Source organism: Streptomyces sp. CB02058 (genome assembly GCF_001905505.1).
Lineage (GTDB): Bacteria > Actinomycetota > Actinomycetes > Streptomycetales > Streptomycetaceae > Streptomyces.
In genome coordinates this window covers 461,374-519,044 of sequence record NZ_LIPG01000002.1, presented here as the reverse complement: position 1 = coordinate 519,044, position 57,671 = coordinate 461,374, and the positions used below count along the sequence as shown (strand labels likewise).

43 protein-coding genes, 2 tRNA genes and 1 pseudogene (1 of these 46 running past the window's edge) are annotated in these 57,671 nt (G+C 71.4%); 19 read left to right on the top strand and 27 right to left on the bottom strand.

From position 1 onward, the window contains the following. A protein-coding gene (locus tag AMK10_RS09490) for a valine--tRNA ligase (RefSeq protein WP_073746916.1) crosses the window boundary here: on the bottom strand, nt 1-1,883 show its 5' portion. It extends 739 nt beyond the left edge of the window; only the first 1,883 of its 2,622 coding nucleotides appear in the window; it begins with the start codon at nt 1,881-1,883; the stop codon falls past the left edge of the window. A 136-nt stretch (nt 1,884-2,019) separates the two neighbouring features. On the opposite strand from AMK10_RS09490, the gene AMK10_RS09485 reads away from it, so the two are divergent. Beyond that, entirely contained in the window at nt 2,020-3,024 is a 1,005-nt protein-coding gene (locus AMK10_RS09485) for a hypothetical protein (RefSeq protein WP_073746914.1), read from the top strand. A gap of 70 nt (nt 3,025-3,094) precedes the next feature. On the opposite strand, the gene clpX is transcribed toward AMK10_RS09485, so the two are convergent. The 5 genes from clpX to AMK10_RS09460 form a co-directional block, all read right to left on the bottom strand. Further along, nucleotides 3,095-4,393 (bottom strand): ATP-dependent Clp protease ATP-binding subunit ClpX, encoded by a 1,299-nt coding sequence (gene clpX, locus AMK10_RS09480; RefSeq protein ID WP_073746912.1) that lies wholly within the window; start codon nt 4,391-4,393, stop codon nt 3,095-3,097. A gap of 156 nt (nt 4,394-4,549) precedes the next feature. Further along, on the bottom strand, nt 4,550-5,233 hold the full coding sequence (locus AMK10_RS09475) for an ATP-dependent Clp protease proteolytic subunit (RefSeq protein ID WP_030122564.1): 684 nt from the start codon (nt 5,231-5,233) through the stop codon (nt 4,550-4,552). A gap of 67 nt (nt 5,234-5,300) precedes the next feature. Next, entirely contained in the window at nt 5,301-5,906 is a 606-nt protein-coding gene (locus AMK10_RS09470) for an ATP-dependent Clp protease proteolytic subunit (protein ID WP_198959691.1), read from the bottom strand. A 297-nt stretch (nt 5,907-6,203) separates the two neighbouring features. Next, on the bottom strand, nt 6,204-7,604 hold the full coding sequence (tig, locus tag AMK10_RS09465; protein ID WP_073746908.1) for a trigger factor: 1,401 nt from the start codon (nt 7,602-7,604) through the stop codon (nt 6,204-6,206). 161 nt (nt 7,605-7,765) lie between these two features. Beyond that, a tRNA-Pro gene (locus AMK10_RS09460) sits at nt 7,766-7,842 on the bottom strand. A gap of 238 nt (nt 7,843-8,080) precedes the next feature. On the opposite strand from AMK10_RS09460, the gene AMK10_RS09450 reads away from it, so the two are divergent. After that, a tRNA-Gly gene (locus AMK10_RS09450) sits at nt 8,081-8,154 on the top strand. 57 nt (nt 8,155-8,211) lie between these two features. Here AMK10_RS09450 and AMK10_RS09445 read toward each other — a convergent pair. Together AMK10_RS09445 and AMK10_RS09440 are read right to left on the bottom strand one after the other, a co-directional pair. Next, a complete protein-coding gene (locus tag AMK10_RS09445; RefSeq protein ID WP_073746903.1) occupies nt 8,212-8,559 on the bottom strand; it encodes a DUF1330 domain-containing protein in 348 nt (115 codons plus the stop codon). Nucleotides 8,560-8,670: 111 nt separating this feature from the next. After that, nucleotides 8,671-8,865, bottom strand: a complete 195-nt coding sequence (locus AMK10_RS09440; RefSeq protein ID WP_073746901.1) for a hypothetical protein — start codon at nt 8,863-8,865, stop codon at nt 8,671-8,673. Nucleotides 8,866-9,344: 479 nt separating this feature from the next. On the opposite strand from AMK10_RS09440, the gene AMK10_RS09435 reads away from it, so the two are divergent. Further along, entirely contained in the window at nt 9,345-10,520 is a 1,176-nt protein-coding gene (locus AMK10_RS09435; RefSeq protein WP_073746899.1) for an acyltransferase family protein, read from the top strand. Nucleotides 10,521-10,568: 48 nt separating this feature from the next. Here the strand turns inward: AMK10_RS09435 and AMK10_RS09430 are convergent, their stop codons facing one another. Further along, the gene (locus AMK10_RS09430) at nt 10,569-11,069 is read right to left on the bottom strand and encodes an HD domain-containing protein (RefSeq protein WP_073746897.1); all 501 of its coding nucleotides are present in this window, start codon (nt 11,067-11,069) and stop codon (nt 10,569-10,571) included. Between the two features lie 150 nt (nt 11,070-11,219). Between AMK10_RS09430 and AMK10_RS09425 the strand changes: the two genes are divergently transcribed. Beyond that, a complete protein-coding gene (locus AMK10_RS09425) occupies nt 11,220-12,398 on the top strand; it encodes a cation:proton antiporter (RefSeq protein WP_073746895.1) in 1,179 nt (392 codons plus the stop codon). Between the two features lie 137 nt (nt 12,399-12,535). On the opposite strand, the gene AMK10_RS09420 is transcribed toward AMK10_RS09425, so the two are convergent. Next, nucleotides 12,536-13,681, bottom strand: coding sequence for a PP2C family protein-serine/threonine phosphatase (locus tag AMK10_RS09420; RefSeq protein ID WP_073746893.1), 1,146 nt, complete (start codon nt 13,679-13,681; stop codon nt 12,536-12,538). Nucleotides 13,682-13,785: 104 nt separating this feature from the next. Here AMK10_RS09420 and AMK10_RS09415 point away from each other — a divergent pair, with 104 nt between their 5' ends. Further along, entirely contained in the window at nt 13,786-15,018 is a 1,233-nt protein-coding gene (locus tag AMK10_RS09415; RefSeq protein WP_073746891.1) for a GNAT family N-acetyltransferase, read from the top strand. Nucleotides 15,019-15,054: 36 nt separating this feature from the next. Here AMK10_RS09415 and AMK10_RS09410 read toward each other — a convergent pair whose 3' ends face one another. Together AMK10_RS09410 and AMK10_RS09405 are read right to left on the bottom strand one after the other, a co-directional pair. Further along, nucleotides 15,055-15,876, bottom strand: a complete 822-nt coding sequence (locus tag AMK10_RS09410; RefSeq protein ID WP_073746889.1) for an Fpg/Nei family DNA glycosylase — start codon at nt 15,874-15,876, stop codon at nt 15,055-15,057. 74 nt (nt 15,877-15,950) lie between these two features. After that, nucleotides 15,951-16,439, bottom strand: coding sequence for a ribose-5-phosphate isomerase (locus AMK10_RS09405; RefSeq protein ID WP_073746887.1), 489 nt, complete (start codon nt 16,437-16,439; stop codon nt 15,951-15,953). A 253-nt stretch (nt 16,440-16,692) separates the two neighbouring features. Here AMK10_RS09405 and AMK10_RS09400 point away from each other — a divergent pair, with 253 nt between their 5' ends. After that, the gene (locus AMK10_RS09400) at nt 16,693-18,138 is read left to right on the top strand and encodes an amino acid permease (RefSeq protein ID WP_073746885.1); all 1,446 of its coding nucleotides are present in this window, start codon (nt 16,693-16,695) and stop codon (nt 18,136-18,138) included. Nucleotides 18,139-18,228: 90 nt separating this feature from the next. Then, the gene (locus tag AMK10_RS09395) at nt 18,229-19,515 is read left to right on the top strand and encodes an FAD-binding oxidoreductase (protein WP_073746883.1); all 1,287 of its coding nucleotides are present in this window, start codon (nt 18,229-18,231) and stop codon (nt 19,513-19,515) included. A gap of 22 nt (nt 19,516-19,537) precedes the next feature. Here the strand turns inward: AMK10_RS09395 and AMK10_RS09390 are convergent, their stop codons facing one another. Next, nucleotides 19,538-20,131: a biotin transporter BioY gene (locus tag AMK10_RS09390; protein WP_073746881.1), complete on the bottom strand. Its 594-nt coding sequence runs from the start codon at nt 20,129-20,131 to the stop codon at nt 19,538-19,540. 258 nt (nt 20,132-20,389) lie between these two features. On the opposite strand from AMK10_RS09390, the gene AMK10_RS09385 reads away from it, so the two are divergent. After that, a complete protein-coding gene (locus tag AMK10_RS09385; protein WP_073746879.1) occupies nt 20,390-21,802 on the top strand; it encodes an amino acid permease in 1,413 nt (470 codons plus the stop codon). A gap of 118 nt (nt 21,803-21,920) precedes the next feature. Next, the gene (locus AMK10_RS09380; protein WP_073746877.1) at nt 21,921-23,336 is read left to right on the top strand and encodes an amino acid permease; all 1,416 of its coding nucleotides are present in this window, start codon (nt 21,921-21,923) and stop codon (nt 23,334-23,336) included. A gap of 13 nt (nt 23,337-23,349) precedes the next feature. On the opposite strand, the gene AMK10_RS09375 is transcribed toward AMK10_RS09380, so the two are convergent. Beyond that, complete coding sequence (locus AMK10_RS09375; protein ID WP_073746875.1) at nt 23,350-24,315, bottom strand: winged helix-turn-helix domain-containing protein; 966 nt, start codon at nt 24,313-24,315, stop codon at nt 23,350-23,352. A gap of 60 nt (nt 24,316-24,375) precedes the next feature. Here AMK10_RS09375 and AMK10_RS09370 point away from each other — a divergent pair, with 60 nt between their 5' ends. Then, complete coding sequence (locus AMK10_RS09370; protein ID WP_073746873.1) at nt 24,376-25,560, top strand: MFS transporter; 1,185 nt, start codon at nt 24,376-24,378, stop codon at nt 25,558-25,560. An 84-nt stretch (nt 25,561-25,644) separates the two neighbouring features. Continuing rightward, nucleotides 25,645-26,286, top strand: coding sequence for a superoxide dismutase (locus tag AMK10_RS09365; protein ID WP_073746871.1), 642 nt, complete (start codon nt 25,645-25,647; stop codon nt 26,284-26,286). Nucleotides 26,287-26,416: 130 nt separating this feature from the next. Here the strand turns inward: AMK10_RS09365 and AMK10_RS09360 are convergent, their stop codons facing one another. The 4 genes from AMK10_RS09360 to AMK10_RS09345 all read right to left on the bottom strand — a co-directional run bounded on the left by AMK10_RS09360 (nt 26,417) and on the right by AMK10_RS09345 (nt 33,419). Next, nucleotides 26,417-29,665, bottom strand: a complete 3,249-nt coding sequence (locus AMK10_RS09360) for a penicillin acylase family protein (protein ID WP_073746868.1) — start codon at nt 29,663-29,665, stop codon at nt 26,417-26,419. A 154-nt stretch (nt 29,666-29,819) separates the two neighbouring features. After that, nucleotides 29,820-31,292: a pyridoxal phosphate-dependent decarboxylase family protein gene (locus AMK10_RS09355; protein WP_073746866.1), complete on the bottom strand. Its 1,473-nt coding sequence runs from the start codon at nt 31,290-31,292 to the stop codon at nt 29,820-29,822. Then, nucleotides 31,282-32,655, bottom strand: a complete 1,374-nt coding sequence (locus tag AMK10_RS09350; RefSeq protein ID WP_073746864.1) for an MFS transporter — start codon at nt 32,653-32,655, stop codon at nt 31,282-31,284. Before AMK10_RS09350 ends, AMK10_RS09355 begins: the two co-directional genes overlap by 11 nt. Before the next feature lie 113 nt (nt 32,656-32,768). After that, nucleotides 32,769-33,419, bottom strand: coding sequence for a mycothiol-dependent nitroreductase Rv2466c family protein (locus tag AMK10_RS09345; RefSeq protein WP_073746862.1), 651 nt, complete (start codon nt 33,417-33,419; stop codon nt 32,769-32,771). Between the two features lie 132 nt (nt 33,420-33,551). On the opposite strand from AMK10_RS09345, the gene pepN (AMK10_RS09340) reads away from it, so the two are divergent. From pepN (AMK10_RS09340) to AMK10_RS09325, 4 genes and pseudogenes are all read left to right on the top strand, one after another. Further along, complete coding sequence (gene pepN / locus AMK10_RS09340) at nt 33,552-36,143, top strand: aminopeptidase N (protein WP_073746859.1); 2,592 nt, start codon at nt 33,552-33,554, stop codon at nt 36,141-36,143. A gap of 171 nt (nt 36,144-36,314) precedes the next feature. Continuing rightward, nucleotides 36,315-37,322 (top strand): annotated as a pseudogene (locus tag AMK10_RS09335) (hypothetical protein). Between the two features lie 143 nt (nt 37,323-37,465). Then, nucleotides 37,466-40,774, top strand: coding sequence for a S8 family serine peptidase (locus AMK10_RS09330; protein WP_198959663.1), 3,309 nt, complete (start codon nt 37,466-37,468; stop codon nt 40,772-40,774). 192 nt (nt 40,775-40,966) lie between these two features. Next, nucleotides 40,967-41,995: an aspartate-semialdehyde dehydrogenase gene (locus AMK10_RS09325; RefSeq protein WP_073746857.1), complete on the top strand. Its 1,029-nt coding sequence runs from the start codon at nt 40,967-40,969 to the stop codon at nt 41,993-41,995. A gap of 70 nt (nt 41,996-42,065) precedes the next feature. Here AMK10_RS09325 and AMK10_RS09320 read toward each other — a convergent pair whose 3' ends face one another. The 3 genes from AMK10_RS09320 to AMK10_RS09310 are packed head-to-tail and all read right to left on the bottom strand — an operon-like array spanning nt 42,066 to nt 43,177. Beyond that, nucleotides 42,066-42,413, bottom strand: coding sequence for a type II toxin-antitoxin system PemK/MazF family toxin (locus AMK10_RS09320; protein ID WP_073746855.1), 348 nt, complete (start codon nt 42,411-42,413; stop codon nt 42,066-42,068). Continuing rightward, nucleotides 42,406-42,630 (bottom strand): ribbon-helix-helix domain-containing protein, encoded by a 225-nt coding sequence (locus tag AMK10_RS09315; RefSeq protein WP_073746853.1) that lies wholly within the window; start codon nt 42,628-42,630, stop codon nt 42,406-42,408. The genes AMK10_RS09320 and AMK10_RS09315 overlap by 8 nt, the downstream gene beginning before the upstream one ends. Nucleotides 42,631-42,676: 46 nt before the next feature. Then, nucleotides 42,677-43,177: a DUF1203 domain-containing protein gene (locus tag AMK10_RS09310; RefSeq protein WP_073746851.1), complete on the bottom strand. Its 501-nt coding sequence runs from the start codon at nt 43,175-43,177 to the stop codon at nt 42,677-42,679. 113 nt (nt 43,178-43,290) lie between these two features. Here AMK10_RS09310 and pepN (AMK10_RS09305) point away from each other — a divergent pair, with 113 nt between their 5' ends. Further along, on the top strand, nt 43,291-45,867 hold the full coding sequence (gene pepN, locus AMK10_RS09305; protein WP_073746849.1) for an aminopeptidase N: 2,577 nt from the start codon (nt 43,291-43,293) through the stop codon (nt 45,865-45,867). Between the two features lie 145 nt (nt 45,868-46,012). Here the strand turns inward: pepN (AMK10_RS09305) and alc are convergent, their stop codons facing one another. The 5 genes from alc to AMK10_RS09280 form a co-directional block, all read right to left on the bottom strand. Continuing rightward, entirely contained in the window at nt 46,013-47,158 is a 1,146-nt protein-coding gene (gene alc, locus AMK10_RS09300) for an allantoicase (protein ID WP_073746847.1), read from the bottom strand. Between the two features lie 59 nt (nt 47,159-47,217). Further along, nucleotides 47,218-48,141 carry a LysR substrate-binding domain-containing protein gene (locus AMK10_RS09295; RefSeq protein ID WP_073746845.1) on the bottom strand — a complete coding sequence of 308 codons (924 nt, stop codon included), beginning with the start codon at nt 48,139-48,141 and terminating at the stop codon, nt 47,218-47,220. Nucleotides 48,142-48,221: 80 nt separating this feature from the next. Further along, complete coding sequence (locus AMK10_RS09290) at nt 48,222-48,452, bottom strand: hypothetical protein (RefSeq protein WP_079180655.1); 231 nt, start codon at nt 48,450-48,452, stop codon at nt 48,222-48,224. Nucleotides 48,453-48,472: 20 nt separating this feature from the next. Then, on the bottom strand, nt 48,473-50,650 hold the full coding sequence (gene malQ, locus AMK10_RS09285; protein ID WP_073746841.1) for a 4-alpha-glucanotransferase: 2,178 nt from the start codon (nt 50,648-50,650) through the stop codon (nt 48,473-48,475). After that, complete coding sequence (locus AMK10_RS09280; protein ID WP_073746839.1) at nt 50,651-50,983, bottom strand: hypothetical protein; 333 nt, start codon at nt 50,981-50,983, stop codon at nt 50,651-50,653. 327 nt (nt 50,984-51,310) lie between these two features. On the opposite strand from AMK10_RS09280, the gene AMK10_RS09275 reads away from it, so the two are divergent. Continuing rightward, nucleotides 51,311-54,292 carry a beta-N-acetylglucosaminidase domain-containing protein gene (locus tag AMK10_RS09275; RefSeq protein ID WP_073746837.1) on the top strand — a complete coding sequence of 994 codons (2,982 nt, stop codon included), beginning with the start codon at nt 51,311-51,313 and terminating at the stop codon, nt 54,290-54,292. A 29-nt stretch (nt 54,293-54,321) separates the two neighbouring features. On the opposite strand, the gene AMK10_RS09270 is transcribed toward AMK10_RS09275, so the two are convergent. Beyond that, a complete protein-coding gene (locus AMK10_RS09270; protein WP_073746835.1) occupies nt 54,322-54,858 on the bottom strand; it encodes an HNH endonuclease in 537 nt (178 codons plus the stop codon). A 316-nt stretch (nt 54,859-55,174) separates the two neighbouring features. Between AMK10_RS09270 and AMK10_RS09265 the strand changes: the two genes are divergently transcribed. Then, nucleotides 55,175-56,242 carry a mechanosensitive ion channel family protein gene (locus AMK10_RS09265; protein WP_073746833.1) on the top strand — a complete coding sequence of 356 codons (1,068 nt, stop codon included), beginning with the start codon at nt 55,175-55,177 and terminating at the stop codon, nt 56,240-56,242. A 175-nt stretch (nt 56,243-56,417) separates the two neighbouring features. Next, a complete protein-coding gene (locus AMK10_RS09260; RefSeq protein ID WP_073746831.1) occupies nt 56,418-57,578 on the top strand; it encodes an ROK family transcriptional regulator in 1,161 nt (386 codons plus the stop codon). The last annotated feature ends 93 nt before the right edge of the window (nt 57,579-57,671 follow it).

The window sequence follows — 57,671 nt, the reverse complement described above, 5'->3', positions numbered from 1 at the left end:
GCGTCGGCGTCGGCGACGGTCTGGTTCAGCCGGGACAGGATCCAGCGGTCGGTGGCCGAGAGCTGCTCGACGGGCGGGAGCTCCCCCTCCACCGTCGCGCCGTTCATCATCGCGAAGCGGGTCGCGTTCCAGATCTTGTTGGCGAAGTTGCGCGAGGCCTGGACCCAGTCCTCGCCGATCGGGACGTCGGTGCCGGGGTTGGCGCCCTTGGCGAGGGTGAAGCGGACGGCGTCGGAGCCGTACGTGTCCATCCAGTCCAGCGGGTCGACGACGTTGCCGAAGGACTTCGACATCTTCTTGCCGCGCTCGTCACGGACCAGGCCGGTGAGCGCGATGGTCTTGAACGGCGCCTCGCCGTCCATGACGTACAGGCCGAACATCATCATCCGGGCGACCCAGAAGAAGATGATGTCGTGGCCGGTGAGCAGGACGTCGGTCGGATAGAACTTCTTGAGGTCCGGGGTCTCCTCGGGCCAGCCGAGCGTGGAGAACGGCCAGAGGCCGGACGAGAACCAGGTGTCCAGGACGTCGTTGTCCTGGGTCCAGCCCTCACCGGTGGGCGGCTGCTCGTCGGGGCCGACGCAGACGACCTCGCCCTCGGGGCCGTACCAGACGGGGATGCGGTGGCCCCACCAGAGCTGGCGCGAGATGCACCAGTCGTTGAGGTTGTCGACCCAGTCGAAGTACCGCTTCTCCATCTCCTTGGGGTGGATCGCGACCCGGCCGTCGCGGACCGCGTCACCGGCGGCCTTGGCGAGGGTCTCGACCTTGACCCACCACTGGAGCGACAGCCGGGGCTCGACGGTCGTGCGGCAGCGGGAGCAGTGGCCCACCGAGTGGACGTACGGACGCTTCTCGGCCACGATCCGGCCCTGTCCGCGCAGCGCGCCGACGATCGCGGACCGGGCCTCGAAGCGGTCGAGGCCCTCGAACGGGCCGGCGACGGTGATGACACCGCGCTCGTCCATGACGGTCATCGACTCCAGGCCGTGGCGCTGGCCGATCGCGAAGTCGTTCGGGTCGTGGGCCGGGGTCACCTTGACGGCGCCCGTGCCGAACTCCGGGTCGACGTGGTGGTCGGCGACGACCGGGATCGTGCGGTCGGTGAGCGGCAGCTTGATCCGCTTGCCGATGAGGTGGGTGTAGCGCGCGTCGTCCGGGTGGACGGCGACCGCGGTGTCACCCAGCATCGTCTCGGCGCGGGTCGTGGCGACGACCAGCGTCTCCTCGCCCTCGCCGTAGGTGATGGAGACGAGCTCGCCGTCGTCGTCCTGGTAGTCGACCTCGATGTCCGAGATGGCCGTCAGACAGCGCGGGCACCAGTTGATGATGCGCTCGGCGCGGTAGATCAGCTCGTCGTCGTACATCTTCTTGAAGACGGTCTGGACGGCGGCGGAGAGGCCCTCGTCCATGGTGAAGCGCTCACGGGACCAGTCGACGCCGTCGCCCAGGCGGCGCATCTGGCCGAGGATCTTGCCGCCGTACTCTTCCTTCCACTGCCAGACGCGCTCGACGAACTCCTCGCGCCCCAGGTCGTGGCGGGACTTGCCCTCCTCGCCGAGCTGCTGCTCGACCTTGTTCTGGGTGGCGATGCCGGCGTGGTCCATGCCGGGCAGCCACAGCGCCTCGTACCCCTGCATCCGCTTGCGGCGGGTGAGGGCGTCCATGAGCGTGTGCTGGAAGGCATGGCCCAGGTGGAGGGAACCGGTGACGTTGGGCGGCGGGATGACGATCGTGTACGGGGGCTTCTCGCTCTCCGGGTCCGCCGTGAAGTAACCGCGCTCTACCCAGCGCTCGTACAGCTTCCCCTCTACCTCGGCCGGCGCGTACTGGGTCGGCAGTTCGGGGGTGCTGGCTGGCTGCTGCGCTGCGTTCTCGGTCACGGCACACAGTTTAGGGGCGTCACAGTCGTGCACTGAAACCGGTTTGTTCAGTAACGGTGTCCGCCCGGATTCCCTAAGTGAGCGCCGCTTCCGCCAGGATGTTCGGAACGCATAAGCATTCGGAGGGGACAGCGCCATGAGTTACAACCAGCCGGGCCCGTACGGCGGCCAGCAGCCGCAGGGCCAGCCCGGACCGTACGGCCAGCAGCCGGGCCCGTACGGCCAGCAGCCCAACCCCTACGGCCAGCAGCCGCCCCAGGGCGGCCAGCCCGGCTACGGCTACCCGCAGCAGGCCCCTCAGGGCGTCCCGCCGCAGCAGCAGCCCCCGCAGGGCTACGGCTACCCGCAGCAGGGACAGCAGCCCGGCCCGTACGGCCAGCAGCCGCCCACTCCCCCGTACGGCGGCCAGCAGGCGTACCCCGGCATGCCGCCGCAGGGTGCGCCGAAGAAGAAGACCGGGCTGATCATCGGCGCGGTCGTCGTGGCGCTCGCGGTGGTCGCGGGCGGCGTCTACTTCCTCACCTCGGGCGGCTCCGGCAACAGCGACGTCGCGGACTCCACCAAGGGGTACAAGATCACGCCGGCGGCGTCGGTGGACACCTACAAGCAGGACAAGAGCAAGACGTCCTCGGCCACTCCGACGAGCAAGGAGAAGGCGGAGGCCGAGGCCCTGGGGATCAAGAACCCCCAGAAGGCCGAGGCCCAGTACGCGAGCGGCGACCTGGAGAAGAACCCGCTCACGACCAAGATGCTCATGCTCTACGGCAATTGGGGCGAGGTCAGCGACCCGTCCAAGGCCCTCGACGGCATGTTCGCGCAGGCCAAGGCCGGAATGGCCGAGGACGAGGACGGGGGCCAGACCTCCCTGGTCGGCAGCCCCAAGGACGTCACCCCCGCGGGCTTCGAGGGTGCGCTGATGAAGTGCCAGGACATGAAGGTGGTCAACGACAAGGCCGACGGCACCGCGGCGGGCGGCCCCAAGGAAATGATCATGCCTGTCTGCATCTGGGCCGACTACAGCACGGTCGGCGCGGTGATCGGCCTCGACATCGGCGCGGCCCTGACCAACAAGTCGATGACGCAGGACGAGGTCTCGGTCCTCGCGGCGAAGCTCTACAACACCTCGCGCACCAAGGTCTGAGCCTCACACGCCGAAAGGGGCGCCCGGCCGGTGGCCGGGCGCCCCTTCGCGTGTCTCGTCGCGGCTGCCGCTACGCGGACTTCTCGTGGCGTCCGCCGCCGTCGTTCTTGCCGATCGTGCGCGGCTCGCGCGGGACCAGCGTCGGGTTGACGTTGTCGCGGACGACGTCCGGGGTGATGACGACGCGCGCCACGTCCTTGCGGGACGGCACCTCGTACATCACTGACTGGAGCACTTCTTCCATGATGGCGCGCAGACCGCGCGCGCCCGTCTGGCGCAGGATCGCCTGGTCGGCGATGGCCTCCAGCGCCTCGCGCTCGAAGTCCAGCTCCACACCGTCGAGTTCGAACAGGCGCTGGTACTGCTTCACCAGCGCGTTGCGCGGCTCGACGAGGATCTGGAGCAGCGCCTCGCGGTCCAGGTTGTGGACCGAGGTCAGCACGGGGAGACGGCCGATGAACTCCGGGATCATCCCGAACTTCACCAGGTCCTCCGGCATGACCTCCTGGAACTGGTCGCTCGCCTGGATCTCCAGCTTGGAGCGGATCGTGGCGCCGAAGCCGATGCCCTTGGCGCCGGCCCGCGACTCGATGATCTTCTCCAGACCGGAGAAGGCGCCGCCCACGATGAACAGGACGTTCGTCGTGTCGATCTGGATGAACTCCTGGTGCGGGTGCTTCCGTCCGCCCTGCGGCGGCACGGAGGCGGTGGTGCCCTCCAGGATCTTCAGCAGGGCCTGCTGCACGCCCTCGCCGGAGACGTCGCGCGTGATCGACGGGTTCTCGCTCTTGCGGGCGACCTTGTCGATCTCGTCGATGTAGATGATCCCGGTCTCGGCCTTCTTGACGTCGTAGTCCGCGGCCTGGATCAGCTTCAGCAGGATGTTCTCGACGTCCTCGCCGACATAGCCGGCCTCCGTCAGCGCCGTCGCGTCGGCGATGGCGAACGGGACGTTGAGCATGCGGGCCAGCGTCTGCGCGAGGAGCGTCTTGCCGGAGCCCGTGGGGCCCAGCAGCAGGATGTTGGACTTGGCGAGCTCGATCGCGTCGTCACGATTGCCGCCGCCGTTCTCCCCGGCCTGGACCCGCTTGTAGTGGTTGTACACAGCGACCGAGAGGGCCTTCTTCGCGGGCTCCTGCCCGACGACGTACCCCTCGAGGAACTCGTAGATCTCGCGCGGCTTGGGGAGCTCCTCCCACCGCACCTCGGAGGTCTCGGCGAGCTCCTCCTCGATGATCTCGTTGCAGAGATCGATGCACTCGTCGCAGATGTACACACCGGGTCCCGCGATGAGCTTCTTCACCTGCTTCTGGCTCTTTCCGCAGAACGAGCACTTGAGCAGGTCGCCGCCATCACCGATGCGTGCCACGAGGTGCTTCCCCTTCGCCTGGGAGCAGCCTGGTTCAGCGGCTCCTGGTGCCTCTATCCGACGGTACCTTGCCTGGCCCCCCGTTCGGGCCCCCCTTGGCACGGTTCACACGGCCGGGGCTGTGCGAGCGGAACGTGCCAAGGGGAAAGACCGACGTCAGACGGACGCGCCGGCTGTGGTCTTACGGGTGGAGACAATCTGGTCCACCAGACCGTACGCGAGTGCGTCGTCCGCGGTAAGGATCTTGTCGCGCTCGATGTCCTCGCTGATCTTCTCCAGCGGGGTGGTGGAGTGCTTGGCCAGCATCTCCTCCAGCTGGGTCCGCATGCGCAGGATCTCGTTGGCCGCGATCTCCAGGTCGGAGAGCTGCTCACGGCCGGTCTGCGAGGACGGCTGGTGGATCAGCACACGGGCGTGCGGGAGCGCCATGCGCTTGCCCGGGGTGCCCGCGGCCAGCAGGACGGCGGCGGCGGAGGCCGCCTGGCCCATGCAGACCGTCTGGATGTCCGGCTTCACGAACTGCATCGTGTCGTAGATCGCGGTGAGCGCGGTGAACGAGCCGCCGGGGCTGTTGATGTAGATCGAGATGTCGCGGTCCGGGTCCATCGACTCCAGGCACAGCAGCTGCGCCATGACGTCGTTGGCCGAGGCGTCGTCGATCTGGACGCCCAGGAAGATCACGCGCTCCTCGAAGAGCTTCGCGTACGGGTCGTACTCGCGCACACCCTGCGAGGTGCGCTCCACGAAGCGCGGGACGACGTAGCGGTTGTCCACCTGCGGGCCGGTGTAGAGGCCGCTCGCGGAGGCGCCGGAGAAGTTGTTCATGTGGGTCTTCACCATCCTGGTGGCGTATCTGTGGGCTGGGGGTCTCGGCGTACGAGAGGGAGCGGGGTGGCGCACGCCCGGATCAGGCGCCGGTGCCGCCGCCGCCCGGGATGCCCGACGCGACCGAGATGATCTCGTCGATGAGGCCGTACTCCTTGGCCTCCTCGGCGGTGTACCAGCGGTCGCGGTCGCCGTCGCGGATGATCGTTTCCACGGTCTGGCCGGAGTGGTGGGCGGTGATCTCGGCCATCCGCGTCTTCGTACGGAGGAGGTACTGCGCCTGGATCTTGATGTCCGAGGCGGTACCGCCGATACCGGCCGAACCCTGGTGCATGAGGATGTCGGTGTTCGGGAGCGCGAAGCGCTTGCCCGCCGTGCCGCCGGTGAGCAGGAACTGGCCCATCGAGGCGGCCATGCCCATACCGATGGTGACCACGTCGTTCGGGATGTACTGCATGGTGTCGTAGACCGCCATGCCGGCCGTCACCGAGCCGCCGGGGCTGTTGATGTAGAGGTAGATGTCCTTGTCCGGTTCGGCGGCAAGGAGCAGAAGCTGTGCGGTGATCTTGTTGGCGATGTCATCGTCGACCTGCTGACCGAGGAAGATGATGCGCTCGCCGAGCAGTCGGCTGTAGACCTGGTCACCGAGGCCTCCACCGAGGGACGGCTCTCCGGCGGCGTAGGGCATCAGATTCGTCACGTATCCACCTGCTCGTCTCTGACGGCTCCGGCCGTCTCAGCGTCTTCGTACCGGGTGGGCCGGGACTACCCGACCCTTCCTCTTCATGGACCCTAACGCGCAGGTGGGACAACGCCATCCCGCTTCCCCAACTGTTCGCTGGGAGCGCAAGGTAAGCCAGTGGGCACAAGGGTTCCCGGGTGCGTCACCGGCCTCGCACCCGGGCCCGGGCCGATACGACGGCGGGCCCCGGACGTGGTACGTCCGGGGCCCGCCGCGTGGATCGGATCAGCGAGCGGAACGGGCTCAGGCCTCGTTCTTCTCGTCCTTCTCCTCGGCCTTCTCGGTGCCCTCGGCGGCCTCGGCCGTCTCGGTGCCCTCCTCGGCCGTCTCCTCGTCGTCCTCGAGCTCGACGATCTCACCGTTGGTGTCGACGACCTTGGCGGCCTCGACGACCACGGCCAGCGCCTTGCCGCGGGCGACCTCGCCGACGAGCATCGGAACCTGGCCACCCTCGACGACGGCCTGGGCGAACTGGTCCGGGCTCATGCCGGAGGAGGCCGCACGCCGCATGAGGTGCTCGGTGAGCTCCTCCTGGTTGACGTTCAGCTTCTCCTTGTTGACGAGCTCGTCGAGGATGAACTGGGTCTTGATGCCCTTGATGGCCTGCTCGGAGGTCTCGTTCTCGAACTCCTCCAGCGTCTTGCCCTGGATCTCGAGGTACTTCTCGAGGTCGAGGCCCATCTGGCCGAGCTGGTGGTGCTCCAGGTTGTGCTTGCGGGTCTGGACCTCGTCCGCGAGGAGCTTCTCGGGGATCGGGACCTCGGCCAGCTTCAGCAGCTCGTCGAGGACGCGCTCCTGGGCCTGGGTGGCCTGGTCGTACTGCTTGGTGTTCTCGAGGCGCTTGCGGCTGTCCTCGCGCAGCTCTGCGAGCGTGTCGAACTCGCTCGCCATCTGCGCGAAGTCGTCGTCCAGCTCGGGCAGTTCGCGGGCGGCGACGGCGGTGACCTTGACGGTGACCTCCGCTTCCTTGCCCTCGGCGGAGCCGCCCTTCAGCTCGGAGGTGAAGGTGGCCTCGCCACCGGCCTCCAGGCCGGTCACGGCCTCGTCGATGCCGTCGAGGAGCTCGCCGGAACCGATGGTGTACGAGACACCGGCGGCCACGCCGTCCTCGAGGACCTCGCCGTCGACCTTGGCCTCGAGGTCGATCGTCACGACGTCGCCCTCGGCGGCGGCGCGCTCGACCGGGTTGGTCGAGGCGAAGCGCTCCCGGAGCTGCTCCACGGCCTTCTCGACGTCCTCGTCGGTCACTTCGAGTGCGTCCACGGTGACCTCGATGCCGGAGTAGTCCGGGATCTCGATCTCGGGACGGACATCCACCTCGGCGGTGAAGGCCAGCAGCTCGCCGTCCTTGAGTTCGGTGATGTCAACCTCGGGCTGGCCCAGAACATTGAGCTCGCCCTCGTTGACAGCCTCGGTGTAGAACTTCGGGAGGGCGTCGTTGACGGCCTCCTCCAGCACAGCACCACGGCCGAACCGCTGGTCGATGACGCGGTTGGGGATCTTGCCCTTACGGAAGCCCTTCACCGTGACCTGCTGGTTGATCTTCTTGTACGCCGCGTCGAGGCTGTCCTTGAGCTCCTCGAAGGGCACCTCGATGCTGAGCCGAACCCGAGTCGGGTTCAGGGTCTCCACGGCGCTCTTCACGGTTCGGTCTCCTTGGTGGCTGACTTCTTGGGGTTCTGCTGGGCCGCCGAGAGGCGGCTTCGCGGATCGAGCCCGGTACATCAGACACACGGGCACGCAATTTGCATAGTAACGGCAAGGAGGATGACTCCCACAATGCGATCTTGCCGGGATCCTGCTGGTGGTCGGGGTGGCCGGATTCGAACCGACGACCTTCCGCTCCCAAAGCGGACGCGCTACCAAGCTGCGCCACACCCCGTCGGTGCGACACGTAGGGTACATGCCGACGAGCAGTGCGTCGGCCGCTTGACCGAAGGCGTCGCCGGGGCCGTCGCCGGGCCGGCCGAGGAGGCCGCGCGCGAGGCGGTCGCGAGGGTGGTCAAGAGGGCCCGGCCGGAGTCGGTCGCCGGGGGCACACCGATACGGGTGTGCGCGCACCGACCCGGAGCCGCTACGATGCTGTCCGTACCGAGGTCCGCGGACCTGCGGTGCGGCATGCGGGCGTAGCTCAATGGTAGAGCCCTAGTCTTCCAAACTAGCTACGCGGGTTCGATTCCCGTCGCCCGCTCCACGGCTCAGGGTCGGCCGGAGGGTTCTCCCTCCGGCCGACCCTGACGCGTTCCCGGCGTCACGCGGGAGGCAGGGCCTCCCGCATCGCCTTCACGGCCGCTCCCGGGTCGTAGCCCTCGGGGACGCCCTCGACGAGGATGATGTCGCCCTCGATGTGCCGCGAGCGCAACGGCGCGATCTCCCGGTACGCGGGCGAGTCCCACCAGGCCCGCGCCTCCTCGATACCGGGGAAGCCGATCATCACGACGTGCCCGGGCCAGCTGCCCTCCCTGACCTCGTGCGGCGTCATGTGCACGAGGTAGCGCCCGCCGTGGGCCTCGAAGGTGCCCGGGAGCCGCTCGATGTACTCGGCGATGTCCGGGTGGGGTGCGGCCTCCTGAAGACGGGCTATGGCATAAGCGGGCATGATGTCCTTCCGGTCGGATCCGGCCCCTGGCCGCACATCCGCGACCCGGCCCGCGCACGCCTGCGACCCGGCGGGCGGTCGCCTGCCGGGGCCGGTCGCCTCCGCGTGACCTCAGAAGCTGATCTGGTTGATCGTGTCGGCTATCGAGTTCATGAATCTGTTGATCGACGGCGCCATGCCCGTCGAGGCGAGGAAGAAGCCGAAGAGCACGGCGACGACCGCCGGCCCGCCCTTGATGGACCCGCCGCGGATCAGCACCACCAGGACGATCCCCAGCAGAAGCACCACAGACAGTGAAATGGCCACGACTGATCACACCCTTGGTCGGTCCGCCTTGCCGGCCCGGTGGCGTGCGGCCCGGCACACCTCCGTCGCGTCCATCGTGCCACCAACTCCCCTGTGGGTGCTGCCGGGTGGCGGAGAGAGATGGCCAGATCGCGCCAATCCTCGCGCCCGCGCACACCCGGCTTCCGCGCTGCGCGAGCGCCGCACACGGGGGCACGGAGGGGCGCACGCGAAACCTGTGCGCCCGCTGTGCGGCCGGGAGTTCGAATAACGGAAGGTGTGACCGTTTCCATATCCCCACACTTCATTCACAGCGATATACCGGCGGTTCGTGCGACGAAATTCACTCTCACCAACCACCCGCCGATATGCCCCATTTAAGAGGGATGAATCACTACGTAACGGGCAGTTGCCGGTAGTTTCATTTCCGAATGGGCGGGAACACGCGATATCTCTTGCGAGATTTACGCATACCGATCAACGGGTCTAAGGTGCATGAGATGTCCAAAGCTCCGAGCGAAATTCAGAGGGCCCCGATCACCCCGGAGAGCCGGGAGTCGGAGCCCAGACACGAGCAGACCCCGACGGCCGCCGGGGCCACCGCCACCGCTGCGAACAGGGCCACGAAGGCCACTCCGGCCCGCACCGGGGCACCGGCTCCGGCCAAGCGCCGGGACGCGTACTTCGACAATGTGAAGTACCTCGCGATCGTGCTCGTCGCCGTGGCCCACGCCTGGGAGCCGGTGATGGACGGCAGCCGCACGACCCGTGCGCTGTACATGGTCGTCTACACGTTCCACATGCCGGCCTTCATCCTGGTCTCCGGCTACTTCTCGCGGTCCTTCGACATGAGCGCGCCCAAGGTGAAGCGCCTGGTCACCGGGGTCGTCGTGCCCTATGTGCTCTTCGAGACCGCGTACTCGCTCTTCAAGCGCTACGCCGGCGGGGTCGAGGACACACCCATCACCCTGCTCGACCCGCTGTTCCTCACGTGGTTCCTGATCGCGCTGTTCATCTGGCGGGTCACCACGCCGATCTGGCAGTCGCTGCGCCACCCGCTGCCGGTCGCCCTCGTGATCGCCGCGCTCGCCTCGGTCACGCCCGGCATCACGGACGACCTGGACCTGCAACGCGTCTGCCAGCTGCTGCCGTTCTTCGTGCTCGGCCTGCTCATGAAGCCGGAGCACTTCCAGCTGATCCGCCGGCGCGAGGTACGGATGCTGTCCGTCCCGCTGGTCGTCGGCGCCCTGCTCTTCGCCTACTGGGCCTCTCCCCGCATGGGGCTCGGCTGGTTCTACCGCAGCAACAGCGCCCAGGAGATGGACTTCCAGTGGTGGGCGGGCCCCGTCATGACCCTGGCGATGTTCGGCTGCGCGCTGGCCCTCACGGTCGCCTTCCTCGCCTGGGTGCCGCGCCGCCACATGTGGTTCACCGTGCTGGGCGCCGGGACGATCTGCGGCTACCTGCTGCACGGCTTCCTGGTGAAGGGCGCGGGCTACTACGGCCTGTTCGACCGCTACGAGTGGCTCACGGGCCCTCTGGGGCTGGTCGTCGTCTCCCTCGTCGCGGCCGTCGCCGTGACCCTGCTGTGCACGCCGCCGGTCAGGCGGGTCCTGCGCTTCGCCACCGAGCCGGACATGAAGTGGGCGTTCCGCCGGACTCCCGCCAAGCGCTGACCCTGTCCGGATCGGCCCCGTCCCGCCGGGGACGGCGCCGTCCGGGGGTCACGCTCCGGCGGGGTTGGCCTGATCCCGCCCCTCGGCGGGCCGTTGACCCCCGTCGAGCCCCAACAGCCCCCGTACCAGCGCATACTTCTCGGTCAGCCGGGTACGGGTCGCGGGCTCCAGCACAGCGAGCCGGTCCGGGTCCGCGTTGTGCGCCAGGTCCGACTCCTTGATCAGCAGCGCTCCGGGCGTGGCGAGAATCCGCCCGGTGTACGCGAAGAGGTCCTCGCCGTCCCGCTTGGTGACGGCGAGGACCATTTCCTTTGTCCACGCGGACAGCGGCGCCTCGTCCAGCCACCGGCGAGAGAGCGCGCCGTCCTCGATCGCGTCGTGCAGCCAGGCCGCCGCGATCTGCTCCTCGGCGCCGCCCCGGACCCGTACCCCCTCGGCGACCGCGGCGAGATGTCCCGCGTACGGCCGCCCCGCCTTGTCGGTCTGCGCGCTGTGGGCCTCGCGGGCGATCGCCTCCACCTCGGCCAGGGTCAGATACGGGTTCGCCATGGCCCCGACTGTACGGGGACGGGCCCGTTCTCCGAAGGGTCGCGAGGGCACGGGTAATCGTTCGGTAAACTAATTACTGACGATTTCTTGACGCCCTCTTGACCGAACGAAGGAGACAGGCTCATCGGACACGCAGACACGCTCATCGCCATGGGAGGCGCGTTCCTCGCCGCTGCCGTTCTCGCCCGCGTCGGCGGCCGCATCGGACTGCCGACCATCCCGCTGTTCATCCTCGCCGGGATCCTGCTCGGCCCGCACACCCCCGGGGTCGTCCTCCTCGACGATCCCCACGACCTGGAGATGCTCTCGGCGCTCGGCCTGGTGCTGCTGCTCTTCTACCTCGGTCTCGAATTCCATCTGGACGACCTCAAGACGGGCGGGCGCAAGATGGCGCTCGCCGGCGGCACCTATCTCGCGCTGAACGTCGGCGCGGGTCTCGGCTTCGGCTTCGCACTGGGCTGGGGCACGTCGGAAGCGCTGGTGCTGGCCGGTGTGCTCGGCATCTCGTCGTCGGCCATCGTCACGAAGGTCCTGGTCGACCTCGGCCGGATCGGCAATCCGGAGACCCGGCCGATCCTCGGCATCATCGTCGTCGAGGACGTCTTCCTAGCCCTCTACCTGGCCGCCCTGCAACCGATCCTGTCCGGCGCGGACAGCCTCGGGGCCGCGGTGATCGACGGCGGCAAGGCCTTCGGCTTCCTGCTGCTGCTCGCGCTGGCGGCACGCTTCGGCACGAAGCTCATAGGCAAGCTGATCCACACCAAGGACGACGAGCTGCTCGTCATCTCCTTCCTGGGCGCCGCCGTCTTCATGGCCGGGGTCTCGGAGTGGTTCGGGGTCGCCGACGCGATCGGCGCGTTCATGGTCGGCCTGATGCTGGGCAGCACCACGTCGGGTGCCCGCATCCTGAAGCTGGTGCACCCGCTGCGGGACGCGTTCGGCGCGATCTTCTTCTTCGCGTTCGGGCTGTCCATCAACCCGGGCGACCTTCCGAGCGTCGTGTGGCCGGTGCTGGCCGCCGTCGCGGTGACCATGGCGATGAACGTCTTCGCCGGGCTGGCCACCGCGAAGATCTACACCTTCGGCCCGAAGGCCACGGCGAACATCTCCACCACACTGCTGGCGCGCGGTGAGTTCGCGCTGATCCTCGCCACGATGGCGGCGGCGGCGGGGCTCGACGAGCGGCTCTCCCCGTTCATCGCGGGATACGTGCTGGTGCTCGCGGTGCTCTCGCCGCTGGCGGCCGGCCGCTCGCAGTGGCTGGCCCGCATCCTGCCCGGTGGGCGCGCGCGGGACCAGGAGCCCGAGAAGGAAGCGGTGCCGGTCTGAGGGGCGCCGGCAGGACCCGGGTGCGCGGGAGCAGGACGTGGGCCGGCGCACCCGGGACAGCGCGGAGCGACCTCACGAACGGGTGACGAACGGGCCCTCCATTGACGCCTGTACGGTTTACGCCGCTTCCGTACGGTTCAGCCGCGACGGGAGAGCAGAAGCAGCGCGCGGTCGTCGTTGACGTCCTTCGCGCAGGCCTCGATCAGATGCCAGGCCGCGCCCTCGAAGCCGGTCGCGACATAGCGGTCGGCCTCACCGGTCAGCCGGTCGATGCCGTCGGACATGTCCCGGTCGGACGCCTCCACCAGCCCGTCGGTGAAGAGCATGAGGACGTCGCCGGGCGCCAGCGAACCCTTCACGGCGTCGAACTGCGCGCCGTCGTACACCCCCAGGAGCGGCCCCTCCGCGGCCATCTCCTCCCACCGGCCGCTGCCGGAGTGCAGCTGGAGCGCGGGAGGGTGGCCGGCCGAGAGGAGCTCGTAGTCGCCGGACTCCAGGTCCAGCACGAGATGGATGGAGGTGGCGAATCCCTCGTCCCAGTCCTGGCGCAGCAGATAGCCGTTGGCCGCGGGCAGGAAGCCGTGCGGCGGCAGGGAGCCCAGCAGGCCGCCGAAGGCTCCGGAGAGCAGCAGGGCCCGGGAGCCCGCGTCCATGCCCTTGCCCGAGACGTCGGTGAGCACGACCTCCAGGGTGCGCCCGCCGTTGGTACGGGCGGCGACGACGAAGTCCCCGGAGAAGGACTGGCCGCCGGCCGGGCGGAGCGCCATCTCCCGGTGCCAGCCCTCGGGCAGTCTCGGCAGGGCGCTCTGCACCCTGATCCGCTCGCGCAGGTCGAAGAGCATGGTGCCGCCGCGTCGCCACGGGACCCCGACCCTGGCCCGGAACTGGGCGAGGACCAGCCCGAAGAAGCCGCAGGCCGCGACGACCAGGACGGTGCCGGGGGTGACCCTGGCGGGCCCGTCCGAGTACGGCCCCAGGGCGATGGACTCCACGATCAGGGCGGTGGCCGCGGTGGCGTAGAGGCCGAGGAGACTGGCCGGCCGGAGCAGCAGGCCGCCCGCCACGATCGGCAGTGCCAGGGCGGTCGGTGAGCACCAGACCGGGTTCAGCAGAGTGGCGCAGGTGATCACCGGAACGACGACCAGGAGGCCGGCCAGGGCTATCCAGTCGGAGCCGTCGCCGCGGAAGTAGTCGACCCCGGACCGGCGCAGCGCGATGCGCGCCCGGTGCATCGATCTGCGCCACCGGGCGGTGTAGGTCTCTGGTCCTCCGCGACGTGCCATTGTCGGGACCTTATCCACCCGACGGCCTCCGGTGCAGGGGGACCCGGAGACAATGTGTTCGAAACCGGGTCGCCCGGATGGCTTAGCGCTGGTAAGCAGGGCTCATGACCACTGAAATACGGGTGCTGTCGCACTCCGACTGGGAACCCTGGCTCGGCGCCGTCGAGCTGGCCTTCGGGGGCGTCCCCCTCTCCCCCGAGAGCCGTGAGATGTACACGGCGCTGACCGAGCCGGAGCGGGCCGTCGGGCTCTGGGACGGCGCGGAGTGCGTCGGGACGGCCGGGGCGTACCGCTTCCGGCTGACCGTCCCGGGCGGGGCCGCCGTGCCGACGGCCGGCGTCACGATGGTGACCGTCGCCCCGACCCACCGCAGGCAGGGCCTGCTGACCTCGATGATGCGGCGCCAGCTCGACGACGTGCGTTCCTGGGGCGAGCCGCTCTCCGTGCTCCTGGCCTCGGAGCCGGGCATCTACGGGCGCTTCGGCTACGGCGCCGCCACCACCGAGACCTCTCTGCGGATCGACTCCTCCCGCGTCGGCCTCACGCTGCCTCCGGGCACGGACGAGGTGCGGGTGCGCCGGTCGTCCCCCGCGGACGCGCTCGGCGCCTGCGAGGCGGTGTACGCGCGACTGGCGGCGGAGCGGCCGGGCACCCCGGTCCGGCAGCCGGGCTGGGAGCGGCTGCCCGTGAGCGACCCGGAGGGCGGCCGGCAGGGCGGCTCCCCGCTGCAGTGCGTGCTCGCCGAACGGGACGGTGAGGTCACGGGGTACGCCACCTACCACCTCAGGCCCGCCTGGGAGGCCGCCGGGCCCAAGGGCACGGTGGCGGTGCGGGACCTGGCGGGGCTGGACCCGGCCTCGTACGCGGCGCTGTGGCGTTTCCTGTTCGGGATCGACCTGACCTCGTTCGTCGAGTGCCACAACCGGCCCGCCGACGAGCCCGTGCTCCGGCTGGTCTCCGATGTCCGGCGCTGCGAGGTCAAGCAGCGGGACGGGCTGTACGTGCGTCTCGTCTCGCTGGACGCGGCGCTGGAGGCACGGACCTACCGAACCCCGCTGGACCTCGTGCTGGAGGTGGAGGACGCCTTCTGCCCGTGGAACGAGGGGCGTTGGCGGCTGACCGCCGACGCCAAGGGCGTGGCCACCTGCAGGCGGACGGCGGACGAGGCCGAACTTGCGCTCTCCGTGAAGGATCTGGGGGCGGCCTATTTGGGCGGGGTGTCGCTGACGACGCTCGCGGCCGCCGGACTCGTCCGGGAACTGCGGCCGGGCGCGGTGGCCGAGGCGGCCCTGGCGTTCTCCTCCGGCCTCCAGCCGTGGTGCCCGCACGGCTTCTGATCCGGGGCGGGCCGGGGCCGGTGCGGGAGGGCGCGGCTACCGGCCCGATGCGGACGGCTGGCAGGCGGGGCACCAGAAGAGGTTGCGCGCCGCCAGGTCCGCCGTGCGGATCTCCGTACCGCAGATGTGACAGCCCTGCCGGGCCCGCCGGTAGACGTACACCTCGCCGCCGTGGTCGTCGACCCGCGGGGGGCGGCCCATCGCCTCGGGCAGGTGCTCGGGGCGGACGGTGTCGATCCGGTTGTTCCGTACGCCCTCGCGCATCAGCACGCCGAGGTCGGCCCAGACGGCGTCCCACTCGGCGCGGGTGAGGTCCTTGCCGGGGAGGTACGGGTCGATGCCGTGCCGGAAGAGGACCTCCGCGCGGTAGACGTTGCCGACGCCCGCGACGACCTTCTGGTCCATCAGCAGGGCGGCGACCGTGACCCGGCTGCGTGAGATCCGCCGCCAGGCGCGCTCGCCGTCCTCGTCGGCGCGCAGCGGGTCCGGGCCGAGCCGGTCGTGTATCGCGCGCTTCTCGGGGCCGGTGATCAGGGCGCAGGTGGTGGGGCCGCGCAGATCCGCGTGGTGGGCGTCGTTGAGCAACCGCAGGCGGACCGTGTCGGTGGGCGGCGGCGCGGGGACCGTGCCGAAGCCGAGCTTGCCGAAGAGGCCGAGGTGGATGTGGACCCAGGCCGAGCCCTCGAAGCCGAGGAAGAGGTGCTTGCCGTGGGCGTCGACGCCGGTGAAGGTCCGGCCGTCGAGCAGCGCCGCGCCGCCGGAGAACTTGCCCTGCGGGCTGCTCACGCGCACCGGACGGCCCGCGAACCGCTCGTGGTGGTCCACCGCGAGGCGGTGGATCGTATGCCCCTCGGGCACGGCAGGTCTCCTGGTAACGCGCTCGTGCCGCCGGGTACGGACCCGGCGGCACGAGGGAGGCGGATGGGGGCCTCTCAGCCCTGCTGCGGGTGGTGGGCCGGGATCGGGGGGAGCTCGCCGGTGGTCTCGTAGGCCGAGAGCATCTCGATGCGGCGGGTGTGGCGTTCCTCACCGGAGTACGGGGTGCCGAGGAAGATCTCGACGAACCTGGTGGACTCCTCCACCGTGTGCATCCGGCCGCCGATGGCCACGACGTTGGCGTCGTTGTGCTCGCGGCCGAGCGCGGCGGTCTGCTCGCTCCAGGCGAGCGCGGCGCGGACGCCCTTGACCTTGTTCGCGGCGATCTGCTCGCCGTTGCCCGAGCCGCCGATGACGATGCCGAGGCTGTCCTTGTCCGCGGCCGTCCGCTCGGCGGCGCGGAGGCAGAACGGCGGGTAGTCGTCCTGGGCGTCATAGATGTGGGGACCGCAGTCGACGGCCTCGTGGCCGTTGGCCGTGAGCCACTCGACGAGGTGGTTCTTCAGTTCGAAGCCGGCATGGTCGGAGCCGAGGTACACGCGCATGGAGCGAAGTGTGACACGGACGGGGCCGGGTAACCGTCAGCGGGGTCGGGGCGCACAGCACCGCGCCGGGCCCCGGACCCGCGGACCTCGGTCTGTGGGCAACACCACTCGCGCAACGATCGGGTCAAGGAAACGGAAGAGGGGGTTCCGGTTCCGGCATCGCTCGGGCTTGAATGCGTGGCCGTGCCCGCGCACCACCCCCGCTGCGGGCACGACCCGACACACGTGATCAGAAAACGTAAGGATTCGATCCATGACGTCGCAGACGACTCTGGCCGGGCCGGGCCACCAGCCCGGCGAGCCGGGTAAGCCGGATTCCCCGGACGGGCTTCAGGCCGGTCTCAAGAACCGTCATCTCTCGATGATCGCCATCGGCGGTGTCATCGGCGCCGGGCTCTTCGTCGGCTCCGGCGCGGGCATCGCCGCCGCGGGACCGGCCATCCTCCTGTCGTACGCGCTGGTCGGCGCGATGGTCGTCTTCGTGATGCGGATGCTCGGCGAGATGGCCGTGGCCCGCCCGAGCTCCGGCTCCTTCTCCTCCTACGCCGACCAGGCGCTCGGCCGCTGGGCCGGCTTCTCCATCGGCTGGCTGTACTGGTTCTTCTGGGTCGTGGTGCTCGCCGTCGAGGCGACGGCGGGTGCCAAGATCCTGGAGAGCTGGGTCCCCGGCGTCCCGCAGTGGGCCTGGGCCCTGATCGTCATGGTGGTGCTGACCGCGACCAACCTGGTCTCCGTCGGCTCGTACGGCGAGTTCGAGTTCTGGTTCGCCGGGATCAAGGTCGTGGCGATCGGCGCCTTCGTCGTCGTCGGCCTGCTGGCCGTCTTCGGCATCCTGCCCGGTTCGGACAACGCGGGGTCCGGCCTCGCCCACCTCACGGACACCGGCGGGTTCTTCCCCGAAGGTCCGGGGGCCATCCTCACCGGTGTGCTGATGGTCGTCTTCTCCTTCATGGGCAGCGAGATCGTGACGCTGGCGGCGGGTGAGTCCGAGGACCCACAGCGCGCCGTCTCCAAGGCGACGAACAGCGTGATCTGGCGTATCGCCATCTTCTACCTGGGTTCGATCTTCGTCGTCCTCACCGTGCTCCCCTGGAACGACCCCTCGATCGTCAAGGACGGTTCGTACGTCGCCGCGCTGAACGCGATCGGCATCCCGCACGCCGGACAGGTCATGGACGTCATCGTGCTGACCGCCGTGCTGTCCTGTCTGAACTCCGGCCTCTACACGGCCTCGCGCATGGCCTTCTCGCTCGGACAGCGCGGCGACGCCCCCAAGGCGTTCGCGACGGTCAACAAGCGGGGCGTGCCGCAGGCGGCGATCCTGTCCTCCGTCGTCTTCGGCTTCGTCGCCGTGTTCTTCAACTACCAGTGGCCCGACACCGTGTTCGCGTTCCTGCTGAACTCCTCCGGTGCGGTCGCCCTCTTCGTCTGGCTGGTCATCTGCTTCACCCAGCTCCGGATGCGCGGCATCATCCTGCGCGAGACGCCCGAGAAGCTCATCGTGAAGATGTGGCTCTTCCCGTACCTGACCTGGGCGACGATCGCGATGATCTCCTTCGTCCTCGTCTACATGCTGACCGACGACGCCGGGCGCGAGCAGGTGCTGCTCTCGCTGCTGGTCGCGGCCCTCGTCGTGGGCATCTCGCTGGTGCGCGACGCCCGCGCCCGGAAGGCGAAGGCGGCGGCGCCGGTCGAGTGACCGTCACACATACCTGACGGCGGATGTCAGGTATACCCGGAAGGCTCTCCGTCGCCCCGCGATCCCGCGAGCGAACGGAGAGCCTTCCTCATGACCGCCACCCCCGCAGTGGACAGCTTCCAGACCGGCTTCGCCATCCGCCCCGGCCTCCTGGTGGAGGCCTCCGACGCCCCTGGCGTCCGGGCCGCCGTGCGCGAGGCCGGGGCGCGTGGTCTCCCGGTGCGCGTCCACGCGACCGGGCACGGGCTGCCCGGTCCGGTCGAGGGCGGGGTGCTGGTCTCCACCCGCCTGATGGACCGGGTGGAGATCGATCCGCTCCGCCGCACCGCGCGGATCGGAGCGGGCGCCACCTGGGGCGGGGTGATCGCCGCGGCGGCCCCGCACGGGCTCGCCCCGCTGAACGGATCGTCCCCGGGAGTCGGCGCCGTCTCGTACACCCTGGGCGGCGGACTGGGCATCCTGGCCCGGGAGTTCGGTTACGCCGCCGACCACGTCCGCTCGCTGGACGTGGTCACCGCCGACGGTGTGCTGCGCCATGTGACCCCCGAGACCGAGCCGGACCTCTTCTGGGGCCTGCGGGGCGGCGGCCACCGGCTGGGCGTCGTGACGGCGCTGGAGACCGGGCTGGTGGAGGTGGCGCGGCTGTACGGCGGCTCGCTGGCCTTCGACGGGGACACGGCCCCGGAGGTGCTGCGGCGCTATCTGGAGTGGACCCGGGCGGTGCCGGAGACCTGCACCTCCTCCGTGGCTGCCCTGCGCTACCCGGACATGCCGGGACTGCCCGCGGCGCTGCGGGGCCGGTACGTCGTCTCGGTGCGCGTCGCGTACACCGGCGGGGCCGCGGACGGCGAGGCCCTGGTGGCGCCGCTGCGTGCGATCGGGCCCGCGCTCTCGGACTCGCTGCGGGAGATGCCGTACACCGAGAGCCACACCATCCACAGCGACCCGCCGTTCCCGCACGCCTACTACGGCGAGGGCCTGATGCTCCGCGACCTGGACGCCGACGCCGCGGGGCGGGTGCTGGAGCTGACCAGGCCGAAGGCCCCGATGATGACGGTGGTCCAGCTCAACCACCTGGGCGGCGCCCTGGCCGCCCCTCCCGCGCACGGGAGCGCGGTGCCCCACCGGGACGCCGGTTTCCTGCTGCGGCTGCTGTCACCGCTGGACGGCACGGACGTGGCGGCGGTGCGGGCGCTGTACGCGGAGGTGGCCGGGGCGACGGCGCCCCTGGTCCTCGGCCGGTCGCTGAACTTCTCCTTCGGCGGAGGGGACCGCGCGCGGACGTTCCACGGCCCCGGGACGCACGAGAGGCTCGCCGGTCTGGTGTCGCGATACGACCCGGCGAGCCTCTTCGGTGGCGCCTACGGCGCCCGGTGAGCGGGGGTGCCCACCGCTGCTGTCAGCCGCGGCGCCCGAGGAGCTTCCAGGAGGCCGGCAGCGCGCCCATGGCCAGCGCCGCCTTGACGGCGTCGCCGATCAGGAACGGCACCAGGCCGGCCGCGACGGCGGTGCTCATCGACATGCCGGTGGAGAGCGCCAGGTAGGGCACACCGACCGCGTAGATGATCAGGGAGCCGACCGCCATCGTGCCCGCGGTGCGCAGCACCGACCGGTCACCGCCCCGGCGGGCCAGGCCGCCGACGACCGTGGCGGCGAGCAGCATGCCGAGGACGTAGCCGAAGGACGCGCCGCCCGGGCCCGAGGTGCCCTCGGAGAACCACGGCATGCCGGCCATGCCGACGAGCGCGTACAGGGCGAGGGAGAGGAAGCCGCGGCGGGCTCCGAGCGCGGTGCCGATGAGCAGCGCGGCGAAGGTCTGGCCGGTGACGGGGACCGGGGAGCCCGGGACGGGCACGGCGATCTGTGCCGCGATGCCGGTGAGGGCGGCGCCGCCGACGACCAGCGCCGTGTCCACGGCGTAGCGGTGCCGGGCTGCGGGCAGCAGGTCGGCGAGGACCGCTCCGGAACGGACGGGGGCGGCAGCAGTGCTCATCGGGGACTCCGCGGGTGAGGTCGGCAGGCAGGACTGGGGGTGACGTTAGCCGACACCCTGTCGCCGGATCACCATCAGCCGCCCACAAAGCGGCGGTTGAGGGTCTAGTCGGGTTCGGACAAAGAGCGTTGCGCAATCACGTGGCGGCGTGATGCTGGTCACTGAGGTGGGGGTGTGCCCGGACCTCCGTTGGGGAAGGGCCGCGGTGCCGTGAGACTGTAGGTTCCCCATAAATGATCCGAGAGTGATCCGCAGCTCATGCACGACGCGCCCCCCACGCACTCCCCCGTACCGTCCGAGCCCCTGGCCCACGGCCTGAAGCAGCGCCATCTGACGATGCTCGGCCTGGGCGGGGTGATCGGCGCCGGTCTCTTCGTCGGCTCGGGTGCCGGGATCGCCGTCGCCGGGCCCGCCGTCGTCGTCTCGTATCTGATCGCGGGAACGCTCGCGATGCTGGTGATGCGGATGCTCGGCGAGATGTCGGCCGCGATGCCCGCGTCCGGGTCCTTCTCCGTGCACGCGGAGCGCGCGCTCGGCCGCTGGGCCGGCTTCAGCGTGGGCTGGCTCTACTGGTTCCTGCTGGTGGTGGTGCTCGCCGTGGAGGCGACGGCCGCCGCGCAGATCGCCCACGGCTGGGTACCCGCGGTGGACCAGTGGCTCTGGGTGCTGCTGTTCATGGTGGTGTTCACCGTGGCCAATCTGACGGCCGTGAAGAACTTCGGCGAGTTCGAGTTCTGGTTCGCCGCGCTCAAGGTCGTCGCGATCGTGGCCTTCCTGGTACTCGGGCTGCTGGCCGTCCTCGGCGTCCTCCCGGACACCGACCCGGTGGGGCTGACGAACCTGACCGGCCAGGGCGGCTTCCTGCCCAACGGCTGGGACGGGGTCGTCTCCGGCGTGCTCACGGTGGTGTTCGCCTTCGGCGGGCTGGAGGTCGTGACGATCGCCGCGGCCGAGACCGACGATCCGGCGCGCGCCGTGGGGCGTGCGGTGCGCAGCGCGGTGGTGCGCATCCTCTTCTTCTACGTCGGCTCGATGCTGGTCGTCGTGACCGTGCTGCCGTGGACCGCGCAGCAGGCCGGACTCAGCCCGTACGTGAAGGTCCTGGACTCGATCGGGGTGCCGTCGGCCGGGCAGATCATGAACATCGTGGTGTTCGTGGCACTGCTCTCGGCACTCAACGCCAATCTGTACGGCTCGTCCCGCATGGTCTTCTCGCTGGCCGAGCGCGGCGAGGCGCCGCGCGGGCTGCTGAAGGTGTCGGGCGGTGCGAGCGGCGGCGGGGTGCCCAGGCGGGCGGTGCTGGCCTCGGTGGCGTTCGGCTTCGTCTCCGTGCTGCTCAATCTGAAGTGGCCGGACACCGTCTTCCTCTACATGCTCAACTCGGTCGGCGCGGTCCTGCTGTTCGTCTGGGGCCTGATCGCCGCCTCGCAGCTGCGGCTGCGGCGCCGGCTGGAGCGGGAGGCGCCGGGCGCCCTGACGCTGCGGATGTGGTGCTTCCCGTATCTGACCTGGGTGACCCTGGCCGGTCTGCTGGCCGTCCTGCTGCTGATGCTCACCGACGACGCGGCGCGTGGGCAGGTGCTCTGGTCGGCGGCGGCAACGGGGCTCGTGCTGCTCGTGGCGGCCGTGCGGGAGATACGGACGAAGCGGCAGGCGTCCGGTCCGCGGTAGGCGGGTGAGCACCTTGTGTGAGCCTCGTGACCGTATAGCGGACGGACGTTCCCTCTGAGCGGGGTGCGTGGCCAGACTGTGGGCGACCTCTGTCCCGACCAGTGAACTGAGCCTGTCCATGTCCCGGACCTCCGCGCCGCCCCCCACGGACGCAGCAGCCCCCACCGTCGACTCCGCGCTCACCCACGGCCTCAAACAGCGCCATCTGTCGATGATCGCCCTGGGCGGGGTGATCGGAGCGGGCCTCTTCGTCGGCTCCGGCGCGGGAATCGCCGCCGCCGGCCCCTCGATCGTCGTCGCCTACGGCATCTCCGGGCTGCTGGTCATGTTCGTGATGCGGATGCTCGGCGAGATGTCGGCCGCCAATCCCGCGTCGGGCTCCTTCTCCGTCCACGCGGAGCGGGCGATCGGACCGTGGGCCGGGTTCACCGCGGGCTGGGCGTTCTGGGTGCTGCTCTGTGTGGCCGTCGGGCTGGAGGGCATCGGCGCCGCGCAGATCGTCACGGGCTGGCTGCCGGGCACACCGGAGTGGGCCTGGGTGGCCCTGTTCATGCTGATCTTCCTCGGCACGAACCTCGCCGCCGTGAAGAACTTCGGCGAGTTCGAGTTCTGGTTCGCCGCGCTCAAGGTCATCGCGATCACGCTGTTCCTGGTGCTCGGCCTGCTCGCGATCCTGGGGGTGCTGCCGGGCACGGACGCCCCCGGCACCTCGAACCTCACCGGCGACGGCGGCTTCATGCCGAACGGCTCCGAGGGCCTCATCATCGGCCTGCTCGCCTCGGTCTTCGCCTACGGCGGTCTGGAGACCGTCACCATCGCGGCGGCCGAGTCCGAGAACCCGGTGCAGGGTGTCGCCAAGGCGGTGCGTACGGCGATGTGGCGCATCGCCGTCTTCTACATCGGCTCGATGGCGGTCATCGTGACCCTCGTGCCGTGGGACGACCCCAAGGTCGCCGAGGTGGGGCCGTTCTACGCGATGCTCGACCACATCGGCATCAGCGGCGCCGCGGAGATCATGAACGTGGTCATCTTCGTCGCCCTGCTCTCCGCGATGAACGCCAACATCTACGGCGCCTCGCGCATGGCCTGCTCCCTCGTCGCCCGGGGCCAGGGCCCCAAGGTGCTCGGCAGGGTCTCCTCGGGCGTCCCGCGCAACGCGGTGCTCGCCTCCTCGGTCTTCGGCTTCCTCTGCGTGCTGCTCAGCTACTGGCGCCCCGACGACGTCTTCCCCTGGCTCCTCAACATGATCGGCGCGGTGGTCCTGGTCGTCTGGATCTTCATCGCCGTCTCGCAGCTGATCCTGCGCAGGCGGACGGAGCGTGAGGCCCCGGAGCGTCTCGTCGTGCGGATGTGGTTCTTCCCGGTCCTGACGATCGTGGCACTGGCGGCCATGGCCGGCATCTTCGTCCTGATGCTGCGGCAGCCCGACACCCGCGACCAGCTGCTGGCGACGGGCGTGCTGACCGCCGTGCTGATCGTGATCGGCGTCGTACGGCAGAAGCGGGCGGAGCGCGGGGCCCCGGCCGGGGAGTGAGCGGAGCCGCGCCTCAGCCCGGCTGGGCGCGCAGGAGCACCTCGGCCGCCTCCGTGCGGAAGTAGAGGACCGAGCGCCCCGCCCTCCGGCGCCCGGCCAGGCCGGCGTCGAGCAGGACCTTCAGATGCCGGCCCACCGATCCCAGGCCCTGGCCGGTGAGTTCCACCAGTTCCGTGGTGCTCCTGGGACGGTCGAGCAGCACGAGGACACCGGCCCGCGCGGACCCGAGCAGCCTGCCCAGGCTGTCGGGGACGGCGGGCCTGTCCGCGTCCGACAGGGTCCCCGAGCAGGAGTGGACGATGGCGTAGCGCTGCTCGTCCGCGTCCCAGGAGACCCAGCCCTGCCGAGGGGTTACGGGCACGAACACCAGCTGTACGCCGTCGAGTTCGCGCGGCGGGTAGGCGCGCGGATTGACCTGGAGCCGGCTGCCGCCCAGCCAGCGCATGCCCGGGTTCATGCTCTCCAGCGCGGCGGCCCATCCGCCCTGGCTCAGCCGGCCCGCGCGGGCCACGATGTCGGCCTCGATGATCCGGCGGCGGCGCGGCCAGTCGGGGCGCACGATGCGCTGCCACACCCACTCCAGCACGTCCGCCGCCTTCTGCGGCAGGTCGGGACGGTGGAGCGCCGCGGGGAGCGGCCCGCCCCTGGAGACCTCCAGGTCGGCGCGGGCGTCGCCGGGCGGTGTCCCGCGCACCAGGGCCAGGTCCTGGGCGAACGTGGTCCCGCCGGTGGGCGTGGGGGTGAGGAAGTCCGCGTTCCACCAGCCGCCCAGACCGGTCCGTACGAGCTGCGCGGTGACCGGGTCGTCCGCGAGACGCGCGCGGTAGGCGGGCCGGTGGGCGTCGAACCACGCGCGCTCGGCCGGGTGCGCGGGCACACCGCACTCCAGCGCCTGGAGCGTCGCCGTGGTCTCGGACAGCTCCGAGACGACGAAGCGCCCGGCGGCCAGGGTGTCCGCGCCGACCTGCCACCAGCCCATGGTTTCGCCTCCGCGCGAAAGAGTAACGGCCCCGCGGAGGGACCTCCGAGACTCCCGGACATGCTCACCTACCGGGACGTCTTCCGTGTGCCCCAGTTCGGCCCCCTCCTCGCGACGAGCGCCCTTCAGGGTGCCGCCTCGACGACGAGCCAACTGGCCCTGGGCGTGCTCGTGTTCGCCAGGACCGGCTCGCCGCTGCTCTCCGCGCTCTCCATGTTCGGCTCCTCCCTGGCGCAGCTGATCGGCGCGACCCTGCTGATGTCGGCCGCCGACCGGCTCCCACCGCGCGGGGCGCTGGGCGGGGCGGCCCTCGCCTTCGCCGCGGGGACGGCCGTGCTCGCCGTCCCCGGCCTGCCCCTGCCCCTGGTGTTCGCCGTCGTCCTGGGCGAGGGGGTCCTCGCCGCGGTGATCGGCGGCGTACGGTACGGCCTCCTCAACGAGGTGCTGCCCAAGGAGGGCTTCCTGCTGGGGCGTTCGGTGCTGAGCATGTGCGCGGGCACCACGCAGATCTGCGGCTACGCGGCCGGAGGCGTCCTGGTGGCCGTGGCGTCCCCGCGCGGGACGCTGCTCGTCGCGGCCGCTCTGTACGTCGCCGGGGCCGCCGCCGCCCGGTTCGGGCTCGCGCGGCGTCCGCCCCGGGCGGCCGGCCGGCCGTCGGTCGCGGAGACCTGGCGGACCAACGCGCTGCTGTGGTCCTCGGCTCCCCGGCGGCGCGTGTACCTCCTGCTCTGGGTGCCCAACGGGCTGGTCGTCGGCTGCGAATCGCTGTTCGTGCCCTACCTGCCGGACCGGGCGGGGCCGCTCTTCGCCTGCGCGGCGTTCGGGATGCTGGCCGGGGACACGGTGACGGGGCGGTTCGTGCCGGCGCGGTGGCGGGGGCGGCTGGGCACGCCGCTGCTCCTGCTGCTCGCCACGCCCTATCTGCTGTTCGCCCTGCGCCCCGCGCTGCCCCTCGCCCTGCTTCTGACCGTCCTCGCCTCCGCCGGCTTCTCGGCGAGTCTGCTGTTCCAGGAGCGCCTGATGGCGCTGACCCCGGACGCGATGACGGGACATGCCCTCGGCCTGCACGCCTCCGGGATGCTCGCGGTCCAGGGCGTGACGGCGACCCTCGCGGGGGCCCTCGCCCAGCACAGCTCGCCCTCGACGGCGATCACGGTGATGGCAGCCGCGTCGGTCGCGGTGACGCTGACATCGGCACCGACGGGACGGACGCGCCACAGGATCGGGCGTAGGACCTATGGCTGATCACCTCCGACCCTTCCTCCTGCTAGCCTGCAATTGCGAAAGAGTTGCAACAACAACCAGGTAGCAGTTGGAGGGTTCGAACCCATGGCCACGTACACGCTTCCGGAACTCCCGTACGACTACGCGGCGCTCGAACCGGTCATCAACCCGCAGATCATCGAGCTCCACCACGACAAGCACCACGCCGCGTACGTCAAGGGTGCGAACGACACCCTGGAGCAGCTGGAAGAGGCCCGTGACAAGGAGGCGTGGGGCGCGATCAACGGCCTCCAGAAGAACCTCGCCTTCCATCTGTCCGGCCACATCCTGCACTCGATCTACTGGCACAACATGACCGGCGACGGCGGTGGCGAGCCGCTCGCCGCGGACGGTGTGGGCGATCTGGCCGACGCGATCACGGAGTCCTTCGGCTCGTACGCCGGCTTCAAGTCGCAGCTGACGAAGGCCGCGGCGACCACACAGGGCTCCGGCTGGGGCGTCCTCGCCTACGAGCCGGTCAGCGGCAGGCTGATCGTCGAGCAGGTCTACGACCACCAGGGCAACGTCGGCCAGGGCTCGGTCCCGATCCTGGTGTTCGACGCCTGGGAGCACGCCTTCTACCTCCAGTACAAGAACCAGAAGGTGGACTTCATCGAGGCGATGTGGCAGGTCGTGAACTGGCAGGACGTGGCGAAGCGTTACGCCGCCGCCAAGGAGCGCGCGGACGTGCTGCTGCTCGCCCCCTGACGGCCCCCGGAGCGTCCTGCCTCGTGATCGTCTTCTCAACCTTCACCCGGCAGGCGGATGAACGGAGAACCCCCGCGAGGACGTGACTCGCGGGGGTTCTCCCATGGCCGTGAGGCGTGCCGGGCCGCCGTCAGCGGCTGTGGACCCCGATCTCGTTGAGCGAGTACCGGTTGTCCGTGCCCCGCTGGGTGGCGTAGACCCGCACGTACCGGGCCGTGGTCGGGGTGAAGGCGCGGTTCTCCACTCCTCCGCGTCCCGCCGTCGTGGTGTGCACGGTGCGCCAGTTCGCGTTGTCCGCCGACACCTCGATCCGGTACTGGACGGCGTACTGGTCGGACCAGTTCAGCGCGACCCTGCCCACCTGGCGCGAGGAGCGCAGGTCGACCGTGATCCAGGCGGTGGACACCGTCTTGGAGGCCCAGCGCGTGGACGGGTCGCCGTCGATCGCGTTCTTCGGCGGGTACGAGACGACCACCGCGTCCTGGTGGTCCGACGCCGTGACGGCCGCCCCGGTGGCCAGGTTGGCGAGGTCGTCCGTGCGGCGGGCCGGGAACTCCACCACCTGCTGGTACGTCGGCCGGTTCTGCCAGGCGACGCGGGGCACGGTGATGCCGCCCATCGCGCGGTGCACGATCGAGTCGGCGCAGACCTGGGCGCCCGCGGTGGAGCAGTACTTGTCCGCCGGGTAGACCTGCGCGGCCGGAGTGGCCGCGGCCGTGGTGAGGGTGGAGAGCAGGACCTGCCTGCACGCGGCGAGGGCACCCGATCCGCAGAAGGTCGTGTTGAGCGGGCTGCCGACGCTGCGGCCGAGGACCGACCTGAGGTCCTTGTCGACATAGGCCCACCAGCCGTGCTGGAAGGACGAGCCCTTGTGCGCCTCGCTCGCCGCGATGCCCGAACCGGTGGACCCGGTGCCGTTCTGGCCGCCCGACGGCGATTCGTTGATCGGGGCGACCGCGGTCAGCGCCTGGTAGAGGTCCGTGCCGAGCCCCGGTGTGAACACGCCCTCCACCAGCAGCGGCCACCAGGCGTCCAGGACACGGATCGCCTCGGCGTGCGCGTAGGTGCCGGACCCCTTGGCGGTCTCCCTGCGGTGGCCGCCGGCCGCCTCCCAGGCGCGCAGCTTCTCCACGGTGGCGGACAGGGCCGGGTCGGTCACCGCTGCGGAGCCGATGACGTCCAGGACGGTGGGCAGCACCTGCTCGGCCCGCAGGTCGACGGTGGCCGCGTCCTCCATGGCCCTGACCAGCGCGGTGCGGGTGACGCCGCCCGCCTCGACCAGTGCGGAGACCCGGTCGTCGAGGATGTCGGCGCGGTGCACGGAGCCGTTGCCCCACGCGGAGGCGAAGCCGTCCGCCTGCTTGTTGTTCCAGCTGATGTAGTAGTCCTGGTCCACGGACTGCGGGTGCTGGGCGGGCGGTGTGACGGCCGAGGTGTTGAGCGCGGGGTCCCAGTCCTTCCACTCGTACGCCGGCGAGGCCAGGATCGGCTTGTCGGGGTCGGTGTTCACGGCGCGGACGGGGTTGGCCCCGGAGTTGTAGTACGCCGTGTGGTCGGCGTCCACGTAGAACCAGTTGAAGGTGTAGCCGATGTTCTGCGCGGCCTTCTGGAAGGTCTGCGCAGAGGTGATCTTCCCCGGGTCGTTGAACTGCTGGAAGCCGATCACCGAGTCGAGGTCGTGGTGGTAGGTCGAGCGCAGCGCGGTGAAGGCGACCGGCTTGCCGCCGACCTTGCCCGTGTGGGTGACCAGTCCGTACGCCGTCCGTTCGGTGACGAGGTCGTAGGACCCGGCCTTGGTTGCGTCGGCGGTCGTCGGGGACCAGCTGTTCTTCTTCGTCAGCGTCTCGAACGGGGTGCAGACCCCGCGCAGCAGGTAGTGCTTCGACGCGGTCGTGGGCGTGGTGCCGGAGGGCTCGCAGAGATCGACGGCGAAGGTGTCGGTGATGTCCTGGTTGGCCGATGTGGGGCTCCAGGAGTAGTCGAGGCCACGGCCGATCTCGACGTAGAAGCTCAGGCCGGGGAAGGAGGCGCCGCGCGAGCGGAGCCCCGGCCCGTCGAGCTCCTGGACCATGAGCAACTGGGGCGCGTAGTAGCCGGTCTGGGGACCGTAGACGGCCACGGGGTGGCCGGACGCGGTGTGTTCGCCCGAGACCACCAGGGCGTTGGACATGCCCTTCTTCGCGGTGATCAGGTCGGCGGGCAGGATGCCCTCGGCGGTGGCCGCCCCGGTCGCGGACGCCTTCGTGGCGGAGGCCCCGGAGGCCGTCGCGGCGCCCGTTCCCGTGCCGTTGCGCGCGTGCTGGAACGCGGCGACCGAGCCGCCGTCCGGCACGGCCACCCCGACCGGGGACGCCGGGGAGTTGGCGTACGGGTAGGTCCCGCCGTGCTGGGTCGTCGTGGCCTCGCTGTCGGTCTGCGCGCGCCACGCCTTGTACGCGGCCTTGCCGGCGGCGGCCCCGTAGTGCTGCTGGAAGGCGAGTTCGGCTAGGGCGTTCTCGACCTCGCCGCCGCCTCCGCCGCCGAAGATGGCGCCGATGACGGAGGAGATCGCGACGACGTCGGTGGCGGTGAAGTCCTGGATGGAGGAGCCGTGGCCGGTCAGCTCGTACTCACCGGGGTAGGTGGCGGCGCCGACGGTGTCGTCGATGAAGGCGTTGATGCCCGACACGTAGTCCTGGATGTCCTGGTAGGCCTGGGCACCCTCGGCGCCCGAGTCGCGGACCCGCTCCAGCTGGGCCTTCAGGTCGTTCTCGGTGTACGGGGCGACCGCCCAGAGGCTCTGCTCCAGGGTGCGGTTGCCCGCCGCGCCGCCCGCGAAGGACGACAGCTCGCCGCGCCCGACGTGGCGCAGTACGTCGATCAGCCACAGCCGGTCCTGACCGGCCGCGTATCCGGCGCCGAACTCCGTGCCCGAGCGGGTGGTGCCCTTGATGTGCGGGGTGCCTGTGGCCTTGTCGCGGGTGATGGTGACGTCGGAGCGCGGTGACACCGTGCTCTCCACCTGGCCGGGGGCCACTCCGAACGAGGCGTCGTTGAAGTAGGCGGCGAGCTGGTCCTCGGTGAGGCCGGAGTAGTCGTGCAGCAGGTTGTCGTACGGCTCGATCTGGTCCGCCGAGTGCTTGGGGCGGGTGCCGACGGTCTGGTGCAGCAGGATTCCCGCGAGGGTCGCGTGGCCGTTCTGGCCGGCCGGGAGGATGTCCTGGCACTGGCCCAGGCACGGGTCACCGGCGGTCGGTACGGGGTCCACGCCCGCCGCGGCCTCGGCGGGGACGGCCGTGGCGAGGGGGGCGAGCAGCGTCGCCGCGGCGAGCGCGGAGACCAGCGCGGTGCGGAGTCTCGCGCGGCGCCGTGGCGGCGGGGGAACGGGGGCAGGGGTCACCGGAACCTCTTCGGGAAGGAACGGGGGCGCGGGGGGCGCCGGAACAGTAACCGTGCCCGGCCGCCCCCGGACAGAGCGGCGGCCGGTCTTCCTCAGGACTGCAACAGCCCGTTCACGTAAGGCAGTTGATGTCCCGTTCCGTCATGCGCGCCGACTACGGGACGCGGAAGACGGAGCCTATGAACTCGGCGAGCAGCCGCTCCTTGAGGGCTCCGGGCAGCGCGTCGAGCAGGACGAGCACGGGGGCCGTCCGGGCCGGGAGCCCGGCGCCCCCGCCGAGTCCGGCGAAGGCCAGCACGCCCGCCACGTCGTCCGGTCCGAGAGTGTCCGGATCGAGCTCGGCGGCGAACGCGGCGAGCGCCGGGTCCACGGCGACCGGCTCCAGCGCGCGGGCCTTCGCCAGGGCGGCCGTGAGGTCGTCGAGCAGGGCGCCGACCTGGCCGACGGTCGCGGGGGTGAGCGTGAGGTGGAGGTTGGGCGGGAGGCCGCCGAAGGAGAGCTGCGGCTGGAGGTACCAGCCCAGTTCGCGCATCTCGTCGGCGAGATGGAGCAGCAGGCCGAGGTCGGGCTCGCCGTCCTCCTCCCGGGCGACGGTGAAGGCGACGAGCCCGGCGGCGGGATCGCCCAGCACCCGTACGCCGTCGAGGGCGCGCAGCCCCGCCAGCAGCCGGTCGGACGCCTCGGCGACCCGGCCCGCCAGCGCGGTGTAGCCCGCCTCGCCGACGTGCTGGAGGACCGCCCACGCCTGGGCCAGCAGGCCGCCGGACTTGGTGCCCTGCACCGTGGGGTTGACCACGGGGTAGCCGGGCCAGCCGGCGTGCGCGAAGTACTGGTGGCGGCGGAGCTCCGCGTCGCGGTAGAGGACCACGGAGGCGCCCTTGTCGGCGTACGCGTACTTGTGCAGGTCAACCGAGAGGGAGGTGACGCCGGGGACGGAGAGGTCGAAGGGCTCCACCTCCCGTCCGGCGCGCCGCAGGTACGGCAGGATCCAGCCGCCGATGCAGGCGTCCACATGGCAGAGCACCCCGCGTGCGGAGGCGGCGGCGGCGATCTCGGCGACGGGGTCGACGACCCCGTGGGCGTACGAGGGCGTGGAGGCGACCACCAGCGCGGTGCGGTCGGTGAGCGCGGCGGCCATGGCGTCGGCGTCGGCGCGGAAGGTGACCGGGTCGACGGGCACGACGACGGTCTCGAGCCCCAGATAGGCGGCCGCCTTGTGGAAGGCGGCGTGGGCGGTGGAGGGCAGCACCAGCTGGGGATCGGTGATCCCGCGCACCGTCCTGGCGTGGTCGCGGGCGGTCTTGACGGCGAGCAGGATGCTCTCCGTGCCGCCGCTGGTGAACGTCCCCTGGGCGCCGGGGGCGCCGAGCAGGGCGGCGACGGCGCCGACCACGTCGTTCTCCAGCCGGGCCACGCTCGGGAAGACCGTGGGGTCGAGCCCGTTGACCGTCGCGAAGGCGGTGTACGCCTCGGCGGCCAGCTCGTCGAGCCCCTCCAGCCCCGCGTCGTAGACATAGGCGAAGGTGCGGCCGCCCCGGGTGGGCGCGTCCGCCTCGCGCAGGGCACGCAGTTCGGCGAGCACCTCGGCGGCGGGGCGGCCGTCGGGCAGGGCGGGATCAGTCGGCACGGACGGGCTCTTCCTGGAGAGGGCGGGACGGGCTCGGGGAGGCGTGGTAGCGGTGCAGCAGCAGGAGGCTCGCGGCGGCGACGACGGCGGGCAGCACGCTCATCCCGGCGGTGATGCCGGTCAGTGCCGCAGCCGGCTGTTCCACCTGGTGCGCGGCGTCGGAGGAGCGGAAGCCGGTGACGGCGAGAACGAGGGCGAACACCCCGGCGCCCAGGGCGAAGGCGAGGGTCTCGGCCGCCGTCCACAGCCCGGTGAAGGTGGCGGCCCTGCGCCGTCCGGTGGCGACGGCGTCGGCGGCCAGGGTGTCGGCGAGCATCGTCAGCGGCAGCAGCTGGAGTCCGGCGTAGGCGATCCCGACGAGGACGACCGCCGCGTAGCCGACGGCGGGGCCCGCGACCCCGGTGAAGGCGAGGAGCACCGCCCCGGCGATGTAGAGCAGGGACGCGCACCACTGGGCGTACGTCACGCCCCTGCGGCGGGCCAGCCTGTTCCACAGCGGCATGAAGAGGACGAGCGGGCCGATCAGGCAGGCGAACAGCGGGGTGACGGCACCCGCCGATCCGAGGGTGTACGTCGCGAAGTACTGGACCCCGGCGAGCATCACGCCGATGGCCAGCGCCTGGAGCGTCCACATCCCGGCCAGATGCAGGAACGGCCTGCTGGAGCGGGCGGCGGCGAGCTGGGCCCGCAGGGAGGGTTCGGCCTCGCTGCGGGCGGCCTGCGGGGCGCGGCGGGTGGCGGCCCACGCCCCGAACATGCCGAGGGCGAGCAGGACGGCGACCACGGCACCCATCAGCCGGTAGCTCCCCGGGGTGTCGCCGTCGGCGTGCGCGATGGCGGGGGCGAGCGCCCCGGACAGCAGGATGGCGACGCCGAGGAAGCCCACCCGCCAGCCGAGGACGCGGCCGCGTTCGTGCGGGTCCTCGGTCATCTCGGCGGGCATGGTCACGTACGGCACCTGGAAGACGGCGTACGCGGTGGCGGCGAGGAGGAACAGCGCGGCGACGTAGCCCGCTGCCGCCGCGCCCCTCAGCGGCGGCGCCGCGAAGATGAGGGCGAAGAGCGGCGGGAGGGTGCAGGCGCCGATCAGCAGGAACGGCCTGCGCGGTCCGCCGCGCAGCCGGCTGCGGTCGGAGACCGCGCCGACCAGGGGGTTGATCAGGACGTCCCAGGCCTTGGGCAGGAAGACGGCGGCCCCCGCGACGGCGGCGGGCACGGCGAGGACGTTGGTGAGGTAGTAGAGCAGGATCAGGCCCGGCACGGTGGCGAAGGTGCCGGTGCAGAGGGAGCCGAGCCCGTAGCCGATCCGCACGGTGGGCGGGAGGGGCGGGGCCGCGTGGAGGTCCGAACCGGCCGCTGGCATGGGGCAGATCTTGAATGATGTTCATCTTTTCGGCAAGACCCGTGCCGCCCACGACACATGATCGCCATATCCGCGGGCCGGGCACGGCGGCCCGGCCCGCGGCGGACGTGCGGTCAGTCGAAGACGGGGCCCTGGGTGCGGGTCCGCTTGATCTCGTAGAAACCGGGGATCGACGCCACCAGCAGCGTGCCGTCCCAGAGCTTCGCCGCCTCCTCGCCCTTCGGGGCGGGGGTGACCACCGGGCCGAAGAAGGCGATCTGCTCGCCGTCGGAGCCGGGCACGGCGATGACCGGGGTGCCGACGTCCTGGCCGACCTTGTCGATGCCCTCCTGGTGGGAGGCGCGCAGCTCCTTGTCGTACGCGTCGGAGTCGGCGTACTCCAGCAGATCGGCGGGCAGGCCGACGTCCGCCAGGGCGCCCGCGATCGCCTCGCGGGTCGGGCCCTCGCCGTTGTTGTGGATGCGGGTGCCGAGGGCCGTGTAGAGCGGGCCGACGATCTCGTCGCCGTGCTTCTGCTGGGCGGCGACCACGACCCGGACCGGCGCCCAGGCCTGGGTGCGCATCATGTCCTGGTACTCCTCGGGCAGCTCGTCGAGCTTGGGCTCGTTGAGCACGGCGAGGCTCATCACGTGCCAGCGCACCTCGACGTCCCGGACCTTCTCCACCTCCAGCATCCAGCGGGAGGTCATCCAGGCCCAGGGACAGAGCGGGTCGAACCAGAAGTCGGCCGGAACCTTGCCGGCGGCCGTGCTGTTCTCGGGCATGTCTCTCCTCATGAGGTCGGTCTGCGCCTGAGTCTCGGAACACCGCCGGCACCGCCGACCATTCCCGTGCGGGGCCGCCGGCAGCCGCATGGGAGGATCAATGTGTTCGAACGAGACACGAAGGAGTGCTCCGTGCCCGGTGAAAACCTGTCCCGCGACGAGGCCCGCGAGAGGGCCGAGCTGCTGACCGTCGATGGTTACGAGGTCGCCCTCGACCTGCGTTCCGCCGTCGGTGAGCCCGACGGGGGCGACGGGGAGGCCGGTCCGCGCACCTTCCGTTCGCAGACCACCATCCGCTTCCGCGTGGCCCGCGACGGCGCCTCGACCTTCGCCGATCTGCTGGCGCCCGCCGTGGACGGGGTGACGCTGAACGGCAAGGACCTGGACCCCGCGGCCGTCTTCGACGGCACCCGGATCGCCCTGGACGGCCTGCCCGCCGGCGAGAACGTCCTGGTGGTCGACGCACGGTGCGCGTACAGCAGGACCGGCGAGGGCATGCACCGCTTCGTCGACCCCGAGGACGGCGAGGTCTACCTCTACACGCAGTACGAGCCGGCCGACGCACGGCGCGTTTTCGCCAACTTCGAGCAGCCCGACCTCAAGGCGCCCTACCGCTTCGAGGTGACGGCGCCCGAGGGCTGGCAGGTCCGGAGCAACGGCGCGGAGGAGTCGGCGGAGGGCGGGGTCCACCGGTTCGCGGAGACCCTGCCGATCTCGACGTACATCACGGTGGTCGTCGCCGGCCCGTACCACTACGTGAGCGACGTCTACACCCGCACGTTCGACGACGGTTCGACGCTGGAGGTCCCCCTCGGCGCGATGTGCCGCAAGGGCCTCGCCCGCCACTTCGACGCGGACGACGTCTTCCTGCTCACCAAGCAGGGCCTGGACTTCTTCCACGACCACTTCGACTACCCGTACCCCTTCGGGAAGTACGACCAGGCGTTCGTGCCCGAGTACAACCTCGGCGCCATGGAGAACCCGGGCCTCGTCACCTTCCGCGAGGAGTACATCTACCGCGGCAAGGTCACCTCGGCGTCCTACGAGCGCCGCGCCAACGTCATCCTGCACGAGATGGCGCACATGTGGTTCGGCGACCTGGTGACCATGCAGTGGTGGGACGACCTGTGGCTGAAGGAGTCCTTCGCGGACTTCATGGGGACGTTCTCGATGGTGGAGGCGACCCGCTTCACCAACGGCTGGATCACCTTCGCCAACAACCGCAAGGCGTGGGCCTACCGCGCGGACCAGCTGCCTTCCACGCACCCGGTCACGGCCGACATCCGTGACCTGGAGGACGCCAAGCTGAACTTCGACGGCATCACGTACGCCAAGGGCGCGTCGGTGCTGAAGCAGCTCGTCGCCTATGTGGGACGGGACGCGTTCCTGGAGGGCGCACGCCGTTACTTCAAGCGGCACGCGTACGGCAACACGCAGCTGGGCGACCTGCTCTCGGTGCTGGCCGAGACGTCGGGGCGCGACATGACGGCCTGGTCGCGCTCCTGGCTCCAGACGGCGGGGGTCAACGTCCTGACACCGGTCGTGACGTACGACGGCGAGGGCAGGGTCGCCGAGCTCACCGTGACCCAGGAGGCCGCGGCCTCCCACCCGGAGCTGCGTCCTCACCGCGTCGCGGTGGGTCTGTACCGGCTCACCCCCGAGGGCGAACTCGTGCGGTACGCCCGCGCGGAGACCGATGTCTCGGGCGAGCGGACCGTGGTCGCCGAGCTGGCGGGGGCGCAGAGGCCCGACCTGGTCCTGGTCAACGACGACGACCTCACCTACTGCAAGGTCCGCTTCGACGAGGTGTCCCTGGCCACCCTGCGCGAGCACCTCGGTGACATCACCGACCCGCTGGCCAGGGCGCTGTGCTGGTCCGCGCTGTGGAACCTGACGCGGGACGCGCTGCTGCCCGCGCGGGACTTCGTCTCCCTGGTGCTCTCCTCCGCGGGCCGCGAATCGGACATCGGCGTGCTCCAGATGCTGCACGCCTGGGCGCAGTCGGCGCTGGTGCACTACGCCGCACCGGCCTGGCGCGCGGAGGGCGGCCGGGCGCTGGCCGAGGGCGCGCTGGCCGAGCTGCGGCGCGCGGAGCCGGGCAGCCAGCACCAGCTGACGTGGGCCCGGTTCTTCGCCGCGGTCGCCGAGTCGGACGCGGACTTCGAGCTGCTGGGCGGGCTGCTGGACGGCTCGGCCGTGATCGAGGGCCTCGACGTCGACCAGGAGCTGCGCTGGGCCTTCCTCTCCCCGCTGGCCTCGCACGGCAAGGCCGACGAGGCCGCCATGGACGCCGAACTCGCCCGTGACGACACGGCGTCCGGCAAGCGGCACCACGTGCGGTGTCTGGCCTCGCGCCCCTCGGCCGCGGTCAAGGCTCAGGCGTGGGCGGCGGTCGTGGAGTCGGACAAGCTGTCCAACGCCCTCGCCGGGGCGACGATCGCCGGCTTCGAGCAGCCCTCCCAGCGTGAGCTGCTCGCGCCGTACACCGCCTCGTACTTCGAGGCGATCGAGCGGGTCTGGGCCGAGCGGTCCATCCAGATCGGCATGGACGTGGTCCGGGGCCTCTTCCCGGGGCTCCAGGACGACCCCGCGACGCTCACCGCCACGGACGCCTGGCTGACCTCGCACCCGGACGCGGCACCGGCGCTGCGGCGTCTCGTGCTGGAGGCGCGGGACGATCTGGCGCGGGCGCTGCGGGGCCAGGAGCGCGACGCGAGGGCGTGAGGGCCCGGCGCACGCCCCGCACACCAGTGCGGGGCGTGCGCCGTACAATCCCTGCCGCGACGACTCTTTTCGACAGTCGAACTGCCGTACTTTAGGACGGCGTTGTCCTGGTATGTCGACGGGCGTGTAACACGGGTCATCGCACCGCGGGCCTGCGGGAACCTCCCCGGCATGACCCAGAACACCCCGCTCTCCCCCTGCCCCGTCCACGATGTGCGCCACCGCGTGCAGTCGGCCGCGCAGTTGCGCGCCCGGGGCGTGACAGCCGCGCAGACCGCCGCCCAGTGCCTCCCCGGCGGATCGTGGCAGCAACTGCTCCCCGGCGTCTACCTCCTGCACCCGGGCTCGCCGACGAACGAGGAGCGGGTGCACGGAGCGCTGCTGTACGCGGGGCGGCCCCCGGCGACCGCCCGCCGCTCCGTGCCCCCTCAGCCCGGACCGGGTTACGGCGAGGCCATGGTCACAGGGCTGGCGGCACTGGCCCTGTACGGCTTCACGTCCGCGCCCCCGGTCATCGCGCTGCACCGCATCGACGTACTGGTGCCGCGCACCCGGCGGCTGCGCTCCACCCGCTTCGTCCAGGTGACCCGGTCGGCCGCCCTCCCCCGGCCGCAGCGCCGGCTCGGCGTGCCGCTGGCCCCGGTGGAGCGGGCTCTCGCCGACGCGGTGGCCTCGCTCACCGACGCGTCGACGGTGCGACGGCTCCTGACGGAGGCGGTGCGCGGCGGGCACTGCGAACCCGCGCCGGTGGTACGGGAGCTGAACGCGGCGAAGCTGCTGGGCCGGGCCCATGTGGTGGACGCCGTCGACGCCCTGCTCGTGGAGGGCCGGGCGGCGGCGGAGAGCCGGCTGTACGCGATGGTGCGCGGCCACGGGCTGCCCGAGCCGGTGTGGAACGTGGAGCTGGCGCTGCCGGGCGGCGGCGCCCTGGGCGGGGTGGACGCCTACTAGCCGGAGCAGGCCGTCGCCCTGGACATCGGCGCCCGCACCCCCCGTGAGGACCGCGTCGCCTTCGCCGCGGAGCGTGAGCATCTGGAGAGGCTGGGGGTGACCCTGGTGCGGGTGACACCGAAGCAGCTGCGCGAGTCGGCGGCCCAGCAGGCGGTGGTGGTGCGTACGGCGCTGATGGCGGCCGAGGACCGTGAACCGGCCGCGTACGTGGTGGTATTGCCACGTTGAGTGGCGCAATGGCCGCAGTGGCGGATCTACGCCATGTCCCGTTCTCGTCACCGTCAACTCTCCACAAACCCCTGTCATTTACGAAAGGCTGAGCGGTCATCGGGTACCGAATTCCGGACTCTCTCTTTCTTTCACAAACAGGGATGCTGATGACCAAGGAATCCCCCAGCTCCATACCCGGGGCGAGACGCGCGGCGCGCATCGCGGCCGCAGCCGGTCTGGCCGCCGCGCTGACCGCTTCCGGCGCCGCCCCGGTCTTCGCCGCCGACGACCCGGCCGCTTCCCCGGTGAAGCCCGCCGCCACGAGCACGGCGGGCGACAAGCTGGGCGAGGCCGACGCCGATGTGCTGGCGAAGGCCGAGGCCAAGGGCGAGAAGAACATCACGATGATGGTCGCCACCACCCCGGGCGCGACCGAGAAGGTCGCCGAGCAGCTGGACTCCGTCGAGGGGTCCGTGGTGGGGCAGACGTACGACAAGCTCGGATACGTCCGGGCCACCGTGCCGACCGCGACCGCCGAAGCCACCATCAAGGCGGCGCAGAAGCTCTCCTCGGTCCAGGGCATCGATCTCAAGCAGGAGATCGAGCTCGACGACCCGACGCCCTCGGGCGACCGGGCCACCGGGGCGAAGCAGCCGAAGGCCACCGGCAGTTACGCGGCCCCGGACAAGAACACCCCCGCGAAGAACCCGTACAACCCGTCCTTCGAGACGGGCGCGGTCGACTTCGTGAAGCAGCACCCGAAGGCGGACGGCCGCGGGATCACCATCGGTGTCCTGGACTCCGGTGTCGACCTCGGGCACCCCGCGCTCCAGAAGACCACCACGGGCGAGCGCAAGATCGTCGACTGGGTGACCGCCACCGACCCCGTCAGCGACGGCGACGGCACCTGGCTGCGGATGACGGCCTCGGTCGCCGGTCCGACCTTCACCATCGGCGGCCGCACCTACTCGGCGCCGGAGGGGTCCTACAAGATCCAGCTCTTCTCCGAGGCCGCCACCCGCGGTGGCGACATGGCCGGGGACCTGAACCGGGACGGCGACACCACCGACGTCTGGGCCGTGCTCTACGACCCGGTCGCCGGCACCGCCCGGGTCGACCTGGACAACGACGCGAACTTCGGCAACGACGCCGCGCTCAAGCCCTACAAGGACGGCCACCAGGTCGGCTACTTCGGCACGGACAACCCCGCGACCGAGGTCGTCGAGCGCATCCCGTTCGTCATCGAGACCCGCAAGAACGTCGTCTACAACGCGGCCGGCGCGACCGCCGACTACGTGAACATCGGCGTCATCGAGAGCGAGCACGGCACGCACGTCGCGGGCATCACCGCGGCCAACGGCCTGTTCGGCGGCAAGATGAACGGTGCCGCGCCCGGCGCGAAGATCGTCTCCTCGCGCGCCTGCACCTGGTCCGGCGGCTGCACCAACATCGCGCTGACCGAGGGCATGATCGACCTCGTCGTCAACCGCGGTGTCGACGTCGTCAACATGTCGATCGGCGGCCTGCCGCCGCTCAACGACGGCAACAACGCGCGCGCCGAGCTCTACAAGCGGCTCATCGACATCTACGGCGTCCAGCTGGTCATCTCGGCCGGCAACGACGGCCCCGGTGTGAACACCATCGGTGACCCCGGTCTCGCCGACCACGTCATCTCGGTGGGCGCGTCCATCTCCAAGGAGACCTGGGCCGCCAACTACGGCTCGAACGTCACCAAGAAGTACGACATGCTGCCCTTCTCCTCGCGCGGTCCGCGTGAGGACGGCGGCTTCGCGCCGATCCTGACCGCCCCGGGTGCCTCCATCAACACCACCCAGACCTGGCTGCCCGGCGGCCCGGTCAAGGAGGCGGGCTACTCCCTCCCGGCCGGCTACTCCATGCTGCAGGGCACCTCGATGTCCTCGCCGCAGGCCGCTGGCGCGACCGCGCTGCTGCTGTCCGCCGCGAAGCAGAAGAACATCGAGCTGCCCCCGGCCGACCTGCGGACCGCGCTGACCAGCACCGCGACCCACATCGACGGGGTGCCCGCGCACGCCCAGGGCTCCGGTCTGATCAACATCGTCGGCGCCTGGAAGCAGATCGAGAAGAAGGGCGCCCCGGCGCACGAGTACGCGGTGAAGGCCCCGGTCGACACCGCGATCGACTTCGCGCTGAAGACCCCGGGCTTCGGCACCGGCCTGTACGACCGTGAGGGCGGCCTGAAGGCCGGCGAGAAGAAGGCGTACGACGTCGTCGTGACCCGCACCACGGGTCCGGACACGGCCGTGAAGCACAAGCTGTCGTGGAAGAACAACGACGGCACCTTCTCCCTCGCCGGTTCGAGCACCGTCTCGCTGCCGCTGGGCAAGCCGGTCACCGTCAAGGTGCAGGCGAAGCCCCGCACCGCGGGCGTCCACAGCGCGATCCTGGTGGTGGACGACGCGAAGACCTCCGGCGTGGACCAGCAGATCCTCTCCACGGTGGTCGTCGCCAAGGACCTGGTGAAGCCGGCCTACGCGTTCACGGCGAGCGGCTCGGTGCAGCGCAACAGCACCACGTCGTACTTCCTGAACGTCCCGGAGGGCGCCGAGACCCTGGAGGTCGCGCTGAGCGCCCTTCGCTCGGGCAGCCAGACCCGGTTCATCTCCATCCACCCGTACGGTGTCGCGGTGGAGGACAGCTCCACGATCTACTGCTACCCGAACTACGAGAACCCGGCCAACACCTGCCGCCCGGACACGCGCTCCTACAAGGACCCGCAGCCCGGCGTCTGGGAGATCGAGGTCGAGTCCCGCCGTACGTCGCCGCTGCTGGACAACCCGTACAAGCTGGACGTCTCGCTGCTCGGCGCCTCCTTCGACCCGGCGGTGCAGACCATCGCCGAGGCGAAGATCGGCACCCCGGCCCCGGTCGAGTGGACGGTCACCAACAACGCGGGCGACCTGGAGGGCACGCTCGAGGGCGGCTCGCTGGGCTCGGCCGACGTCGAGCGTCCCTCGATCGCCACGGGCGGCGAGTACACCAAGACGGTCACCATCGGTGAGGGCGTCGAGAAGCTGGACGTCGCCATCGGCAACACCTCGGACGCCAACGCCGACATCGACCTCTACGTCTACAAGGGCGACACCGAGGTCGGCGCGTCGACCTCGGCGGGCTCCGAGGAGTCGGTCAGCCTGGTGAACCCGGCGGCCGGCACCTACACCGTCGTCATCGACGGCTATTCGGTCCCGGCCGGTACCACCGAGTACGACTACCGGGACGTGTACTACTCCCCGTCGCTCGGTGAGATCAAGGTCGACGAGTCGAAGGCCGTGAACCTGGCCAACGGCGCGTCCGCCCAGGTCGGCGCCGAGGTCGTGGTCGCCGGAGCGGCTCCCGAGGGCCGGCAGTTCTTCGGCGAGGTGCAGCTGGTGAACGCCCGCGGCACCGCGGCGGGAACCGGCAGCGTCGTGATCGAGAAGGTCGCGCCGTAGCCATCCGGACGGTGTGATCCGCACGACACCGGACACTGTGGGGCGGGGGCTCTCAAGGGCCCCCGCCCCACAGCTCTGTGCGCGCCCCGTCCGCCTGCCGGACAATGGATTGGACAAGGAAGCCGTGGACATACGCATCATGGACCGGCAACCGTGCCGTTCTTGTCTGTTTCGTGTCTGTGAGGAGTTCCCGTGAAGGTCGGAATCGTCGGCGCCACCGGTCAGGTCGGCACAGTCATGCGCAGGATTCTGGCCGAGCGGAAGTTCCCCGTCGCCGAACTGCGGCTCTTCGCCTCCGCGCGCTCCGCGGGCTCCACGCTCGCCTACGAGGGCAAGGACATCACCGTGGAGGACGCCTCCACGGCGGACTACACCGGGCTCGACATCGTGCTGTTCTCGGCGGGCGGCGCCACGTCGAAGGCACTGGCCGAGAAGGTCGCGTCGCAGGGCGCCGTCGTGATCGACAACTCCTCCGCCTGGCGCAAGGACCCCGAGGTCCCGCTCGTGGTCTCCGAGGTCAACGCGCACGCGATCAAGAACCGCCCCAAGGGCATCATCGCCAACCCGAACTGCACCACGATGGCCGCCATGCCCGTGCTGCGCCCGCTGCACCAGGAGGCGCAGCTCGACGCGCTGACCGTCGCCACCTACCAGGCGGTGTCCGGCTCCGGTGTCGCCGGTGTCGCCGAGCTGCACGGCCAGGTGTCCAAGGTCGTCGCCGACGCGGACAAGCTGACGCACGACGGTGACGCGGTCGACTTCCCCGAGCCGGGCGTCTACAAGCGCCCGATCGCCTTCAACGTGCTGCCGCTGGCCGGCTCGATCGTCGACGACGGCTCCTTCGAGACGGACGAGGAGCAGAAGCTCCGCAACGAGTCCCGCAAGATCCTGGAGATCCCGGAGCTCAAGGTGTCCGGCACCTGCGTCCGGGTCCCGGTCTTCTCGGGCCACTCCCTCCAGATCAACGCCCGTTTCGCCCGTCCGATCAGCGTCGAGCGCGCCTACGAGCTGCTGAAGGACGCCGAGGGCGTGGAGCTCTCCGAGATCCCGACGCCGCTCCAGGCGGCCGGCAAGGACGCCTCGTACGTGGGCCGCATCCGGGCCGACGAGACCGTCGAGCACGGCCTCGCGCTGTTCGTCTCCAACGACAACCTGCGCAAGGGTGCCGCCCTGAACGCGGTACAGATCGCGGAGCTGGTGGCGGCGGAGCTCAAGGGCTGAGGCCCTCGACCCACCCGTGCGAAGGGGCGGCCACCGGAATCCCGGTGGCCGCCCCTTCGCACGCCTCGGGTCAGAGGGCGAGATGCCGCCGCAGGGCGGCGTCGATGTCGGCCATGCGCCGTCGGGGGACAGAGCCGACACGCTTCAGTACGCGGTCCGGGGACACCGCCCGGACCTGCTCGCACTGCACCTTCGAGTCCCTCGGCAGTCCACTCTCCGCGGACGGGAGCAGTACCTGGAACGTGAGCACGCGAAGCGTGTTCGATGTCAGGGGCACCACAGTGATCACCCCACGCCCGTTCGACACGACCGACTGGTTGGCCGCGTTGTTGGACACGATCACGGCCGGCCTGATCTTGTTCGCCTCACTGCCCCGGGCGGGTTCCAGATCCACCAGATGGATATCACCTCTACGCATCGGTGATTCCGTCCCCGACCGTTCGGTCCCACAGAGCTGCGTCCTCGCTCGCGTCCCACTCCTCGAATGCCTCGGTGTACTCCGCTTCGAGCCCGGCTTCGCGCAGCAGATCGATGGCGGCGTGTATGACCGCCGACCTGGAATCCGCCTCGTTCTTCGCGGCGTACTCGTCGAGGAAGGCGACGTCCTCCTGCGGCAAGCTCACGCTGATTTTCATGCCGACCATCCTACCGCCGGTAGGATAGTCTTGGCCACCACAGGTATCAGTCCCGGCGCACCTCGAAGTGGTAGCACCCGTACTCCACGGCCCGTACGTGCACCAGCGCCACCTCCGGGTCCGCGAAGGCCTCCGTGAGCGCCTCGTCGAAGCCCCGCTCCTCGTCGGCGGGGATCTCCAGGAGCCTGCCGCCGACGATCTCGCCCTCCGCGTTGTAGCGCCGTACCGTGCGCAGGGCGCCCGCGCGGGAGAAGGGGTAGCCGGTCCGGTCCCCGGCCGGACCCTCGCACCCCTCGGCGTGGACGAAGACCGGCCCCTGTTCGTCGTAGGCACCCGGGTGGGCCCCGGTCCGTGCCGCCCAGCGCCGCAGGGGCGCGTACGAGACGAGGGCGATCCGCTCCCCCGCCTCGGCGCCGCGCAGGCAGCAGCGCAGGGGGGCGCCGCTCTCCGTGGCGGTGTACGGGACGCACGGGCGCCCCGCGTCGTCGGCGGTGCGGAGCTCCGTCAGGGTGCCCGGCCCGATGGGCCGGGCCGTGTAGGTGGTCATGGTCCGAGGGTGCCCCCGATCCCCGCGCCGGTCCGGCGGAAAACGGACATCGCGCTGCGCCCTCCTCACGTGGAAGGATGACCGAAAACGTCACAGATCAAGGAGATGACCGCGTGCCTGGCACGAATCTGACCCGCGAAGAGGCACAGGAGCGGGCGCGCCTGCTGACCGTGGACGCGTACGAGATCGATCTCGACCTCTCCGGCGCGCAGGAGGGCGGCACCTACCGGTCCGTCACCACCGTGCGCTTCGACTCCGCCGAGGCCGGTGCGGAGACCTTCATCGATCTGGTCGCCCCCGCCGTGCACGATGTCGTGCTGAACGGCAAGGACCTGGACATCGCCGCCGTCTTCCGGGACTCCCGGATCGCGCTGAAGCACCTCAAGGCCGGCGCCAACGAGCTCAAGGTCGTCGCCGACTGCTCGTACACCAACACCGGTGAGGGCCTGCACCGGTTCGTCGACCCCGTCGACGAGCAGGCGTACCTCTACACCCAGTTCGAGGTCCCGGACGCCCGCCGGGTGTTCGCCAGCTTCGAGCAGCCCGACCTGAAGGCGACCTTCCGCTTCACCGTGAAGGCGCCGTCCGGCTGGACCGTGATCTCCAACTCGCCGACGCCCGAGCCGAAGGACGACGTCTGGTCGTTCGAGCCGACGCCGCGCATCTCGACCTACATCACGGCCCTGATCGCCGGTCCGTACCACGCGGTGCACAGCAGCTACGAGAAGGACGGCCAGACCGTCCCGCTCGGCATCTACTGCCGCCCGTCGCTCGCCGAGTACCTCGACGCGGAGGAGATCTTCGCGGTCACCCGGCAGGGCTTCGACTGGTTCCAGGAGAAGTTCGACTACGCCTACCCGTTCGCCAAGTACGACCAGCTCTTCGTCCCGGAGTTCAACGCCGGAGCGATGGAGAACGCGGGCGCGGTCACCATCCGCGACCAGTACGTCTTCCGCTCGAAGGTCACGGACGCGGCGTACGAGACGCGGGCCGAGACCATCCTCCACGAGCTGGCCCACATGTGGTTCGGCGACCTGGTCACCATGGAGTGGTGGAACGACCTCTGGCTGAACGAGTCGTTCGCGACGTACACCTCGATCGCCTGCCAGGCGGACGCCGAGGGCTCGAAGTGGCCGCACTCCTGGACCACCTTCGCCAACTCCATGAAGACGTGGGCCTACCGCCAGGACCAGCTGCCCTCGACGCACCCGATCATGGCGGACATCCGGGACCTCGACGACGTCCTGGTGAACTTCGACGGGATCACGTACGCCAAGGGCGCCTCGGTCCTGAAGCAGCTCGTGGCGTACGTCGGCAAGGACGCCTTCTTCAAGGGCGTGCAGGCGTACTTCAAGGCGCACGCCTACGGCAACACGCGCCTGTCGGACCTCCTGGGCGCGCTGGAGGAGACCTCCGGCCGTGATCTGAAGACCTGGTCGAAGGCGTGGCTGGAGACGGCCGGGATCAACATCCTGCGCCCGGAGATCGAGACCGACGGGAACGGCCACGTCACCTCGTTCACCGTGCTCCAGGAGGCCCCGGCGCTGCCGGCCGGCGCGAAGGGCGAGCCGACGCTGCGCCCGCACCGGATCGCCATCGGCTGCTACGACCTCGACGCCGCCGGGAAGCTGGTCCGCACGGACCGGATCGAGCTGGACGTCGACGGGGAGCGCACGGACGTGCCGTTCCCGGCCGGTACCCCGCGCCCCGCGGTCGTCCTGCTCAACGACGACGACCTGTCGTACGCCAAGGTCCGTCTCGACGAGGAATCGCTGCGGGTCGTCACCGCGCACCTCGGCGACTTCGCCGAGTCCCTCCCCCGCGCCCTGAGCTGGGCCTCGGCCTGGGACATGACGCGCGACGGCGAGCTGGCGACGCGCGACTACCTGGCGCTGGTGCTCTCCGGCATCGGCAAGGAGTCGGACATCGGCGTCGTGCAGTCCCTGCACCGCCAGGTGAAGCTGGCCCTGGACCTCTACTCCGCCCCCGAGTGGCGCGAGGCGGGTCTGAACCAGTGGACCGAGGCGACCCTCGCGCACCTGCGCGCGGCGGAGCCGGCCAGTGACCACCAGCTGGCCTGGGCCCGTGCCTTCGCCGCGACGGCCCGCAGCCCGCTCCACCTGGACGTGCTGCAGTCGCTGCTGGACGGCACCCAGGAGATCGAGGGCCTCGCCGTCGACACCGAGCTGCGCTGGGCGTTCGTGCAGCGCCTGGCCTCGACGGGCCTGCTCGACGAGGAGGAGATCGCCGCCGAGTACGAGCGTGACAGGACTGCGGCCGGCGAGCGCCACGCGGCGTCCGCGCGGGCGGCCCAGCCCTCGGAGGAGGCGAAGGCCGAGGCGTGGGCGTCGGTCGTCGAGTCGGACAAGCTGCCGAACTCCCTCCAGGAGTCGGTCATCGACGGCTTCGTGCAGACCGACCAGCGTGAACTGCTCGCTCCGTACACGGAGAAGTACTTCGCGGCGGTCAAGGACGTCTGGGACTCGCGCAGCCACGAGATGGCCCAGCAGATCGCGGTCGGCCTCTACCCGGCCCTCCAGGTCTCCCAGGAGACCCTGGACGCCACGGACGCCTGGCTGGAGTCGGCGCAGCCCAGCGCCGCCCTGCGCCGGCTGATGTCGGAGTCCCGGGCGGGTGTGGAGCGTGCGCTGAAGGCGCAGGCGGCGGACGCGGCGGCGGCCACCGCCTAGGGGTCCGTCACCATGCGCGAAGGGGGCACCCCGGCCGGGGTGCCCCCTTCGTCGCCGTCGCGGGCGGGACGTACGTGGAGACCGCCCGGCGGGCAGGCGCCGGAGCGCTGCCGCCCGCCGGGCGGAAGTCAGGAGATCCGGCGGATCACGCCGCCGATCCCTCGAAGCGGCGGGCCAGTTCGGCCGCGCCCGTTTCCGTCAGCGAGCCGTGGAGCCGCATCCGGGCGACACCGCCGTCGGGGAAGGCGTCGAGGCGGACGTGGGTGACCACGGCCTCGGGGTCCAGGACGAAGCGGTGCACCGTGTCCGGCTGGAGCCGGGTGCGCGGGATGATCTCGGACCACTCGCCCGAGGCGCCGTCGCGGCCCTGGAGGGAGATCCAGCCGGCCGCGTTGCCCTTGAGATAGGCGGTGTCGATCTCGACGGCGCGCACCGCGCCCTGGGCGGGCAGCCGGAAGCGGACCCAGTCGTTGGTGTCGCGGACCCTGCGGCGGCGGTTCTCCCAGCCGTCGTCCATCTTGCGGGAGGTGCCGGGCAGGATGATCTGGGCCGGCGAGGAGTAGAAGCGGTCCGAGGCGTCCTCGTACATGCCGCCGTTCAGGATCGAGATCAGGTCGATCGTGCCGAGCGCCGTGAGCCAGGCCGGGTCGGGGACGACCTCGCCGTGGACGCGGAGGCGGGCGATTCCGCCGTCGGGGTGCTGGCAGACGCGGACATGGGTGTAGCGGCGTCCGCCGGTGACCTCGAAGCCGTTGGCGGCGTGGCCCCGCACGGGGGTTCGCGGGACGATCTCCTCCCACTTCACGTCGTCGGCGAGGAGCTCCTCGGGGCCGGGAGCGCCCTCCACGGCCGTCGCCTGCACGGAGACGCGCTGCGGGTAGTTGCCGCGGAAGTGGGCGGTGTCGACGACGATGCCCCGGATGATCCCGGGGGCGCCGAGCCGGACGATCGCCCAGTCGTGCTCCTCGGGGGCGGGGAAGGGGTGGTCCGCGTCCGCGCCCCTGCGGCGGCGGGTCTCCCAGCCGTCCATGATCTTGCCCTTGTGCCCGAAGCGCTCGGGGTCGAAGACGGCCGGTTCGCGGATCAGCAGGTTCTCGCGCTCGGCGAAGAACTCGTCGTTGGCGGCGATCACGCCCGCGCCCAGGCGGCGGTCGGCGAGGTCGACCAGCTCGGTGAACGCGAAGTCGCCCGCGCGGTAGTCGGCGTACGGGTCGCCGCCTCCGTAGGGCGCCGCGTCGTTCGCGTGGGGGTCGGTGGAATTGAGCTCCGTCTGATTCCTGTCGGTGGCCATGGGCCTACTGTGCTGGCCCGGCATTCATCAGGTCCATCGAAAGTTTTCGTACGGTTCTTTCAGTTCTGCTGAACGGATTCCTCCGCCACCCGCTGGAGCGCCGCCAGCACCCGGGCGGTCGCCGGCCCGTGTTCGGCGCCCTGCCGCACCGCGGCCACCACATGGCGGTACGGCCGGTCGGCCACCAGGACGCGCATCACCACGCCCTCGCGCGGCCGGTCGGACGCGGAGACCATCCGGGGGATCAGCGCGACGCCCATGCCCGCGCGCACCATGGCGAGGATCGCGGTCCAGCCGGCGGCGCTGTGGGCCTGCTCCGGGACGAAACCGGCGGCCTCGCAGGCGGCGGTGGTGATCTCCGACCAGGGGCCCGACCCGCCGAAGATCCAGGGTTCACGGGAGAGGTCCGCGAGGCGCAGCGTGGACGATCCGGCGAGGGGGTGCCCGGCGGGCAGGGCCACGTCCAGCGGGTCGGCCAGGAGCGGCAGCAGGGTGAAGCGGGGGTCCCGGGCCGTGGGGGCGTGCGCGGCGAGGGAGAGCGCCAGGTCCACCTCCCCGGCCGACAGCAGCTCGTACGCCTCGGCGGCCTCCGACTCCCGCACGCGCACCTGGGGACCCGGCCGGTCCTCGGCCCCCAGGAGCGTCACGGCGGGCACGACGAGGGCGGAGACGGCTGTCGAGAACGCGCCGACCCTCACCTGGCCCGCCTCACCGCGCAGATAGCCGGCGAGATCGGCGTCGGCCCGCTCCAGCCGGGCGAAGACCGCCTCGGCGTGGCCCAGCACGAGGTGCGCGGCGTCGGTGAGCCGGACCCTGCGTCCCTGGGCCTCCAGGAGCGGCACGCCGAGCTGCCTGGACAGATTGGTCAGCTGCTGGGAGACGGCCGAAGGCGTCATGAGGAGTGCCTCGGCCGTCGCCGTGACCGTTCCCCGGTCGCGCAGTGTGCGCAGGATCCGGAGCTTTCTCACGTCCCACTCGGTCATGGCCGAAACCTATCGGTGCCCGGACACGCCGGTGCGCCGCGCGGTACCGCGTACCGGCGGCGCACTCGGTGGAACGGCTTCTAGGCCTGCTTCTTGGACTTGTCGAGGACCATGACGAGGCCCGCGATCACCGCGAACAGGACGATCGGTGCGGCGACGTAGAGACCGAGGGTCTCCAGCACGCTCAGCCCCTCGCCGGGGTCGTCACCGTCGTCGCGGGTGAGGGCGAGCGCCGGGGACGACATGAGCAGCATCATCAGCGTCGTACCGGCCGCAACGGCGCCGGCGCGCATAGCGTTCTTCTTGTCCACGGTGCAAACGTAGCGAACGCCTACGAGGGGCGCGCGCCCGGGGGTGCCGTACGGGCCCCGGGGCCACCGGGAGACCTCGCGCCGCCGGTTCCGTCCGGGGCCGCCGGCAGGACCTCCATGAGCCGGTGCAGCCGGGGCGAGGCCGCGATCTCCTCCAGGGTGAGCGGGTGGCCCTCCGCATCGGCGACGGGCAGGCGCCAGTTGGGGTACTGGTCCCAGGTGCCGGGGAGGTTCTGCGGACGGCGGTCGCCCACGGTGTCCGGGAGCCAGACCCCCACCATCCTGGCCGGGGTGCTCAGCAGGAAGCGGTGGACGGCGCGGACGGCGGCCTCCTCGTCCCCGTCGCCCTCGGGCAGCAGCCGCAGCCTGGCGAGGTAGCCCAGCCACTCGGCCGTGTCGGCGGCGTCCTCGGCGAGCTCCTGCTCCAGGCCGCGCGCGAGCAGCCCCAGCCGGTGGCGGAGCGTCACGTGGTCGCCCGTCAGCCGGGCCGCGGTGGACGGCAGATCGTGGGTGGTCGCCGTGGCCACGCAGTCGCGGCGCCACTGCTCGGGGGCGAGCGGGCGTCCGGTGCCGTCCCAGTCGCGCTCGAACCAGAGCACGGAGGTGCCGAGCACCCCGCGCCGGGCGAGCGCCTCGCGCACGCCGGGCTCGACGGTGCCGAGGTCCTCCCCTATGACGACGGCGCCGGCCCGGTGCGCCTCCAGGACGAGCACGGCGAGCATCGCCTCGGCGTCGTGACCGACGTACGTGCCCTCGGTCGGCGGGCGGCCCTCCGGCACCCACCAGAGCCGGAAGAGGCCCATGACGTGGTCGATGCGCAGGGCCCCGGCGTGGGCGAGGAGGCCGCGCAGGAGGTTGCGGTAGGGGGCGTAGCCGGTCGCCGCGAGGGCGTCGGGCCGCCAGGGGGGCAGCCCCCAGTCCTGGCCGTGGGCGTTGAAGGCGTCGGGCGGCGCGCCGACGGACATGCCGTGCGCGAAGGCGTCCTGCTGGGCCCAGGCGTCCGCGCCGTCCGGGTGGACGCCGACCGCCAGGTCGTGGACGATGCCGACGGCCATCCCCGACTCGCGCGCTGCGCTCTGCGCCGTGGCGAGCTGGGTGTCCGTCAGCCAGGCCAGCCGGCAGTGGAAGTCGACCCGCTCCAGGAGCTCGCCGCGGGCGCGGGCGCTCTGCGGGGAGCGCGGGTCGCGCAGCCCCTCGGGCCAGGTGCGCCACTGAGGGCCGTGCACCTCGGCCAGGGCGCACCACAGGGCGTGGTCCTCCAGGGCCTGGCCCTGGCCGGCGAGGAAGTCGCAGTAGGCGGCGCGGCGGCCGGGGGTGAGGGGGACCTGGTGGACGATCTCCAGGGCCTGCTTCTTGAGCGCCCAGACGGCGTCCCGGTCGATCAGCGCGCCCTTGTTGAGCACGGCCTCGCGCAGCGCGGCGGCCTCCTGGCGCAGGTCGTCGAGGGCCGCCCTGCCGGGCTCGGGGACGTGCCCGTACTCCGGGATCGACTCGATGTGGAGATGGACCGGGTCGGGGAAGCGCCGGGAGGAGGGGCGGTACGGGGAGGGGTCGGTCGGGCTGCCGGGCACGGCGGCGTGCAGCGGGTTGACCTGGACGAACCCGGTCCCGAGCGTCCGCCCGGACCAGGCGGCGAGGTCGGCGAGGTCCGCGAGGTCGCCCATGCCCCAGGACCGGGCCGAGAGCAGGGAGTAGAGCTGGACGAGGAATCCGTGCGTGCGGCCGGGCACCCGGGGTACGCGGTCGGGGGCGACGACGAGGGTGACGGTGGCCCGGCGGTGGTCCGGCGTGGTGACGGTCAGCCGGTGGACGCCCAGGGACGGTTCGGTCCACCAGGAGGGCCTGTCGGGGGCGCTGGACGGCGGGGCGGACGTCACCCGCATGCGCAGCGGCTGGGGCGCGTCGGTGGTGCCGGCCTCGTGGTCGACCGTCAGCACCGCTCCGGGCGGCAGTGCGGTCAGGGTGGCCGGCAGCGGCTCTCCCGACCAGGTCACCACCGTCGGCGGGAGCAGTCGGGAGGCCGCCGCCGATTCGGCCGCGTCGAGCGATCTCCGTACGTCAGCGGGAGTGGCGGCGTCGACGCCCAGGGCGGCGAGCACGGCGGTGACCGTGTCGTCGGGGACGGAGACCGTGACATCCGCGGACGGGGAGAAGGAAGTGGCGACGCCGTGCAGTGCGGCGAGCCGGGACAAGCCCATTCAGACTCCTGGGGACTCCAGACCCCCTGCGGTGCCGGGTGCTGTCGGCTCGCTCGTCAGAGGGGCGGTGGCGGCGAGCGGGGGCTCGCTCGTGAGAGGTGTGGCGTCGGCGAGCGGGGGCTCGCTCGTGAGCGGAGGCTCGATGGTGAGCGATGAGGCGTCGTCGGCGAACGCCGGCTCACCGGTCAGGTGGGAGACATCGGCGAGCGGGAGCTCACTGATCATCGGAGGGGCGGTGGTGGTGTACGTCTCGCGCGCCCGGGGACCGGGCCCCGTGGGGCTAGGCACCTGTTTGGAGAGGGCGGAGAGCAGAAGCTGCGCGGAAGCGGGCACGTTGGCCTCCTGGCCGTGGACAACAGGACACAGCAGACCTACCCAGAGGGCGCGGGAGCAGACGTGGACGTGACATAGGCGTTATGACAACGAGCCCAACGTGCCGTGGGTCACATTCCGTTCCCCCGAGTGCCCAGTATGGGCGCTTTTCGGCCAACTGGCGCCGCCCGGCACGCCCCCTCCGAACGCCCTCGAACACCCATGCGTCACGCCATGCGCTGAATCGGGCATACACGCCAGAACGGCCACGCACATTGACACCCTCGCGCCCCGGGTGGTGGGCTCGGACGTCCACTGCCGGGCGAGGTCAGGACGAGGGAGTACGGCGTGCAGCTCGGGCGCAGGAGGCATGCGACGGCCGTCGCCGTCGCGGTGATCGGCGGGCTGCTCGGGCCGTTCGGACCGGCCGCCGTCGCGGCCCCCGTCGCCCCCGCGGCGACCACGTCGGACACGAGCGACGCGTCGGCCCTGCCGTCCGTCTGGCCACGGCCGCAGTCCATGAAGGCGTCCGGGCACCCCGTGCACCTGGGCACCGAGGTCACCCTCCTCGCCGGCGCGGACGCCGATCCGTACGCCGTCGACGCGCTCAGGACGCTGCTGCTCGACGCCGGCGTACGCACCGTCCACGACGCGCTGCCCGGCGGCGGCCCCGTGATCCGGCTCGGCGGCACGGACGCGGGCCGGGCACTGCGGGCCCTCGGCGCACCCGAACGCGCCGATCTCCCGGCCGGTGGCTACCGCGTCGCCGTGGGCAGGGCGGAGAACCGCCCCACGGTCGCGCTGGACGGCGTGGGCGACGACGGCCTGTTCCACGGCGTCCAGACCCTGCGCCAGCTCGTGAAGGACGGCACGGTCGCCGGAGCCGTGGTCCGCGACTGGCCGGGAACCGCCGTCCGGGGGATGGCCGAGGGCTTCTACGGGCAGCCGTGGACCCGCCAGGAGCGGCTCGCCCAGCTCGGCTTCATGGGCCGGACGAAGCAGAACCGCTACCTCTACGCCGCCGGCGACGACCCCTACCGGCAGGCGCGCTGGCGCGAGCCGTACCCGGCCCGGGAGCGCGCCGACTTCCGCGCGCTGGCCGCGAAGGCGCGGGCCGAACACGTGACGCTGGGCTGGGCCGTCTCCCCCGGTCAGGCGATGTGCCTGGCCTCGGACGCGGACGTGCGGGCGCTGAACCGGAAGGTCGACGCGATGTGGGCCCTGGGGGTCCGCGCCTTCCAGCTGCAGTTCCAGGACGTCAGCTACAGCGAATGGCACTGCGACCTGGACGCGGAGACCTTCGGCAGCGGGCCGGAGGCGGCGGCCAGGGCCCAGGCCGGGGTCGCGAGTGCGGTGGCCCGGCATCTCGCGGACCGGCACCCGGACGCGGAGCCGCTGTCGGTGATGCCGACCGAGTTCTACCAGGACGGCGCCACCGACTACCGCACGGCGCTCGCCGCCGAGCTGGACGACCGGGTACAGGTGGCCTGGACCGGTGTCGGGGTCGTGCCCCGGACGATCACGGGCAAGGAGCTGGCGGGCGCGCGGAAGGCGTTGCGCCACCCCCTGGTCACCATGGACAACTACCCGGTCAACGACTACGCGCGGGACCGGATCTTCCTCGGCCCATACACCGGCCGGGACCCGGCGGTGGCCGGTGGTTCCGCGGCGCTGCTCGCCAACGCGATGCAGCAGCCCTCGGCGTCCCGCGTGCCTCTGTTCACGGCGGCCGACTTCGCCTGGAACCCGAAGGGATACCGCCCCCAGGAGTCCTGGCAGGCGGCTATGGACGACCTGGCGGGCGGCGACACGGCGGCACGGGCGGCCCTGGGAGCGCTGGCGGGCAACAGCGCCGCCTCGGTGCTGGGCGGCGACGAGTCCGCGTATCTGAAGCCGCTGCTGGCGGCCTTCTGGGCCTCCCGCTCGACCGCGGAGGCCCCGGACACGGCGGCCCGCGACAGGGCGGCGCGCGAGCTGCGGGCCGCCTTCGGAGTGATGCGGCAGGCCCCGGAGCGCCTGAGGACCGCGGCGGACGGGCGGCTGGAGGACGAGGTACGGCCGTGGACGGAACAACTGGCCCGGTACGGCCGGGCGGGTGAGATCGCCGTCGATCTGCTGCGGGCCCAGGAGCGCGGCGACGGGGCGGAGGCCTGGCAGGCCCTGCTGGCGCTGGAGCCGCTGCGCAAGGAGATCGCGGCGAGCGGGGCCACGGTCGGCAAGGGCGTCCTGGACCCGTTCCTGGACCGGGTCCGCAAGGAGGCCGACGCCTGGAACGGCACCGACCGCACGGCCGGGGAGGTCAGCCGGGACGCGCAGAGCTACACGGTCCGGCTCGGCCGGGCCCGCCCGCTGGAGGCGGTCACCACGCTGGCGCGGCCGGGCGACGGTGCCGAGGACGCGGTCCTCGAGGCGCATGTGCCGGGTGAGGGCTGGCGCGGCCTCGGCGCCCTGTCGGCACAGGGCTGGACCCAGACGGCGGTGAAGGGCCTGCGCGCGGACGCGCTGCGGGTCTCGGTCCCCTCGGCCCGCCCGTTCCTCACCGGTCCCCTGGCGCCGGGCGTCACGGGCACGGACCCGGACCGGCCGTCCGCCCGGGTGCGGGCGCTCGTCCCCTGGTTCGGCGACGAGCCGGCCGCCCGGCTCGCCCTCGTACGCAACCGGACGGACGCCGTGATCGGCGGCGGCACGCAGCGGGTCGAGGCGCGGCTGGACGGGGGGCGCCCCACCGAGGTCAAGGGCAGGCTGAAGGCGAAGGCGCCCAAGGGCATCGAGGTGAAGGTGCCGAAGCAGACGACGGTGACGCGCGGCTCCCGCGCCGACGTCCCGGTCGACATCACCGTGCCTGCGGACACCCCGGCGGGCGAGTACGAGGTGCCGCTGAGCTTCGGCGGCGAGGAGAGCACGCTGACCGTGCGGGCCTTCCCGCGCACCGCGGGCCCCGATCTGCTCCGTACGGCCCGGGCGTCCTCGTCCGGCGACGAGACCCCGGACTTCCCGGCGTCCGCGGCCTCGGACGGCGACCCGGAGACCCGCTGGTCCTCACCCGTCGAGGACGGCGCCTGGTGGCAGGCCGAGCTGCCCGGACCGGTGCGGCTGGGGCAGGTCGTGCTGCGCTGGCAGGACGCCTACGCCTCCCGCTACCGCGTCCAGGTCTCGGCCGACGGCCGCACCTGGCGGACGGCGGCGACCGTGCGGGAGGGCGCGGGCGGGCGTGAATCGGTCCGGATGGACGCGAAGGACACCCGCTTCATCCGGATCCAGGGCGACGGCCGCGCCACGGAGTACGGCTACTCGCTGTGGTCGGTGGAGGCGTACGCGGTCGGGGACTGAGGAGCCCGGAACGCGGACGGCCCGGTCTCTCAGGCGGAAACGCCATCGATCCGGGCCATCACGTCGTCCGCGCCGAACGGCTGCAGGTAGGGCAGCCAGCGCGGATCCCGGTGTCCGGTCCCGATGATCCGCCAGGCGAGGCCGCTCGGCGGGGCGGGCTGATGGCGCAGCCGCCAGCCCAGCTCGGGCAGATGGCGGTCGGCCTTGACGTGGTTGCAGCGGCGGCAGGCCGCCACCACGTTGTCCCAGGCGTGCTGACCGCCCCGGCTGCGCGGAATGACGTGGTCGACGCTGGTCGCGGCGGCCCCGCAGTACATGCAGCGACCGCCGTCCCTCGCGAAGAGGGCACGGCGGGTGAGCGGTACGGGCCCCCGGTAGGGGACCCGTACGAACCGCTTGAGACGGATGACACTGGGCGCCGGCATGGCCCGGGTGGCGCTGTGCATGAACGCGCCGGACTCCTCGAGGCAGATGGCCTTGCTCTCGAGGACGAGGACGAGCGCGCGGCGGAGAGGTACGACGCCGAGCGGCTCGTACGAAGCGTTGAGAACCAGGACGTGCGGCACGTGGATGCCTCCTTGTACGCCGGCGACGCGTGGCTCGCGCCGGGACGATCCGATCCAAGTCTCTCCTCATGCCTGGTCCGAGCGCCACCACGTGCGGGTAACGGGCCGGAAGGATTTTTCTCACCGGCCCGCCGCGGACACCCCGCAGAACACCGGAACAGCCGCTTCAGCAGGGCGGCCGGGGCCTCTGTGCGATCGGACACACCCGCCGTCCCCCGGGGTGAGACGTGTATCTCCCCCCTCGGCGGCAACGAACCACTCCCGCCGCTTCGTTAATGTGGTTGGTCTGCTGTCGCCCCATCTGGAGGTCCCCGCCGTGTCCCTGTCCGCCCTCTTGGCCGCGGCTCCGTCCCCCGGGGCAGCCGGATCGCTGGACGAAGCCGCCGAACGGGCCGGGAACGCCGCAGGCTGGGTCGAGGAGAACTGGTCCACCTGGCTGAACACCGGTCTGCGCATCATCCTCATCGCCGCGATAGCCATCGTGCTGCGGTATCTGATCCGGCGGGCCCTCACCAACCTCATCGACCGGATGAACCGCAGCGCCCAGGCGGTGGAGGGCACGGCCCTCGGCGGCCTGCTGGTCAACGCGGAACGCCGCCGCCAGCGCTCCGAGGCGATCGGCTCCGTACTCCGCTCGGTCACCTCGTTCCTGATCCTCGGCACCGCGGCCCTGATGATCCTGGGCGCCTTCCAGATCAACCTGGCCCCACTGCTGGCCTCCGCGGGTGTCGCCGGTGTCGCACTGGGCTTCGGCGCCCGCAACCTCGTCACCGACTTCCTCTCCGGCGTCTTCATGATCCTGGAGGACCAGTACGGCGTCGGTGACACGATCGACGCGGGCGTCGCCTCCGGCGAGGTCATCGAGGTCGGGCTCCGGGTCACCAAGCTGCGCGGCGACAACGGCGAGATCTGGTACGTCCGCAACGGCGAGGTGAAGCGGATCGGCAACCTCAGCCAGGGCTGGTCCACGGCCGGGGTCGACGTCACGGTCCGCCCCACGGAGGACCTGGACCTGGTCCGCAAGGCGATCACCGAGGCCGGCGAGACGATGACCAAGGAAGAGCCCTGGTCGGAGCGGCTGTGGGGCCCGGTGGAGATCCTCGGCCTGGACGCGGTCCTGCTCGACTCGATGACCGTGCGGGTCACGGCGAAGACCATGCCGGGCAAGTCCCTGGGCGTCGAGCGCGAGCTCCGCTGGCGGATCAAGCAGGCGCTGGACGCGGCCGGCATCCGGATGATCGGCACCCTCCCGCTCCCGGTGGAGGGCGAGTCCACGGCCGACCCGACGGCGGCCATGGCCGCACCGTCGGCGTACGCGTCGACGACGTCGCCGCAGTCGATGGCGGCGACCCCGATACCGCCGCCCACCAATCTGACGAAGTAGCACCGCCCGCACCACCGAAGGGGCGCCCCGCGAGTCCGCGGGGCGCCCCTTCGCCGTTCCCCGAGGCACGCTCCGGTGCCGCCGCGCGCCGTACCCATTGACGATCCGGCCGCGGGGTTCTACCTTCCTCTCATCCAATAGGAAAGTTTCCTAACAGAGAGCTGGTGCGTCGCTCATGGCCGGAACCACCCCGGGCACCCCGCGCGTTCTCCGCGCCATGAACGACCGGGCGGCGCTCGATCTCCTGGTCAGCCAGGGGCCGCTGACCCGCACCCGCATCGGCGAGCTGACCGGACTCTCCAAGCCCACCGCCTCCCAGCTGCTGGCGCGGCTGGAGGAGGCGGGGCTGGTCCGCACCACGGGCAGCCAGAGCGGGCGCCCCGGCCCCAGGGCGGTCCTGTACGAGATCGATCCGGCCGCGGCCCATGTCGCGGCGCTCTCCGTCGGGCCCACCGGCATCGACGCGGTCGTCGCCGACATCACCGGCACCGTCGTCGGCTCCTGCCGGGTGGAGGCGGACGCCGTCGCGGAGGACGTGCGCCATCGCACCGCCCAGCTCGTCGCCGAGGCCGTGGACGGCGCCCTGCGCGGCACCGGGCTCGGCCACGACGGCCTGGAGGGCGTGGTCATCGGGACACCGGGCGCGATCGACCCCCGCACCGGGCAGCTGCGCTACGCGCCCCATCTGCCCGGCTGGCACTCGCGCACCCTGCGCGCCGACCTCGCCGAGGTCCTCGGCAGGCCGGTCGTCATCGAGAACGACGTGAACCTCGCCGCGGTCGCCGAACAGTACGAGGGCGCGGCTCAGGACCACGACCACTTCGTGCTCGCCTGGCTCGACGAGGGCGTGGGCGCGGCCATCGTGCTGGGCGGCACCCTCCTGCGCGGCGCCACCGGCGGTGCCGGGGAGATCGGGTACATGCCGTTGCCCGGCGCCCCGCTGGCCCGGGGCGGCGAGCGGGACTGGGCGAGCCCGGACGCGGGAGGCGGCTTCCAGAGCCAGGTCTCCGTCCCCGCCGTCCGCGCCCTGGCCGGAGGCAGGCCGCTGACGGAGGCGCTCGCCGACACGGCCGTGTCAGCCGAGATCGCCGGCCGGCTGGCCACCGGCCTCGCCGCCGTGGTCGCCGTGGTCGATCCCGAACTGGTCGTCCTCTCCGGCCGCGTGGCCCAGGCAGGCGGGGAGGCACTCCGCGAGCGGGTCGAGGCCGAGCTGACCGGTCTGGCCCTGCCGAGGCCGCTGCTCCGCGTCAGCGACATCCAGGGCGACCCGATCCTGACCGGTGCCCTGCGCACCGCCCTCTCCCAGGCGCGCGACAGCGTCTTCGACACCGTGTGAACCCACCCGTCGCACCTGGCACGAGGCTGCTGATCACGGTGCGTGGCGCCGCTCGTCATCGTCTTCTTCTTCGCACACAAGGCCTTCGCGGAA

What these genes read in the sequence shown, in the direction of transcription:
- AMK10_RS09485 (WP_073746914.1), top strand. Translation starts at nt 2,020, where the DNA reads ATGAGTTACAACCAGCCGGGCCCGTACGGCGGCCAGCAGCCGCAGGGC.
- AMK10_RS09475 (WP_030122564.1), bottom strand. Translation starts at nt 5,233, where the DNA reads ATGGTGAAGACCCACATGAACAACTTCTCCGGCGCCTCCGCGAGCGGC.
- AMK10_RS09470 (WP_198959691.1), bottom strand. Translation starts at nt 5,906, where the DNA reads ATGCCCTACGCCGCCGGAGAGCCGTCCCTCGGTGGAGGCCTCGGTGAC.
- AMK10_RS09445 (WP_073746903.1), bottom strand. Translation starts at nt 8,559, where the DNA reads ATGCCCGCTTATGCCATAGCCCGTCTTCAGGAGGCCGCACCCCACCCG.
- AMK10_RS09435 (WP_073746899.1), top strand. Translation starts at nt 9,345, where the DNA reads ATGTCCAAAGCTCCGAGCGAAATTCAGAGGGCCCCGATCACCCCGGAG.
- AMK10_RS09430 (WP_073746897.1), bottom strand. Translation starts at nt 11,069, where the DNA reads ATGGCGAACCCGTATCTGACCCTGGCCGAGGTGGAGGCGATCGCCCGC.
- AMK10_RS09425 (WP_073746895.1), top strand. Translation starts at nt 11,220, where the DNA reads ATGGGAGGCGCGTTCCTCGCCGCTGCCGTTCTCGCCCGCGTCGGCGGC.
- AMK10_RS09420 (WP_073746893.1), bottom strand. Translation starts at nt 13,681, where the DNA reads ATGGCACGTCGCGGAGGACCAGAGACCTACACCGCCCGGTGGCGCAGA.
- AMK10_RS09415 (WP_073746891.1), top strand. Translation starts at nt 13,786, where the DNA reads ATGACCACTGAAATACGGGTGCTGTCGCACTCCGACTGGGAACCCTGG.
- AMK10_RS09405 (WP_073746887.1), bottom strand. Translation starts at nt 16,439, where the DNA reads ATGCGCGTGTACCTCGGCTCCGACCATGCCGGCTTCGAACTGAAGAAC.
- AMK10_RS09400 (WP_073746885.1), top strand. Translation starts at nt 16,693, where the DNA reads ATGACGTCGCAGACGACTCTGGCCGGGCCGGGCCACCAGCCCGGCGAG.
- AMK10_RS09395 (WP_073746883.1), top strand. Translation starts at nt 18,229, where the DNA reads ATGACCGCCACCCCCGCAGTGGACAGCTTCCAGACCGGCTTCGCCATC.
- AMK10_RS09390 (WP_073746881.1), bottom strand. Translation starts at nt 20,131, where the DNA reads ATGAGCACTGCTGCCGCCCCCGTCCGTTCCGGAGCGGTCCTCGCCGAC.
- AMK10_RS09385 (WP_073746879.1), top strand. Translation starts at nt 20,390, where the DNA reads ATGCACGACGCGCCCCCCACGCACTCCCCCGTACCGTCCGAGCCCCTG.
- AMK10_RS09380 (WP_073746877.1), top strand. Translation starts at nt 21,921, where the DNA reads ATGTCCCGGACCTCCGCGCCGCCCCCCACGGACGCAGCAGCCCCCACC.
- AMK10_RS09375 (WP_073746875.1), bottom strand. Translation starts at nt 24,315, where the DNA reads ATGGGCTGGTGGCAGGTCGGCGCGGACACCCTGGCCGCCGGGCGCTTC.
- AMK10_RS09370 (WP_073746873.1), top strand. Translation starts at nt 24,376, where the DNA reads ATGCTCACCTACCGGGACGTCTTCCGTGTGCCCCAGTTCGGCCCCCTC.
- AMK10_RS09365 (WP_073746871.1), top strand. Translation starts at nt 25,645, where the DNA reads ATGGCCACGTACACGCTTCCGGAACTCCCGTACGACTACGCGGCGCTC.
- AMK10_RS09350 (WP_073746864.1), bottom strand. Translation starts at nt 32,655, where the DNA reads ATGCCAGCGGCCGGTTCGGACCTCCACGCGGCCCCGCCCCTCCCGCCC.
- AMK10_RS09345 (WP_073746862.1), bottom strand. Translation starts at nt 33,419, where the DNA reads ATGCCCGAGAACAGCACGGCCGCCGGCAAGGTTCCGGCCGACTTCTGG.
- AMK10_RS09330 (WP_198959663.1), top strand. Translation starts at nt 37,466, where the DNA reads ATGCTGATGACCAAGGAATCCCCCAGCTCCATACCCGGGGCGAGACGC.
- AMK10_RS09320 (WP_073746855.1), bottom strand. Translation starts at nt 42,413, where the DNA reads ATGCGTAGAGGTGATATCCATCTGGTGGATCTGGAACCCGCCCGGGGC.
- AMK10_RS09315 (WP_073746853.1), bottom strand. Translation starts at nt 42,630, where the DNA reads ATGAAAATCAGCGTGAGCTTGCCGCAGGAGGACGTCGCCTTCCTCGAC.
- AMK10_RS09310 (WP_073746851.1), bottom strand. Translation starts at nt 43,177, where the DNA reads ATGACCACCTACACGGCCCGGCCCATCGGGCCGGGCACCCTGACGGAG.
- alc (WP_073746847.1), bottom strand. Translation starts at nt 47,158, where the DNA reads ATGGCCACCGACAGGAATCAGACGGAGCTCAATTCCACCGACCCCCAC.
- AMK10_RS09295 (WP_073746845.1), bottom strand. Translation starts at nt 48,141, where the DNA reads ATGACCGAGTGGGACGTGAGAAAGCTCCGGATCCTGCGCACACTGCGC.
- malQ (WP_073746841.1), bottom strand. Translation starts at nt 50,650, where the DNA reads ATGGGCTTGTCCCGGCTCGCCGCACTGCACGGCGTCGCCACTTCCTTC.
- AMK10_RS09260 (WP_073746831.1), top strand. Translation starts at nt 56,418, where the DNA reads ATGGCCGGAACCACCCCGGGCACCCCGCGCGTTCTCCGCGCCATGAAC.